Raw genomic sequence first — 56,784 nt, forward strand, 5'->3', positions numbered from 1 at the left:
GTAACCTATTTATCCCAAGCTTCCAGACCCATATGCTCTTTAACTTTTTCATTTAATTTTGCATAGTCTTTAAATAGTTTGGCAAATGGAGGCTCCTCTCCAGCGAAGTAACCTATTTGTGCAACATACACAGATTCATTGTCTTGTGTTACATACCTTGTCACCCATGCAGGGTGAGCGGGATGGTTTATTGTTGTGAAAGCGATATTTGCACGTTGAGCATCATCAGAAAAAACTACCAAGTTATGTTCTTCATAAACTCTTTTAGTTTCACCGAACTCTTTAGCTACCGAATCAAAATAACCCTGCCACTGCTCAACTGAAATTTTTGCGCGGGGAAAAGGCTTTATATCTGCGGCATTACCGCTCAATGAAACAAATAACAAAACTAGAAATAGACACTTATTCATCTGGTTACCTAACAGTTTATTACGTAGACGTCTCAGTAATATCCGTCTACCAACGTGCCTTTAAAGTAGCAGAAACTACTAATAAATCAATTTGTTAACCACTCCATCAACTAGCAATATCCCAGTGCTGGGATATTACTGAGAGTTCTTAGTAATATCCAATGCTAAAACACAGTTAATTTCACCTTTTCATTGGGTTAACATACTTCTTTAACTGGTTGAGGTGTATTACTAAGAAGTATCAGTAACACCATAGAAATAATACGTTAGAAATTATATTGCAAAAACTTAGGCCAATGTCGGGGGGATCAAAAGCCAATAAACCCAAATAGTGTATTGTCAGCTTTTGTAACTTTACTGACCTTATAGGCTCTTTATCGAGTGCCAAAAATAAATTGGGTGTCATTTAAATGCTAAACGTTGTCGCCGTTTAACGTATTTCTCATTATTTGTGTGGCTCTACACATTTGTTATTAATTCACGCAACTAAACGGCTAAATGTTTCAAATTAAGATGAAAATCATCTTAATTTCCACTTACTTATTCGATAAAGTTTATATTTTGTAACAATTTGCCGGTGATAAAACAGCCATCTTTTATTTCAAAATGTCTTTGATCACTTATAGTGTAGCTATAGAAAACCAACTAATGGATAAGTTATGGGCCAAGAAACACCAAAAGTACTCGTTGTTGATGACGATATGCGACTAAGAGCATTACTTGAACGATACCTTGTTGAGCAAGGATATGTTGTGAGAAGTGCAGCTAATGCTGAGCAAATGGATCGTTTACTAGAGCGTGAAAACTTTCACTTGTTGGTGCTTGATTTAATGTTGCCTGGTGAAGATGGTTTATCAATATGCCGTCGTTTACGCCAACAAAATAATGATATTCCAATTGTTATGCTAACGGCTAAAGGTGATGAAGTTGATCGCATTATTGGCCTAGAGCTTGGCGCCGACGATTACATGCCAAAACCATTCAACCCTCGTGAATTGCTAGCAAGAATAAAAGCAGTATTGCGCCGTCGAGTGCAAGAAGCGCCAGGTGCACCTTCTCTGGAAGAAAATGTCGTTGAATTTGGTGACTACCAGTTGAATCTTGCGACAAGAGAAATGCGTCAAGGTGAAGTCAATATGCCACTAACAAGCGGTGAATTTGCGGTGCTTAAAGCGTTGGTGCAGCACCCTAGAGAGCCGTTATCTCGCGACAAGCTAATGAATCTGGCACGTGGTCGTGATTACTCTGCGTTAGAACGAAGTATCGATGTACAAGTCTCGCGTTTACGTAGAATGTTAGAAGAAGATCCTGCTAAACCTCGTTATATTCAAACGGTTTGGGGGCTAGGCTACGTTTTTGTGCCTGATGGTCAAAAAGTCGCTTAACGTTACAATGTTAATTGCTGTATATAAATCGCTAAGGTGATGAAATGAAATTAATGCCTCGTAGTGCTTTCGGGCAAACAGTTTCGTTGATTGGTGTGTTACTGCTCGTCAATCAGATCGTCGCCTACGCGTCAATGGCGATTTATATTATTCAGCCAAGTTCTCATCAAATTAATCAGTTACTTGCCAAACAAATACGCGTTGTTTTTATTGATATTCAAGACGTTGTTATGAGCCCTAAAATGGCAAGAGCATTCCATAGAGAAACGGGTATTGGTGTTTACCGTGAACAAGAAGCGATGCAGCTTGGTTTAGAAAACGCCGATTACTACCCGTATCGCTCAATGGAAATGAGTAAGCTGCTCAATGGCCCCGCTGAAGTACGCATTTCAGAAGGTGAAGAGTACTTATTTTGGATTCGCCCACCGCAAGCGCCATCTTTGTGGGTTAAAATTCCGTTGTCAGGCCTTGAAGAAGCTAACTTACTGCCCCTCATTGTTGTTCTGATGGTCATTGGAGGCATGAGTGTTGTTGGTGGCTGGCTGTTTGTGCGGCAACTCAACAGGCCGCTTAGAGCATTGCAACGCGCAGCTAATCAAGTAGGGCGTGGTGAATTTCCTGAGCCCCTAGAGCCTCAAGGCACAAGTGAAGTGGTTGCGGTAACGCATGCTTTTAATCATATGTCTAAAGGGATTAAGCGACTTGAAGCCGACAGAAATTTATTGATGGCTGGTATTTCTCACGATCTACGAACACCCTTAACACGCATTCGATTAGCCAGTGAAATGATGTCTGATCAAGAATCATTTTTGAAAGAAGGTATCGAAAGTGACATTGATGATATGAATAATATTATTGATCAATTCATCGACTATATTCGACATGACACGTTAGATAAACGCGAACTAGCTAACATTAACGAGTTAGTAGACGAAGTTGTTCAAGCTGAACGTATTTCAGGGCGGGAGTTTGAAGTATCAATTGTCGATACCCCGCTTGTACCTATTAAATATATTGCCATTAAGCGAGCACTCGTTAACTTGGTACAAAATGCTTTGCGCTATACACAAGGCAAAATTATTATTTCTACAATGTTTGATAAAGAAGACAAGCTTGTCGCTATTTCGGTAGAAGATGAAGGCGAGGGTATGAGCCCTGAAGAAATGGAATTGCTATTTACGCCATTTACTCAAGGTGATAAGGCGCGTGGCACAGAGGGTTCAGGCTTAGGTCTAGCCATTATAAAAAGGATTGTTGATTCACACGGTGGCAAAATATCGTTATCAAATCGTGAGGCAGGCGGCTTAAAAGCAACCATAAAATTACCAATTAAATAAGGCTTTATAGCGCTTCATATTCCTTGGTAATAACGATGTTCTTGCCGTTTTGTTTGCCTAAATAAAGCGCTTCATCAGCGGTATTCATTAATTTAGTTAAGCCAGCCTCAGGTTTAGCTTGGGTCACGCCAAAGGTTAAAGAAATCTTAAATTCATGACCTTGGTAACTAAAGTGTTGAGCAGCTATTGTCGCTCTTACTTTATCCAACAAAAATTGCGCATTTTCCAAGTTAGTATTTGGCAGCATAAAAACAAATTCTTCACCGCCCCAGCGTGCAACAATATCTTGCTTACGAATTAATGAAATAAAAGTCTTAGCAATTTCTTTTAATACATAATCACCACAATCGTGACCATAGGTATCATTAAATTGCTTAAAATTGTCTATGTCGGTTATTGCAAAACAAAGCTCATGTTTCCCGCGCTCAATCACGTTCAATTGATACTCTGCCTTTTCAACAAACGCACGACGATTTCTTAGCTTTGTTAAATAATCAGTATTTGATGCTTGTTTCAGTTCTCGGTGGGTTAGTGCGTTATCAACAGCGATAGCAGTATAAGAAGCAATGGTTTGCATCATATTAAGTTGCAACTCATTAAAGCTACCTTCTTGCTCACGTTGCACAGTAATACAGCCAACAATGTTTTGTTCAATCATTAAAGGAATATAAACAATAGACTGCATCATGCCACCGGCAGCTGCCGTTTGTTCAGTGGTTACATACTTGCTGCTATCTGATATCTGGCTCAGAACGACTTCTTTTTGATTTTTAATACACCAAACGGCTAATCGTTCGTTGTCCGTCATGTGAATTTGATAGTCTTCTAGCGCTCTGCCTTTTTCTATCGTGAACGGGAAATCAATAAGGTTTTGGTTCTTGTTATAAATACCAATTGAAAACACATCAGCATTAAACAGCTCTTTAATATGGCTATATACATACTCAGCTACAGTATTTAGTTCTAGGCTTGAGGTGACTTCTTGTCCAATAGTACTAATCGTGGTGATATGTTCTTGTTGTGCTTCTGTTAATTTTTTTAGGTGAACTATTTGATATTTTCGCTGAAGAAATGCCCAATAAGCCAAAATAACTAAGGTAAAAAACAAGAGGGTAAAAAACTGCCAAATGGCAATGTTGTCGATTAAACGGCTCGCTGAATTTGTTTTTTTGTACGGTGATGAATTGATAATTTCATGTTGAACTTTATCTATTTGCTCGATTGCATCGTCAATCCACAAGTAGGGCTCAGAAACGCCTGTATATGCGCCAACAAGCTGATTCCAACGTTGGTGTGATAAAATAATTTGAAATGACGACAGGTAAGCAAGTAAGGCATCTTGCTCTTGCTCAAGCCCGCTATATGATCTGGCAATCGTGATATAGATGTTGGCCATCATTTTTTGGTCGTCAATGTCAGTAAAGTAAGGTAGCGCTTCGTTTAAATAGCGTAATGCCATTTGATAGTCATGCCTTTCAAACAGGTTATGGGCAATGAATACTTTAGCTAAAGCGAACTGTTTTGCTAATTGACCCTCTTTACTAAGTGCTAAGGCACGTTGAGCACTGCGCATCGAGTCTTGATGTCTACCTTGCTGAAAACTAATTTGAGATAAAAGTAAATAGACGTCGACCAACCCTGCAGGAGACAGGTCATCAGGTGTTGACAGGAGTTGCTTTAAATTGCTTTCAGTTTTTTGTGGAGTATTTTGTGCTTGAACAACCAGTGTGTCGTAATCAATTTCTTGTGTGCCTGCAAAACTAAGGCTAGAGAAGGCAATAATTAAGCAAAGAGTAATGTTTACAAGAGTTATCATAGTCGAGAAAGCTTGTTGTTTTTAAGTACTATAGCAGGATGAAAAGCTTATATCTAACAGTCTATTGGGCATAAAAAAAGCCGCATTAAGCGGCTTTCGATTCTAAACACTAAATTTACAGCTGAGGACCTGCTGCTACTAGCGACTGGCCGTGATCTGTATCGGTGAATTTCTCAAAGTTATTCACAAAACGACCAGCTAGGCCTTTCGCTTTTGACTCCCAATCAGCAGCATCTTGGTAGGTGTTACGTGGATCAAGAATGTTGCTATCACAGTCATGTAATGCCGTTGGTACTTGTAAGTTAAATAGTGGTAACTCAACCATTTCAGCATTCTCAATTGAGCCATCTAAAATTGCATCGATGATAGCGCGCGTATCTTTAATTGAGATACGTTTTCCTGTGCCATTCCAGCCAGTATTTACCAAGTAAGCTTCTGCACCTGCAGCATTCATGCGCTTAGTTAATACGTCTGAATATTGTGTTGGGTGTAAGCTTAAGAACGCCGCACCAAAACAACTTGAGAAAGTAGGCGTTGGCTCTGTGATACCACGTTCAGTACCAGCTAATTTAGCCGTAAAACCTGATAAGAAATAATATTCAGTTTGCTCTGGCGTTAATTTCGCAACCGGTGGTAGTACACCAAAAGCATCAGCCGTTAAAAAGATAACTTTTTTCGCGTGACCTGCACGAGAAACTGGCTTAACAATGTTATCAATATGGTGAATTGGGTAAGAAACACGCGTGTTTTCTGTTTTTGAGTTATCGTCAAAATCAATGTTACCTTCAGCGTCTACCGTTACATTTTCTAATAATGCGTCGCGACGAATCGCGTTGTAGATATCTGGTTCGTTTTCTTTTGATAAGTTAATGGTTTTCGCATAACAACCACCTTCAAAGTTAAATACGCCGTTGTCATCCCAACCGTGCTCATCATCACCAATTAATTCACGTTTTGGATCGGTAGATAACGTTGTTTTACCTGTGCCAGATAAACCGAAGAAGATTGCTGTATCACCATCTTTACCAACGTTAGCACTACAGTGCATTGACGCAATACCTTTTAATGGTAATAGGTAGTTCATCATTGAGAACATACCTTTTTTCATTTCACCGCCGTACCATGTACCGCCGATTAACTGCATTTTTTCTGTTAAGTTAAAGGCAACGAAGTTTTCAGAGTTTAAGCCTTGTTCTTGCCAGTTCGGGTTTGTTGTTTTGGCACCGTTCATTACGACGAAATCAGGTTCATAATTTTCTAATTCAGCGTCTGTTGGGCGAATGAACATATTCTTAACAAAGTGTGCTTGCCATGCTACTTCAGTGATAAAACGTACTTTTAAGCGTGTATCTTCGTTTGCACCACAAAACGTATCAACAACGAATAAACGCTTGCTTGATAATTGTGTAACCACCAAGTCTTTTAAGCTAGACCAATTTTCAGGGCTCATTGGCTTGTTATCATTTTTACCTTGATCTGCCCACCAAACAGTGTCACGCGTTGTATCGTCGCGAACAATGTATTTATCTTTTGGAGAACGGCCGGTAAAAATTCCTGTATCAACTGAAACTGCACCAAGTTCTGTTACATAACCTTTGTCATAACCTTCAAGGCCAGATTTAGTTTCTTCTTCAAACAGTAAATCGTAAGACGGATTGTAAACAACTTCAGATACGTTATTGATGCCGTATTGAGTTAAATCAATCGATTTTGCCGCAGTTGACATAGTTCATACTCTCCAATGGGTATAAATAAAAATTAAGGTTATGTTCAGATTGTCTCTGAGGCGCCAATTCTAGGGGATAATCTGCTAAAAAAAAAGCAATAATTTTTTGTGACTGAAAGTTTTCATCTTTTATTACAAGGTTTGCTTAATTTGCAGGTTTTTGTATGTAAAAAAACTACAATGCTATAATTTTGATAGTGAGTTTTGTTATCAGGTGGTAATCGGTAGATAAGGCTTTGACATAAAAAAAGGGCACAAAAAGTGCCCTTGAGATCATTTTTAATTAAAACTAATGCTTTTTATCAGAAAAGTACGCTGCAAAGTGCGTTTTGTCGAAACGATAAGTGGTTAAACAAAAGTCACAGCTTGTCGCTATTTCATTTTGCTCTTCAAGTATCTCTTTTATTTCTTCTTGACCCAGTTGGCTAATAGCAGTCATTACTTTTTCTTCAGAACATGAACAAAGAAAGTTCACTGCCTGAGGTTCAAAGATACGAACATCTTCTTGATGATATAAGCGATATAATAAATCTTGAGCGTCTAGGCTAAATAATTCTTGTGCTTTAATTGTGTTGGTTAATTGGCACAAGTGATTATAGTCAGCCAGTTGCTGCTCTTTATCTTCACTATCTGGCAACAATTGAACTAAGGCACCACCGGTGAGTGATTTTTCAAGATCTGTAAATAGCCAAACAGAAGTAGGGATTTGATCTGATGTTTCAAAATAGTTTGCCAAGCACGCTGCTAGAGTTGGCTTTTCTAACGCGACAATACCTTGATAAGGTTCGCCAGATTTAGGACGAATAGTGATCACCATCGTACCTTTACCGATTAATTGCTCAAGGCCAACTTCATCACTATGCTGCGCAAGTTTTGCAACACCACGCATATTTTGTTGATGATCACCATTAATCGCTAGATAACTAACAGGGCCATTGCCTTGCAATTGCACAGTGATTTCACCTTCAAACTTTAAAGTGGCGGTTAATAAGCAAGTTGCTGATAGCAATTCACCTAATAGTTGTTTCACGCCATCTGGGTAATTATGGTTAGCAATAATGTCTTGGTACGTTTTTTCTAATTGAACAAGCTCGCCACGTGCGTGCATATTGTCAAATAAATAACGATGCAATACGTCGTTTGTAGACATAAGCGTTATATCCTTTCTTTCAATTGTCGAATTTGTCGACGTTGTTTTTTGTCTGGTTTAGTATCAGTTGCAGGGCTGAATAAAATGCCTTGTTTACGAGCGAGTGCTGTATCTTCGCGCGTTTTCATACTTGAATCTGTTTCTTGGTATAAGGTTTGAGCAAATGTCGCATCGCGTCTCCTATCAGCTAAAGCGATGACAACGATCTCTTTTTCGTCGTAGCCTTGTCTTACCCTAATTTTGTCGCCAATAGCGACTGTTTTACCCGATTTTGTTCGTTGGCCATTATAAAACACTTTACCGCCATCGATCATCTGTTTGGCAATTGCACGTGTTTTAAAAAAGCGGGCAGCCCACAGCCATTTATCGAGGCGAGTTGCTGTGTTTTCAATGTCGGCTTCGGGATTTTTTTTAGCCATAAATAGTTATTCCAAAATCGATTAACATGATTGTCATCTTGCTTATTTATCATTGCCTCTTGGATAAAAATGTAGGAAAACACCTCTTGGTGCTTGTTGATATCATCAACCTACAGTAATATCGATGCGTTAAAAGACAATATATACCTAAACTATTATAAGAAATGTCACTCCAACAAACCATTAAACCTTTAGTATCTGCATTGGAAAAAATGCCACAAAAAACTATTGCTGCCGTCATCAGCGGCGTGTTGTTAGTATATATTGCCTATTTGTTTGCTCAGATGACTTGGCTAATGGTGCCAAATAATTCAGCGCCTAATCAATTGCAGGTATCTAAAACTGGGCAGCCAAGCCAAAACCGTGATCCTTCTATTAATGTTGAGGGTATTAAATCACTCAATCTATTCGGTGAATTTAATGCGCAACCTTCAGCCGTTAAAGAAACTGTTCAAGACGCGCCTCAAACACGTTTAAACCTTACCTTAACCGGTGTAGTCGCAAGTAATGATACGCAATTCTCGTCGGCAATTATTGAAAGTGGCGGTAATCAATATACTTATGGTATTGGTGATAAGATTGAAAAAACACGGGCAACACTTGAAAAGGTTTATAACGACCGAGTCTTAATAAAACAGTCTGGTACCTTAGAAACGTTAATGCTTGATGGTGTTAAATATAATAAGGCTTCAACGCAGAGTGTAAGAAATAATCGACCCAGTCAAAGATCTACTGCACGCACTAAACCGGTGATTGATCAACGAGATAACAAAAGTCTTGCTAAGCAGGCTACTGTTTTAAAACAAAACTTGACGAATAACCCGGCAAAAATTACCGATTATTTAAGAATTTCACCAATGCGCCAAGGTAACGAATTAATGGGGTATCGATTAGGCCCAGGTAAGAAACCTGAGTTTTTTAGAACCTCAGGTTTAAAGCAAGGTGATATTGCTATTCAAATGAATGGTCTAGATTTAACCTCGCCACAAGAAGCGAGTCAGGCTTTGAAAGTTTTACGAAGCGAAACAGAAATAACATTACTTGTTGACCGTGATGGCGAGTTAACAGAAATTTTATTTAGTATTAATTGATTTCATGAAAAGGATTAAATCCATGCGCAAAGCAAGTCGCGCAAGTTTGTTTACGACATTGGCATTTTCAGCAGTAACAGCGATCACCATTAGTGCATCAACGTTAAGCTTAGCTGTGCAAGCAGCAGAACCAACAACGTTTTCGCCAAACTTTAGAAATACAAAAATAACTGAGTTTATTAATACCGTCGGTAAAAATTTACAAAAGACCATGATTGTCGATCCTAATGTAAAAGGGACGGTTAATGTTCGCAGTTACGATTTACTTACCGAAGAACAATACTACCAGTTCTTCTTAAATGTGCTTGAAGTGCATGGAGCAACTGCCGTTCAAATGGATAACAATATTGTTAAAGTTATCCGTCAAAAAGATGCAAAAAGTTCAGCTATCCCTGTAGTTGATGCAGTTAATGCGGGTGTTGGTGATGAGATGATCACTCGTGTTGTTGAAGTGAAGAATGTAACTGTACGAGAACTCGTGCCGTTGTTACGTCAACTAAACGATCAAGCGAACGGCGGTAACGTTACTAACTATGACCCTGCGAACGTTATTATGATCACGGGTACTTCAGCTGTTGTTAATCGCTTAGTTCGCATTATTGAGAAAGTTGATAAAGCGGGTGACCAAGACGTTCATATTATTCGTTTAAAGCACGCATCTGCCGGCGATATGGTACGAATTATTGAGTCAATGAATAAAGTTACGTCAAGCAAAGCTGCCTCAACACCAACGTTTCTTATCCCTAAAATTGTTGCTGATGATCGTACCAATAGCGTCATTATTTCTGGTGAAGCAAAGGCCCGCGACCGCGTGGTTAAATTGGTTGAACGTTTAGATGCCGAATTAGAAACCAACGGTAATACCCGTGTGTATTACTTAAAGTACGCAAAAGCTGAAGACATTGTGCCGGTATTAAAGGGCGTTAGTGAGTCAATTGAAGCGGAAGAAAGCTCAAATAAATCAACAAAAGCGCGCTCGAGCAAAAAGCGTAATATCTCAATTGAAGCACATGATGACACCAACACCGTCGTTATTACTGCTCAACAAGACATGTTGCGTTCACTTGAAGCGGTTATTCGCCAATTAGATGTTCGTCGTGCACAGGTATTAGTTGAAGCAATTATTGTTGAGGTTTTCGAATCTGATGGCATTAACTTAGGCGTTCAATGGTATACAGAAGCTGGTGGTGGTACTCAGTTTACTAATGGACCAGTGCCAATCACGCAACTTGCTGCCGGTATTGAAGCAGCGCAATCAACGCCAGGTGAGCCAGGTTCTACTTTTACCGATGGTAACGGTAATGTTGTTGTTAATGAGCCAGGTAATGATATTGAAGGTGATTACAGCTTACTGGCACAAGCACTAGGGTCTGTGAGCGGTATGATGTTTGGTGTTATGAAAGACGATTGGGGTGCCATTATTCAAGCGGTAAGCGCAGATACCAACTCTAATATTCTAGCAACGCCGAGCATAACGACACTAGATAATGAAGAAGCCTACTTTATTGTTGGTCAAGAAATTCCAATTATTACGGGCTCTACAACGGGTAGTAATAATGACAACCCTTTCCAAACGGTAGACCGCCAAGAAGTGGGTATTAAATTAAAAGTTACGCCACAAGTAAACGAAGGCTCTGGCGTTCAATTAACGATTGAACAAGAAGTTTCATCGGTAAGTGGTGCAACGGGCGTTGATATCTCGATTAATAAACGTGAAATTAAGACCACTGTTATGGCAGATCATGGTGATACCGTTATCTTAGGTGGATTAATTGACGAAGATGTACAAGAAAGCCAACAGAAGGTACCACTTTTAGGTGACCTACCTATATTAGGCCATTTATTTAAATCAACCAGTACGTCGACAAGAAAACGTAACTTAATGGTCTTTTTACGTCCTACTATTATTCGTGATGGCACCATTATGAATGAAGTGACTAAAAACAAATATAACTACATGCGTGCGCAAGAAATTTTGCAACGTCAAAACGGCTTATCTTTAATGGATAACGAAAAGTTACCACTACTGCAAGAGTGGAATGAACAGTTAACTTTGCCGCCATCGTTTGATGAATATATGAAAGATAAAGCGCAGGAAAAAGCTGCTGACGATAATAACGAGTAGGTGTTGAAGAATGAGTGATACACCAGAGTCAGAGATAATAACCGACGTCGAATCTTTCGATACTGATATTATTGCCGAAGAAGAGCAGTACGTAGTGAAGTATCGATTACCCTTTGGCTTTGCTAAGCGCCATAGCGTGCTTGTGCAAGAGATCAATGATGGTTTTGAGGTGTTTTGTTTATCAACAACACCTCCGTCAGCGTTAAATGAAGTGCGTCGTGTCCTAAAGCAAGCATTCGAGATTCATTATCTTGATGAAAATGCATTTGAGTTGATGCTGACCCAAGTCTACCAACGTGACTCTTCAGAAGCTCAGCAAATGATGGAAGATATCGGTAATGAAGTTGACTTATATTCATTGGCCGATGAAGTTGGTGAGACACAAGATCTGCTTGAAAACGAAGACGATGCACCGATCATCAAAATGATCAATGCAATGCTGTCTGAAGCGATTAAAGAAAACGCCTCTGATATTCATATTGAAACGTTTGAAGCTAGCTTACAAATACGTTTTCGTGTCGACGGCGTATTACGAGAGGTACTAAAGCCTAACCGTAAACTTGCCTCATTGTTAGTATCACGTATCAAGGTTATGGCTAAACTCGACATTGCCGAAAAGCGTATTCCACAAGATGGTCGAATTTCACTGAAAATTGCTGGTCGAGCCGTTGATGTTCGTGTTTCTACCATGCCAACAGGTCATGGTGAACGTGTTGTGTTACGTTTATTAGATAAAAACGCTGCTCGTTTAGATTTACAAGACTTAGGTATGACTGATAACAATCGTGCCTTGTTCTCTGAACTCATTGATAAACCTCACGGTATTATTCTTGTTACCGGTCCTACCGGTTCTGGTAAGTCGACGACACTCTATGCTGGTCTTACTCAAATTGATGTCAATGAGCGCAACGTCTTAACAGTGGAAGACCCGATTGAATTTGCTATTGAAGGCATAGGGCAAACACAAGTTAACACGAAAGTTGATATGACCTTTGCTCGTGGTTTACGTGCTATTTTGCGTCAGGATCCTGATGTGGTAATGGTGGGTGAGATTCGAGATTTAGAAACCGCACAAATTGGCGTTCAAGCGAGTTTAACGGGTCACTTAGTACTTTCTACTTTGCATACCAATACTGCGGCAGGTGCAATTACCCGTATGGAAGATATGGGCGTAGAGCCATTCCTGCTGTCATCAAGCTTACTAGGCGTATTAGCACAGCGATTAGTGCGTACCTTATGTCCACATTGTCGTGAAAGCCATCAACCTGATGCCGAAGAGCGTAAAATACTTCAACTGGCCGACAGTGATCAACGTGTGGTTTATCGTGCCAAAGGCTGTAGCGAATGCAACTTTAAAGGCTTTAAAGGCCGTACCGGTATCCATGAATTGTTAGTCGTTGATGATAAAGCTCGCGAGATGATACATAACGGTAAAGGCGAGCAAGCAATTGAAAAATATATCCGTAAAACAACGCCAAGTATTCGACAAGATGGTTTTGACAAAGTGCTAGCAGGCATCACCACTATTGAAGAAGTATTACGTGTTACCAGAGAAGATTAACCCCTAGTTATGGCAGCATTTGATTACCAAGCGGTTGATAGTCGCGGACGAAATAAAAAAGGTGTTATCGAAGGCGATAGTGCCAAGCAGGTGCGTGGCTTGTTGCGAGAGCAAGGCCTTATTCCTATGGATGTTAGCCCGTGCTTAACGAAGAAAGAAGAAGATAATACTTCAGCACGCTTTAGCAGAGGCAAGATTTCAGCCTCAGAATTAGCCCTTATTACCCGTCAACTATCTACGTTAGTTGAATCAGGTTTACCTATTGAAGAATCGTTAGTCGCCGTTGCGCAACAGTGTGATAAAAATCGCATCAAAAGTATGATCATGGCGGTGCGAACAAAAGTGACTGAAGGTTATAGCCTTGCCGAGAGTATGGCTGAATACCCGCAAATATTTAATCGACTATTTCGAGCAATGGTGGCGGCTGGTGAAAAGTCAGGCCATTTAGATAAAGTGTTAAGTCGACTTGCTGATTATACTGAGCAACGCCAAGAAATGCGTTCAGCACTTGTTCAAGCGATGGTCTATCCCATCATTATGACCGTCATCGCTATTTCAGTTATTGTGATTTTATTGACTTACGTAGTGCCTGACATTGTTGGTCAATTTGATCATATGGGGCAAAATTTACCGGGTACAACGCAATTTTTAATCGCCGCTAGTGACTTCTTGAGAGATTACGGTTTAGCCATTATATTGCTGTTTATTCTCAGTGGTTTCACTTCTGGCCAATTAATGAAAAAACCGTCGATTCGCCTAAAGGTTCATGAAAAATTATTGAAACTTCCTTTTATCGGGCGAGTCGTAAAAGGTATCAATACCGCACGTTTTGCAAGAACGTTGAGTATTTTAACTGCTTCAGCAGTGCCATTGCTTGAAAGTATGCGAATAGCAGGTGAAGTATTAGATAATCTTTACATAAAACAAAAAATTAAAGAGGCTGGCGATAAAGTCCGTGAAGGTACAAGTTTACGCGTTTCTTTAGAGCAAACGAAATTATTTCCACCAATGATGTTACATATGATAGCAAGTGGTGAAAAAAGTGGTCAGTTAGAGCATATGCTTGGCCGTGCAGCAGATAACCAAGATCGTGACTTTAAGGCGCTAGTAAATATTTCTTTAAAAGCGTTTGAACCAGCACTCATGGTAAGTATGGCGGCTATTGTGTTATTTATCGTTTTAGCGATACTACAACCCATATTACAGCTAAACACTATGATAGGTGGTTAGTAGGTCAAGTAAGCTTATTTAGCTAACAATTTTAATGTTTGATAAAAAATCCCTTGTTATGAAAATAACAAAGCCGGATGAAGGAAGTCATATGAAAATGAAAAACTCTCCAAAAAAAGTACAAGGTTTTACCTTATTAGAAGTGATGGTTGTTATCGTCATTTTAGGTATTTTGGCTAGCCTTGTTGTACCAAATTTAATGGGTAGCCAAGATCGCGCAAATATTCAAAAAGCTGTTTCTGATATTACTGCATTAGAAACTTCACTAAGTATGTACAAAATGGATAACTATAATTATCCAACGACAGACCAAGGCCTAGACGCGTTAATTGAGCAAACCGATATTGATCCAGTGCCACGTCGTTTCCCTGAAGGCGGTTACGTTAAACGTTTACCAAAGGATCCGTGGGGTAATGACTACCAACTATTGAATCCAGGTGAGCAAGGTAAAATGGATGTGTTTTCAGTTGGTCCGGACGGTGAAGCGGGTACTGAAGATGATATTGGTAATTGGAACTTAGGCGACTATCAGTAATGATGTTTGGGCAGTCACAGGTGAAAAATAAGGGTTTTACCCTCATTGAAGTCATGCTTGTGATTGTCTTGATTGGTATCTTTGTTACAACCGTACAATTTAATTTTTATTCGAATAAACCTGAAAGGCAGATAGAGCAACAAGCCGAACGCTTTTATGGTTTGTTCACCCTAGCGGCTGAGTATGGCTTGCTCAATAACGTTCAATTAGGCATTGTCTTTACGAAAAAAAGTTATCAGTTTGTCGGTTTTGATGGCACTGATTGGGTTGAGTTGCCTGAGCAAGATAAACTAACGCTGATAGAGCTCCCCGAAGAATTAATGATTGATCTTGCGTTGGATGATTTGCCACTTGATGATGGTCCTTTGTTGTTTGACCCCAAGGCGATGATGCCAGAAGATGATAATTTCAGAGAGCCTGACAGACCAGCAATTCCTCAAGTGTTTATTCTGTCCGGCGGTGATATAAGCCCATTTCAAGTAACCTTTGCCTTTGATCCTGATGCAGAGATCGATTTAGATATCACTTATCAAGTGACAGGGCTTTATAGCCTAACTTTACAAATTGAAGGGCCTTTAACTGATGTTCGCTAGGCAGGGGGGCTTTACGCTAATTGAAGTCTTATTAGCGATGGCATTGTTTGCTATTGCTGGCGTTGCTTTGCTAGGCACCGCTGCAAACAGTGGCGGTAATTTACAATACCTTGAACAAAAATCTTACGCGAGCTGGGTAGCCTCTAACCAACTTACCGAAGCGGTACTAAGCGACAGATGGCCGCCACAAAATAATAAAAAGGGTAAAGTAGAACTTGCTGAGCGAGAATGGTTTTGGCAGCAAAAAGTTTTGAAAACAACTGATAATAATTTGCGGGCAATCATCATTGAAGTTCGTATCAATGAAAAAGATGAATTGCCTAGCGCAAGTTTTATGACATACGTAGCTAATCCGTCACAATGAAAAACGTTCTGTCTCATCATATTCGTGCTCAAGCTGGCTTTACTTTAGTAGAGTTATTACTTGCCGTGGCAATTTTTGCACTGGTTAGTTTAGCGGGCTTTTCAGTTTTTGATACGGTACGTAAGTCTGATGAACTGAGTCAACGAAAGTTAAACCAACTTAATCAACTACAAACATTGTTTTTGATTATGGAGCGTGACTTTACCCAAATAGCCCGTCGTCACGTGCGCCTCGATGGTGATAAATCGAGTGAAAATTTTATTCATACTGATGCACTTAGCTTCACTAGCCAAAGTGGTGCTATTGCCTTTGTTAGGCATGGTTGGACAAACCCTAATTTAGTGATTGCACGCAGTGCTTTGCAGTCGGTGGCTTACCGTATTGAAGATGACCAGCTTCAACGATTGCACTTTATTCATGTAGATGCTGTGCCCGGCGAAGAGCCAAAAATGCGGGTCTTGCTTGATGACGTTACTGATTTGTCGTTCAAGTATTATTATCTTAAAAAATGGAATGACACCCCACCTAAGAATAATCAATTACCGCAAGCGATTTCTGTGGAAATCGCGACAGAAGCATTAGGTGAAATAACGCGAAAGTTTTTGGTTGCTGGTGATGATGTAAATGGCTCTAAGCAGGGAGATGATGACTAATGAAAGTTGTTAGCCATCAACGTCAACAAGGCGTAGTACTTATCTCTGTTTTACTTATAGTTGCATTAGCCACTATCGTAGCGACACAAATGAGTACTCGTATTATGGGGCAGCTCCAACGTGCATCAAATTTAGAGATGAACCAGCAAGCCTATTGGTATGCTATGGGAGCTGAGGCGCTGGCTAAACGTGTGTTGCTTACGGTAATCGATCAAGATCCTGATTTTATTAACTTGAGCCAGATATGGGCACAAGGAGAGACCGCATACCCAGTTGATAACGGCGAGATTGTTGGTGAAATTTCCGATTTACAAGCCTGCTTTAACCTTAATGCATTACGCGAAGAACAGAGCGAAGAAGCGAACAGTAAAAAGTCTATACAACGTATAGGCTTTGAAAGGTTGTTGGTTAATTTAGATATTGAAAACGTCGATGATTTCACGGCTGAATATATGACGGATGCACTGATAGATTGGTTAGATGAAAATACCAGTATTGTTAGCGCGGGCGGTGCGGAAGACAACGATTATGCAGGCCAAGAATTTGCCCATTTAGCCGCTAACCATTATTTAGCTGACCTTTCAGAACTGCGCGTCATTGAACACTTTACGATGGACGCTATCAATGTTTTAAAAGATTATGTCTGTGTCTTGCCAAACAACAACCTACATCAACTAAACATCAATACCCTCTCGGAAGATAATGTGGTGTTGTTGCAGTCTTTTTTAGATATCTCGCGCGATGATGCACAGGAAATCATCAGTGAACGTGGTACTGATGGTTTTGAAAATACAGATGATGTTTTTGCCTTAAAGGTATTAACAGACGCTAAGTTAACAACAGAGCAAAAAGCTCAAATAGGCGTGGATAGTGATTATTTTCAATTATCTGCTCGTGCCAGTTTCAATAATAGCTACTTTACGTTAGTGTCTACGTTTAAAGTCGACAATAATAAACGGGTAGATGTGCTTAGAAGAAGCATAGGGATAAATTAATGGTAGAAACCTTATATATTCGATTAGGTAGCCAAGATTATGACCCAATATCTTGGTTAATTTACTCTGCCCGAGAGCAAGAAATTATTGCCAGTGGCACATTGCCAAATACGCAAGCGTTAACCGAACTCACAACGAAAGCTTCTGATCGCAAAGTTATCGTATTTGTAAACGCTTCTGATGTTAGTTTGCACGCGTTAAATGTGCCAGCCAAGTCACAACGTATGATGCGCCAGGCTGCGCCTTACATGATTGAAGAAGAGCTTGCACAAGAAGTTGAAGATATGTTCTTCGCCTATGGCGAGGTTACTGATGACAGTGAAAATAATTGCTATTTAGCCGGTGTTGAACGCGCACAAATGCTTAATTGGCAAACTTGGTTACGTGACGCCAACATCCATACTGATACCATCATCCCTGACGCACTTGCTTTACCAAGTAACGATAATCAGTGGAGTATGCTAAGTCTTGATAATCAAGTCATGATTCGTCAAAACGTTTGGCAAGCAATGACTTTAGATCAAGGGCTGGTTGAACATGTGCTGGCTGCTTGTCTTCAAGACGAGAATGCCACCTTAGCAACTTATTCACCTTTTGATTTCACTGATCAGGAAACGGTTTGTAGTGTTGAACCACAACTTGAAGAGCTTCCTTTAGCGTTACTCGCTAAGCATTACCACGAAGCACCTGTTAATTTATTGCAGGGTGAATTTCAGGTTAAGCTAACCAAATCAAATCATAAACAACACTGGGTAATTGCAGCGAGCATTGCTGGATTTGCACTTGTTACTCATATAGTGATGACAGCGGTGAGTCTGTATCAAGTTAACCAAGAACAAGCCGCGACAGAACAAGCGATAATTGCAACCTATAAGCAAGCGTTTCCAGATGCAAGACGCGTAAGTGCGAGTAATGTGCGATCGCAAATGAATCGAAAGCTTGATGAATTAGGAGCAGGCAGCCAAGATGCAAGCTTTTTAGCCTTGTTAGACAAAGTTCAGCCTGCTTTTGCTTCGGTGCCACAACTTAAACCTGAATCGGTAAAATATGATGGTAAGCGTAATGAGCTGCGATTGACCGCAGTCGCTCAAAATTACCAAGCCTTTGATCAATTTAAGGCGGCTTTAGAAAAGCTAAAATTAGAAGTAAGTATCGGCTCTCAAAATAACCAAGGTGAGCAAGTTGTTGGTTCTATGAGTATTAAGGGATAATGATGAAAGCAAAATGGCAAGCGCTACAGCCAAGAGAACAACAACTCGTTGCTGTCATGGCTATATTTATCGCAATTTTCTTGTTTGTAACCGTGATTTGGCAGCCTTTGCATAATAGCCTTGAAGCAAGCCAGAAAAAATTAACACGACAACAAGAGTTGTTGGTGTGGTTAAAAGATAAGACAAATTTATACCAACAAGCCAAAGGTGGTACTACTAATCGTCCTAGTGCCGGTAGCCTATCGAGCATCACTAATCGCAGTGCCGGTCGTCAGCAAATTTCAATTACTCGGATTCAACCACAAGGCGAAGATTTGCAAGTGTGGATTGACGAAGTGAGCTTTGACAAACTCGTTGATTGGCTAGCAACGTTATCGGCACAAGAAGGTATTCGGGTTAAAGGTATCGATCTTACCGATACTGAGCAAAGCGGTGTGGTTAGAGTGCGTCGTCTGCAGTTAGGAAAGAGTTAGTCAACATGAAAAAGTGGTTAGGGTTTAGTGCTTTATTTATTGTTAGTTATTTGATCTTCTTATTTGCTACAGCGCCGGCGAGCTTGATCTTAAATCAAGTAAAGTTACCTAAAGATGTTGTTATTCAGGGTGTTAGTGGTTCAGTTTGGCATATGAAAGCACAGAAGGTATATGCTGAAGCCGTTACCGTTGAAAAAGTCAGTGCCAAACTAAACTTACTGTCGTTACTGAGTTTCAACCCCGTGGTTGATGTGACGTTTGGTGATGCCTTAATACCGGGTCCTGAAGGTTCGTTATCGTTGAGTATGCAAGCGGGAAATGCACAGGTAGAGAACGCCAGTATTTTTCTACCTGCCAATATGGTTGCACAGCAATTACCCTTACCTATACCGATGACTGCTCACGGTATTGTTGAAATGGATGTGCCTTTTTATGCGCAAGGAAAACCTCTTTGTCAGGCATTAGAAGGTCAAATCCATTGGCGACGTGCAAAAGTGAACGCTTTTGATGAGAGCATCACCTTAGGTCGCTTAAGTGGTAATGTAGGCTGTGATAACGGCTCTATCGCGTTAACGATTGAGCCAGATAATCAACTGGGGTTGACCTATAACGCATTTATCGGCGCTAACGGTCAAGTATCTGGCAATGGTTATTTAACACCGGGTGAAAACTTCCCAGAAAAACTTAAAAGCGTGCTACCGTTTATTGGCACGCCAGATAACCAAGGCAGATATCGTTTGCGTTTATAGTGAAACAGGGTTGGCGTTAATCTCAGCCAATAACGAAGAAAAATCAGTAATAGCCGGAAATTGTGTAATTGTCCGGCTATTTTTTTGGCTATCAGGGTTTGCTACAGCTAATAGATGCTTTATACCGTAGGTTTGTGCTGACGTTAAAATATCTAGATTGTCATCAACAAATAAGGTTTTGTTGTTTTTGAAAGGTTGCTTGTCTTGCAAACGTTGCCACAAGGTTTGCGATTCTTTAGTCGCGCCAAATTCGTGTGTTGAGTAGAGTTTGTCAAAGTAACGATCAAGCGCCGTACGTTCAATTTTCAAAGATAAACTGTCAGGGTGCGCGTTAGTTACTAAGATCACTTCCCTGCCTGTATTGCGCAATGCTGTAAGAAAGTCATGGGCGTCATCTCGCAATGCTATTAGATGTTGTACTTCACGTTTTAAGTCGTTGATCGGCAATTGTGTTTGCTCGGCCCAGTAATCAAGGCAATACCAAGCGATAGTGCCTGATACTTTTTCATAATGTGAGGTTAAATCTTCACGAGCTTGTTCGATTGAAATTTGTTGCTGTTGAGCATATCGCAAAGGCAAATGTTCTAACCAAAAGTGATTGTCAAAATGCAAATCAAGTATGGTTCCGTCCATATCAAGTAAAACAGTTTCAATTTCTGACCAATCAAGCATAGATTTATTCCTTAAAAACAATTTATGATAGACATTATATCGAACCTCTTACTTGAGTGTTGAATATTCTTAAGTGAGACTATTTGCAGGCCGCTATGACAAAAACTAAAACACTACCTGAAATTACCCAAGCGCAAGAGATAAGCGAAAGTAGATTTTTTGCGATTGAAGAGCTTGCTTTGACCTTTTCGAACGGTGAGAAGCGCTTATACGAGCGTATGAAAGGTGGTGGCCGTGGCGCAGTGATGGTAGTACCTTTTAAAGATCAAGACACGCTCTTGTTGGTTAGGGAATACTGTGCTGGTACACATAGTTATGAACTTGGCTTCCCTAAAGGACTTATTGATCCCGGAGAAGTTGCCGAACAGTCTGCAAATCGAGAATTAAAAGAAGAAATTGGGTTTGGCGCTCGTCATCTTGAGCACTTACATCAAGTGATGCTTGCACCGGCCTTTTTCAACGCAAAAATGGAAATTTTTATTGCACAAGATCTGTACCCCGAATCATTGGAAGGCGACGAGCCAGAGCCACTTGAATTAGTTGAATGGCCTGTTAAAGATTATGCTCGTTTATTAGCGCAACCTGATTTTAATGAGGCGAGAAGTATAGCAGCATTGATGCTAGTAATAGATCGGTTAAGGGGGGCATATGAGTAATGACAGTTATTTAAAAATCGCTTTAGAAACGGCAAAAAAAGCGGGTAACGAAATTTTAGGTTATTACAAAAATGGCGATTTTACTGCTGAAATGAAAGCAGATGAGAGCCCTGTAACAAGTGCCGATATCGCAGCGAATAACACGATAATTGATTGCCTAAAAACACTTACGCCAGATATTCCAATTATTTCTGAAGAAACTTCTGCCGCTGAACTTGCACAGAGAAAGAATTGGTCAAAGTATTGGTTGCTAGATCCAATCGATGGCACAGGTGAGTTTATTCTGGGCAGCGGTGATTTTGCAGTGAATATTGCATTGGTTGAAAATCATTGGCCAACAATCGGTGTCATTCATGCGCCTGATCACAAGCTCACCTATTTTGCTCAGCGTGGAAGCGGTGCATTTAAAGAAAATACGCATAGTGCCAAGCAAATTCAGGTAAACCCATTTCAAGCCAGTAAACCCGTTAAGGTAGCGATCAGCCGTCGCCAAGAGCTAGGTTTGATGGGGCAATACCTTAAAGACAGCTATCAATATGAATATGTTGCTTTAGGTAGCTGCTCATTGAAAAACTGTTTGATTGCCGAAGGTGGTGCAGATTGCTATTTGCGCATAGGCCCTACGGGTGAGTGGGATACTGGCGCCAGCCAATGTATTTTGGAAGAAGCCGGTGGCAGGATATTAAGTAGTAACTTTGAAGCGCTTAGCTATAATCAACGAGATAGTTTAATGAATCCTGATTTTGTTAGCTTAGGGGACCAAGCATTTCCATGGCGAGACATTATTATCCCCCATGTAGCAACCCGAAAAATATAAGGAAATAGTATGCGCTTTTTACTCTTGGTGTTATCTCTTTGCTTGTCTACCAGTGCAATCGCGAACTGGCAAGTAGACAATGATAAATCTACGTTAAATTTTACATCGGTGAAAAAAAATAGCATTGGCGAAATTCACTCATTTAAGCAAGTATCAGGCATGGTAAGCAAAGCAGGCGCAGTAAAGTTTGCCATTGATTTAACGAGTGTGGTAACTGGCATTGACATTCGAGATCAACGCATGAAAAGTTTTCTGTTTGAAACAGATAAATTTGCAACGGCTACATTTGCCGGTCAAGTTGATGGGAAAGTGTTAAATACCTTAGCTGTAGGTCAGGAAAAGACATTAACATTACAAGGTGAAATATCGCTTCACGGCCAAACTCAGCAAATAAGTATACCCGTTAAGGTTGCAAAACTAACTGGTGGAGACTTGTCGGTACACAACATTAAACCTTTGGTTATTCAAGCAAAGCAATATGCATTAACAAAAGGTTTAATGAAATTGCAAGAGCTGGCAAGTCTTCCTAGCATTAGCCCTGTCGTACCGGTTCACTTTAGCCTTCATTTAACCAAAAGCTAGCATTCTGATTCGTTATCCTGCTGGCTGGCAAACTGGTCAGCAGGCAATATATTCACTGTTTCATGAAGCTGAGAATAAACAAGTACCGCTGTTTTACTTTTAAGTTGGTGTTTTACCGCAGCAACCTTCTCTTCTAAACTCACGTCATACTCACCGTAATCGGTACCTTCTTTTAAGACATGTGCTTCGACAATATTATTGAGAAGTTCTTCAGAAAGTTCGTCTAAAGGGATAATCATAAGTGCTCCGATAAAAATGCGGGGATACGCTGCTCTAGCCAAAATATTGGTCTAAAGGGGTTGTTGCCCGCAATAAAACCAACATGACCACCTTTAGGGCTTACTTCAAACTTGATATGCGCTGGCAGGTTAGCAGGTAGGTCAATGATATCCTGGTGGCTTAGAAACGGGTCATCTTGTGCATGAATAATTAAGCAAGGTTGATTTACGTGCGATAAAAACTGTTTGCCGCTAGATTGCTGGTAGTAATCTTGCGCGTCTTCAAAGCCGTTAATTGGCCCAGTGACGTAATCATCAAACTGCCATATTGAAGAGAGAGTGGTGATTTTTTTTTCACACAGCTGAGGTAATTTTTTCGCGTTTATTTTTTCAATTGTGCTGTTTTTCAGCATGTTGAGGAGATAGTTCTCGTAGACCTTAGAAAAACCTTGGCTAATTCGCAAGCTACAACTGGCTAAATCAAGCGGTGCACAAATCACACTAGCGACTTTAAAAGGTGATTGTTCTACTTCACCGAGATATTTAATGGTGACATTGCCACCTAAAGAAAAACCAACCAGTGCCTTAGGATGGTTAGGGTATTGTTTGGCAAGCCATTGGCTAAAATGATGAATGTCTTGGGTATCGCCACTATGGTATGACGCGCCAAATCGATTTTGTAACTCGCCACAGCCTCGAAAGTGCATTAGCACGCCGCACCAACCTTGTGCCTTAATTGCTTGTAGCATGCCTTTAGCGTAATGACTATCTTTTGAACCTTCTAAACCGTGAAGTAAAACAACAATTGGTTTGATGTCATGTTCGTTTGGTTTTTCAGTCCAAGCTAGCTCAACAAAGTCGCCATCGCAGGTTGAAAACTTTTCAGTAATCAAAGAGACATGTTGCTTACGTTTTAAATATTTTGCCAACATGGTTTGGCTATGAGCATTTGATAGCCACCAAGCTGGCTTAAATTGACTAACTGAAATCACAAATGTTATCTAATAAAACAATTTTTACTATTATCCATTGATGTGCAAAACAGAACAACTTTAAAATTTAGACGAGTTGATTAATGAAAAGCCCTTTGCGCTCTTCTTCCTCTTTTTTAGTTGCTATTGTAGCTTGCAATAAAATATCTAACGTTGCTTGTTCACTACTCGTTTGGGCAAAGTCAGTATCTTCGATACGTGAACGGGATGCAGATAGGTTAACGTTAGCTGCTTCATAGGTGGAAATTTGACTACCTAACGCATTACTCGCCGCGCCATTTTCACTCGCGGAGGTTGCTATGGTTGATATTGCTGATTCGATTGCCGCTTGGCTTGCTGCAGGATCTGAGGCATCTAAGCCAGTTAAAAAATCATCTTGACCAAGAGCCTCGCTGGCAATGGCATTAATTTCTTCTGTGATTTGAGTATATTCATCTTGGATTACACTTTGATCAGCCAATGGGTTTCCTGACTGAACAGCTAAAACATTTGCCCGTTGCAGGCTATCGGTAATCGATGAAAATTGAGCGCTTTGAATGTTATTAAGATTTATTTGATCTTGTACGTTTACGCTTGCCTGATTTGCACCATTAATTTGGCTAGTTAAACGGTTAGCTATTTGTAAGCCCGCAGGGTCGTCTGCCGCATCGTTGATGCGTTTGCCTGAAGCGAGTTGCTCTTGTTTTTCATCTTTTTCTTCGTTTAAGCGATAAAGGTTATTCGCGGTTGACGAAGTATTGATTGATAGCGGCATCATGATCTCCAACGACAGTGATTTACTAAATTATAGCAAATATCACTGCCTTTAGAGGTGACGTTTAATCGATAACCTTAGTGCCGGCGTAATCTATTGATTTACTTATTTTCTTCAATATTTTTTATAAAGAAATATACGTAATAAGCACAAATAAGCAATACGATAGCTAAACCGCCGAAAGAGAATAGTACAACGGGATCATTGATAAGCATTTGAAAAAAGTTCATGAGAGACTCCTTATTTACGTTACAAAGCTATTGTAAATAAGGAGCGTTATCGAGATCCTGATACAGATCAATGATACGTTAATATGTTGCTAAATTTGCTTGTTGTGCTTTGACTTGTTGCTGTTGTTTAAATTGGCGGCGTTTACGATCAACATCAGCACGGACACGTTTAATTTGTATTTCATTTAATTGGCGCTGGTCCATCTCTGCACTTGTTACTGCGTCTTTATAACCACTATATGCAGCCATAAGGTTCCAAAAATATGATTTTTCTATATCTCGGTTGACGCCTTTACCTTCGTAGTACATTAATGCCAAATTAAATTGGGCAAGCACATAATTTTGGTTCGCTGCTTGTTCATACCAAAATACCGCTTTCTTTTCATTCTTATGAATGCCTTCACCGTTTGCGTACATCACACCTAAATTAAATTGTGCCGTGAGTAAATCTTTATTGGCGGCGCGTTCCATTAATTTAAATGCGGTAGTTAAATCCTTTTTCGTCATCTTGCCTTCAGAATACATTAGCGATAACTGAAAAAGTGCTTCTGGATAATTCTGATCTGCTGCAAGCGTAAATAACTCAAACGCTTTGCTGGCGTCTTTACTAACGCCCCAACCATTAAGATACACTTCGCCCATTTGATATTGGGCAGGCGCAAAACCTTCTTCAACTAAAGGTTCAAATTCAGCGATCGCTTGATGAAATTCACCTTTATTGAGTTTAGAGACGCCAGCTTCAAAATCGGCGGCATGAACAGATGTAGCTAAAACGCTAAGCAATAGTATTGATTTAATAAGTTTTTTCATCATAAGCCTCTACAGCCATTTATTTATTATTAGTTTAGCAAGTGTTTTACATTAACACCGAATTTGTTTGTAAGTGACTATGTAACTAGCCGCCACCTGACATGATTTCTTCTATTTGTTCAGCAAGCTCAAACCATTCCATTTCACTGGTTTCAATATCTCCCTTTAATTGTGCTTGTTGTTTGAGTAGATCATTTAATTTACTTTTATTCTCGGCACTATAAATTTCAGTGTCACCTAGTTGTGCTTCAATACTTGATAATTGGGCTTGCCAGGTTTGGGTTTGCTTTTCTAATTTGTCTGCTTGCTTCTTAAGTGGCGCTGCCTTTTGGCGCAGTTGTGCTTGCGCTTGGCGTTGTGCTTTTCTATCTGCTCCACCGGTAGACTCTTTCTTTGTCGCTTGTAATGATTCTTTCTTGTCATCGTTTAGCCATTGCTGATAGTCGTCAATATCCCCTGCAAAGGGTTGGGTTTCGCCATTAGCAACAATGTAAAATTCATCGACACAAGATTCTAGTAAATAGCGGTCATGAGCAATTAAAATGATCGCACCACTAAACTCTTGTAAGGCTAATACTAGGGCTTGTCGCATCTCAAGATCTAAATGGTTGGTTGGTTCATCAAGTAGCAATAATTGCGGTTTTTCTAGCACGATGAGAGCCAAAACAAGTCGAGCTTTTTCGCCACCAGACATCGTTGCAACGTCACTTAACGCTTGCTCACCCTGAAAACCAAAACTCCCCAAATGGGAACGTGCTTCTAGGTCCGTCATTGATTTATGGGCACGTAAAATATGCTCAACGCCATTAGAACCATGGTGAAGCTGTTCTAATTGGTGTTGAGAAAAATAACCAATTTTGAGTTCTTGCGCTTGATGCCTTAGCCCTGACACTAACTCGATGTCGCCAGCCAATGACTTAATTAGCGTTGATTTACCGGCTCCATTTCGGCCTAGTAAACCAATTCTACTGCCAGGTACTAACGTTATCTTTGCTTGTTTTATAATGATGGCATCTTGACCATAGCCACAGTCAGCTTCATCTATTGACAGCAGAGGGTAAGGCATATGTTCAGGCTGTTTGAAGCTAAAAGTAAACTGGCTATCGACATGGGCAGGTGCCAAATCAGGTAATTTCTGTAAGCGCTTTAAGCGGCTTTGTGCTTGTTTTGCTTTACTTGCTTTAGCTCTAAATCGATCGACAAACGCTGTTAAATGGGCAACTTCTTTTTGCTGCTTTTGGTATTGTGCGTCTTGCTGAGCAAGCTGTTCAGCACGTTGACGTTCGAAACTGGTGTAGTTGCCGGTGTACAGCTTTGCTTTTTGTTGTTCAAAATGCAGTATTTGGCCAATCACGTCATCTAAGAAATCACGATCATGAGAAATGAGCACCAAGGTGCCTTCATAGCGCTTCAACCAACGTTGTAACCAGATAACCGCATCTAAATCTAAATGGTTAGTTGGCTCATCCAATAGCAATAAATCAGCACGAGAAATAAGTGCTTGCGCTAAGTTTAAACGCATGCGCCAACCACCAGAAAACTCTTTAACAGGCAGTGAGAGTTGCTGTTGTTGAAAACCTAAACCGTGTAATAGTTCGCCTGCACGAGCGGGTAGACTATAACCATTAATGGTATCTATCTGGTTGATGATAATAGCTTCTTGATTGCCATCATCATTTTGCCGCGCAATGTCGAGCTCTGCTTCAAGCTGGCGAAATTCAACATCGCCATCAATCACGTATTCTAACGCAGATTGAGATAATGCGGGTGTTTCTTGTTTTACCGTCGCAATTTTCCATTGGCTTGGCAGTGTGAGATCGCCGGCCTCAGGTTGTAATTGCCCTAAAAGTGCAGCGAAGAAAGAAGATTTACCACATCCGTTAGCGCCGACTAAGCCTACTTTGTGTTTTGGGTGTATAGTAAAAGTAGCATCGATAATAAGGTGTTTGGTTCCTCTATCTAGGCTAAGTTGGCTTGCATTAATCAAAAGATATCCTCAAATAGCAGCGCTTATTTGTTAATTGTCTATATTGTCGCTTTTACCGATAGGGTTATTCAAGGTAAAATCACGCAATTGACCAAATATTCTTGGTCTATCACTATCTGTTTGTTGTGATAGTTAAACTAAAATGAGAGTAATGTGAAAAAGCGATTTATTGCGGGGGCAATATGCCCTAAGTGCAAAGCGATGGATACCATGGCTTTGACAAAAGAAAACAACTTAGAAAAAGTCACATGTGTTAGTTGTGGTGAACAAATGGTGCAACCAGAATCCCATGTTGAAAAAGCGACACGGGACAATGAGCAAATGATTGGTATTTTTACGCCAGAGTAAAGCTAACGATCAATTAGTAGTGCGGCGGTGGTGGCTCATCTTCTGGGCGACCTATCTGACTGCTATTTGCGCCTGATTTGATACGTTGTGCGATGAGTAAAGTGTGCTCTTTCAATTCAGCAATTTGTTGCTGATGAATAGCGATTTCTTGATTAAGTTGATCGATAACGTCTTCTTGAAAAGCATTGCGTGCTTCTAATGCGTCAACGCGCGTTTCAAGCTGATTAATTATCTTCGTGATTTCATTCATGGTGTTACTTGATAGTTAGTCTTCAAACAACCAGCGTTCAGCATAGCCAGAAGAGCTTTCGGTGATAATGGTGTTATTATCGCTAAAAGCGGCTGCATGCACAACAGCGCCTGCAGGGCGAATATCTTGTCGAGGTGTAACACGCCACGAGGTTAACCGCTCACCACTGGCTATGTCCCAGACACTTACCTTACGTGAAGGTGCTCCTGTTAGTAATTGCTTACCATCTTTAGAGAAGCTTACCGTGCTGAATACTTCTTGGCGATTTGTGTATTTTAACGAGCTAACTTTCTTGCCTGTTTTTAAATCCCAAATATGTGCTTCTTTTTTACTATCTGCACTAAATGCATATTTACCTGTTGGATCTAACGCAACTTTTGTCACACGAGAAGGGTGATTAAATCGATAAATTACCTGACCAGAAAGCGTATCCCAAACATATGCGACGAAATCATTTGAGCCAGACATCGCAATACGACCATTGGGCAGCATGTCGATAGAATTAATTTTTTCTTGATGTCCTAAAAACTCTAAACGGCGGCCTGTCGCTAAGGTGATATGAACGACTTTAGCATTTGATTGACCGACTAGCATGTAATTTCCATCATTGGCAACGGCGATATCACGGATAGTTGATTCACTGATTTGCCAAAAGCCTTCTGATTGCCCCGATTCAATATTCCACAAGGAAAAGTTTTCTCGACTTGCTGTGACTGCATGCGAGTTATTGCCAGAAATATCAAGTGCTAGCACTAAGTTATCGCTGCTGTTTTGCTGTTGTGACCAAGTGTACTTGAGCGCGTTTTTTCTCAGATCCCAAACACTGATGCCATGATGAATCGATGACACCACTGAAATCGAAGCATCATTTGAAATATCGGCAGCATAAGCTCCTTCGGCGGCATGTTGCCATTGCACGAGCGGCTGCTTGTTGACGTCTTGGCAGGCGAATAGAAGTGATGAAATAATCATCACTTTTAAAGTTCTGAAACATTTATTGCTAAAACACAACATATTAATACTTTTTTATCCTTTTATTTATCGTTAGTATAAGGTGTTTTTCACTATATATATCAAGATATTTATCGTCATGCTTGAGGAATTTCTTCAAGAAAGCGGTTTAAACGGAGAAATCAATGAAATTTTTAAAACCTACCCTAGTTGCGGTAGCGCTTCTTTCAGTTTTGGGCTGTCAACAAGAAGTTAAAGAAGAAAAGCCAGCTAAAGCGGTATTAGAAACTGAAATTCAAAAGCAAGCATATGGTTTAGGTGCATCAATTGGTATGTACATGGAGCGTAACTTAGAAGAGCACCAACGTTTAGGTTTAGCGCTTGATAAGCAACTAATTATCGATGGTTTTATTGAAAGCATTAATGGTAATTCTCAAATTGCTAAAGAAGACATTCAAGGTCTTCTAATGTCATTAGATCAAGAGATGAAAGCAAAACAAACTGAAATGGCACAAGTAGAAGCAGATAAAAGCTTAGCTGAAGGTCAAGCCTACTTAGATGAAAATGCTAAGCGTGAAGGTGTTTCAGTAACTGATTCAGGTATTCAGTACGAAGTACTTGTGGCAGCCGAAGGCGACAAGCCAGCAGCAACTGATACCGTCGTTGTTCACTATAAAGGGACTTTCTTAAATGGCGAAACATTTGATAGTTCTTATGATCGTGGTCAGCCTGCTGTGTTCCCACTTAACCGTGTAATTGCTGGTTGGACAGAAGGTGTTCAACTTATGTCAGTAGGTTCTAAGTACAAATTTACCATCCCTTCTGATTTAGCGTACGGTCCAAATGGTAATCCACCTCGCATTCCAGGTAACTCAGTATTAGCGTTTGAAATTGAATTGTTAGAAATTCAAGCCCAAGAAGCGCCAGCTGAAGTCGGTTCAGAAAAGTAAGCGACGTAAATACTGACATTAAAAAAGCCAGTCATTGACTGGCTTTTTTATTTTTAAAAGATAAATCTCTTTAAAGCGTTTGAGACAATATGGTTGCTAATCGTTGTGCTGCTAAAATTACTTGGTGTTCTACAATCGGTAAATATTGATTTTGATAGGCTTGCGTAATCACGACGCTATTGTTGTGCGGTAGGCACTTTTCAGCTTTGTGCTGACAATAACCAAAGGATGCTTGCTGCAATAATTGATAGCTTTCGTCTGCCCATTCCCATACATCACTAGGCTGCCATTGCTCTTTAGTTTGCTCTGGCATGTTATTCATTAGCATTTTTGTGTATTGTGCCACAGTAAGCTTTTTCGACATGATTAAACACTCATCCCAATACCAATGTAAGTTTTTACAACGGGCTTTAGGTATTGATTTATCGTAGGTTACTTTTGTTCTATTGCCACCATAGTCACTGGCATAGCTAACATGTAGGGGTTGATGTAAATCTGCTACCCAATGACTTAAAAAAAGTAACGCTTGTGTTTGGTTACGACCTCCTTCAGCAAGCTTCTTTTGATGGTAAATTACGCCCTTGGCGACACATGAACCTTGGCAGTCACTGGAGGTTATTGCGTGATCATCTCTCGTGGTATTGAGGTAATGCCAAGGTTTATATTTGTCATATTTAGCCATTTTTTTGATTTTATCAGGCCAATTACAAGCTTTAGCAAAGGTTAACTGTTTATGACCCTTAACCAATAGTTGTTTTTCATGGTGTGGCAGCTGCCTAACGAGTACATCGATTTTATGCTGTTGTTCTTGATTGAGCAATTGGTCGGCCATCTGACAAATGAGCTCATGACCATATCCACCAAAAGCGAATGACTTCGTGCTCGTTAATAATATAAAAGCGATAATGATTATCTTCATACTTTACTCTTATGGGCAAGGGTATGTGCATTTTGTTCCCATTGCTGACCATCGAACTTTACAATGTTAATTTGTGATGGTTTGGTATCTAAACACCTAACATTGACGTCTACACCGTCTGGGTTGGATCGTGGAATATAGAAAGGCTTAATACCACAATGTTTACAGAATGAGTGTTTCGCAACACCCGTATTAAATGTGTAGGTTGTTAGCGCACTTTTACCTGATAACAATGTGAAGTCTTTTTTAGGGACAATTAAATGAAGAAAGCCTGCTTTACTGCATATAGAGCAGTTGCAGTCTTCAACCTCTACTTGCTCAGGTGCCACTACCTCAAAGGTAACAGCACGGCAGTGACAACTTCCTTGGTATTTCATTTTGATAACATTAAATTTATGAATTTATATGATTATTTGAAACTTAATGAGAAATTGCAATTTTAAGCAGGAAATAAAAAGGCCTTACCAAGGTAAGGCCTGAAATGCTCGCTGTGTGGTCTAGTTAATATCTAGCTTCTTTTATGTTGTTCTTTACTAGCGCAGATATTTTATAACAAAGCATTTTCATCATATCAACAAGTTTATTAGAGCATTTATACCACGACTTTTTTCGTACAAAAGACTTATTTAATGCAGGCTATACACTGCTTGCTGGTTTGTTGAATATAATTTCATTGAAAATCTGTCCTGTTGAATTAAAGTCTTTTTTTTTCAATTCCTTAGGTTTATTTCGAGGTCAACCAGATGATGTTGAAGTAGTGGCTAAGTTGAGTGTTATATAACCAAAAGCAAATTTTTATTATGCTTTTATATTATAATTGTTTAGTTCAAAAAATATACAGCGCAACTATTTTGAATTGTACTGTTCGTGTCGATAGATATAACCGACTAGATCGAAAAAGCTATTTTTAGAAAGTTTATTCAAGTAAGTAGTCTAACTTATTGCCACATTAACTCTGGCGATGAATGACGATCCACATGTTGATCCTCCTATATAAAGAGAAACGCGGCAAACGTTGAGAAAATTAACATTAAGGTTGCTCCTGACTTTATTTTTGTAACTAACCATTGATCCGATAAGGTCAGCTAGGACCCAAAAGTAGCCGGCAAAAAGAGCGTCATCCTTAATAAAACATGCCGTTGCCTCCCAGAATTCTTTGACTGCAAGATATCAGAGTAAACACAAGACTATTTACTCGATCTTTTACACAAGTTAAAAGATAAACAATCCAACGAGATATAAATGGTAGGTTATGCAAATGGGAACAACAGCGTAAATCAGCGCACAAAACACACAAAGTTTTTCTATATATCGACTAAACTTAACTTGGTTCGCTCACTTACAACTTTATCTGAGCAACTTCGTTAACCATGAACAAGACAAAAAGGTAGCTGAGTAATCATAAACATGATTGAAATTTGAAAGTTCCTTTGCCAGGAGGCGATATGGAATTTGGAACAATTGTAGAACTTAAAGCTGATGTAACACAAGGCGAGACAACTTTTCCTAAGGGTATGTTACTAGCTGTAGCGCATTACGTAAAAGACTACAAATTACAACTCAACACATTCGGCAGTGAGAAACCTATTTCTCACTTACTCGAGATAGACCCTTGCAGAACTAAAAACATATTGCGCATCGTTGGAAAGTGCGCACCTAAAATCAAACCTGTAGCGAGAAACAAAGTCAACATACACCTTCGACAGAAAAGTCGAATAACAAAACAAAAAGAGCTAAGCACCGCTTATTGCCCAAATACAGCATTTGAGATTCAGGAGTACCTCAAAAGTAAACAATAAGAAGTTCGAGCCCGACAGTGCACCGGGCACTACTAGCGCTAATTAGTGCGTTTTCGTCACTACACTCGTTCGACTATAGTCAACAAAAACATGCCCAATGTTGAAGGCTCAGGCACATCGACCACGTTATCTCACACTAATGCATAGAACGATTAGCTTGACGTCGATCTTGCTCTCACTCGAAGAAGACGTCGATTCGACGAAAATCTCCTGTCCGCTCTAGAGCCTGCATTCCTTAGTCTATATACTTTTATTTTCAATCGAACTTTACAGGTTAACCAGGTACTTTTTTTGAAAATAAATTCAATTAATTAAACGGCTTTTGACCTGTCTCATAGCACTATCTTTTTGACAGTGATAGAATGCGCCCAGAAAAAATTGGAGAGCTTAATGACTGAATTAAAGAACGATACGTATTTACGCGCTTTATTGCGTCAACCTGTTGATTACACGCCTGTATGGATGATGCGTCAAGCAGGTCGTTATTTACCTGAGTATAAAGAAACTCGTGCTCAAGCCGGCGATTTCATGTCGCTTTGTCGCAACACAGAGTTGGCGACTGAAGTGACTATTCAGCCATTAAGACGTTTCGATTTAGACGCTGCGATTTTATTTAGTGATATTTTAACCATTCCAGATGCGATGGGATTAGGACTTTACTTTGAAACAGGTGAAGGCCCTAAGTTTGAACGTCCAATTACTTGTAAAGCAGACGTTGAAAAAATTGGTTTACCTGATCCTGAAGGTGAATTGAAATATGTTATGGACGCAGTGCGTTCAATTCGCAAAGAATTAAACGGTAAAGTGCCATTAATTGGTTTCTCAGGAAGCCCTTGGACACTAGCTACCTATATGATTGAAGGTGGTAGTTCAAAAGCCTTTACCAAAATTAAGAAAATGATGTTCGCTGAGCCGCAAACATTACACTTATTATTGGATAAATTAGCTGACTCAGTCATTGAATACTTAAATGCGCAAATTGCTGCAGGTGCGCAATCTGTCATGGTATTTGATACGTGGGGTGGCGTATTATCACCGCGTGACTATAAAGACTTCTCATTGCAATACATGGCAAAAATTGTAGACGGTTTAACGCGTGAGAATGAGGGACGTAAAGTACCGGTAACCTTATTCACTAAAAATGGTGGTATGTGGCTAGAATCAATTGCGGCAACAGGTTGTGACGGCGTTGGTTTAGATTGGACTATCGATATTGAAAATGCGGCAGCACGTGTAGGCGATAAAGTTGCGTTACAAGGTAATATGGATCCATCCATGTTATATGCTCCTAAAGAGCGTATTGAACAAGAGGTTGCAAAAATCTTATCGGGTTACGGTGATAAAGGCACGGGTCATGTTTTCAACCTAGGGCACGGTATTCACCCTGATGTGAACCCTGAACATGCAGGTCATTTTATTGAAGCAGTCCACCGTTTAAGCAAGCCGTATCATAAGTAAATAGCTATATGGCTGACAGAAAGACAAAAAAGGCAACGTAAAATACGTTGCCTTTTTTATTACTTATCGCTTGGTTGAAATAGTAGCTAGCGGTGAGGCTAGCTACTAACACTGTTAGCTAAGCGACGTTTGATTCCATTGTCATCAATGAAGCATTACCACCAGCGGCTGTTGTATCAATGGTCACTGTTTTTTCAGTTACTAGACGATGAACGAGTCCTTCGTAGGTGTACGCAGTTATTAATGGCAAGATTGCGCCTGAACGTGATGCAATGGCTTCACCGGCAAAAGGTTTAAGCTGTGAGCCATTATCAACAATTGCACCAGCTAATTCTGGCGCCGTTAATACATTTGCCACCTGGTTTAATTCAACCATATTAAATGCACCTTGAATAAGGCCAATTTGTTTAAGTAGCTTAGCAATTGCTTGTGTTTCTTTGGTAAATAACGGATCGACAATCGCAACTACACAGTTACCTGTGGCTAATGCGCTCACTAATGATGTTAACCAAAAGGCAAATGGTGTCTCTTTGCATCGTAAGCAAGCTAAGGTACCGCGAGCTTCAAGGTGTAAGGTATTTGACTCACCTGTAGGCCCTGGCAATTGTGTCGGTTTAGCTAAGGTCTTTTCAACAAAAGCAAGTTGCTGATGACAGGCGTTAAGTGCTGCTTCTATGTCTTGCTCTTGCGCTAAAATTACTTTATTTGACGCAAGTTGAGCTAATAGTTGACGCAATATTGACGTACGATTATTTAATGAACTAAATTGCCAAGCCAGCTCGGCATGCTTGGCTTGATTAACCATTGCCCAAGTTTTACCTGCACTGGTTTGGTCAACATGGAAAAGTTCACGCAGCTGGGCTGTGTCTTCATCGCTAATATTCACGTCAATCGATGGTAAGTTATCTTTTACTAGGCGAGTTAAATACATCGGACCACCGGCTTTAGGACCTGTGCCAGATAAACCTCGACCACCAAATGGTTGAACACCTACCACAGCGCCAATCATATTGCGATTAACATAAACGTTCCCTGCACGAGAACGAGCGGCTAAGTATTGGCTTTTACCTTCAATACGCGTATGAATACCCATAGTTAAACCAAAGCCTGTACCATTGATTTGGTCAATGACGCTCTCAAGCTCGTTTGCTTTGTAACGAATCACATGAACACATGGGCCAAAGACTTCTTTTTCTAATACCGATAAATTATCGATTTCGTATAAACGCGGCACAAAGAAATTATGATCAATATCGTCATCGAGCTTTGGACCTTCACAGGCATAATGTAACGTGCCGCGAGATTTTAGGTACTCAACGTGCTCGTTAAGTGCCCCTAACGCTTTCTTATCAATGACAGGGCCAACATCAGTAGAGAAGTATGCAGGATCACCTACTGTTAACTCAGCCATTGCACCTTTAATCATTTCGATGATTTTATCGGCAACGTCATCTTGTAAGAATAAAACGCGAAGTGCTGAACAACGTTGACCTGCACTTTGGAAGCCAGATGCTACAACGTCATCGACAACTTGTTCAGGTAATGCCGTTGAGTCAACAACCATACAGTTTTGACCACCTGTTTCAGCAATTAGTGGTACTGGGTCGCCATGACGCTCAGCAAGTTTACGAGAAATCCATGAACCTGTTTCCGTTGAACCGGTAAACATAACCGCTTGAATACGCTCATCAGGAACAATGTTTTCACCAACCACACGTCCGCGTGCAATGACTGGCTCAACAACACCTTCTGGTAAACCAATCTGTTTCATGAGTTCGATGGTACGCAGGGCAACTAAGCTTGTTTGTTCAGCCGGTTTCGCAACAACGGTATTACCAACAACGATGGCTGCGGCTACTTGACCTAAGAAGATTGCTAATGGGAAGTTCCATGGGCTAATACACAATACAACACCGCGAGATGTGAATTTATCTTCTATCAGTAATTCTTGTGCTTTCGCTGCGTAGTAACGACAAAAATCAACCGCTTCGCGCACTTCAGCAACACCATCAACCGGTGTTTTACCTGCTTCTTTGGTACATAGTGCGATGAGTTCATCCATATGTTCTTCAAGAATATCAGCTGTTTTTCTCAATAGTTCGGCGCGTTGTTCAACAGACGTTTGAGACCAGTTGGCAAAGGCAGTATGAGCACGCTCAACAATGGCTTTCATTTCTACTTCACCGGCATGTTGAATGTAACCAATAACTTCACCGTTATTTGCTGGATTTGTTACTGGCTCTGCACCATCAACGATTGGCGTCGCTATTAATGCAGCTGCCGTGACTTGCATGTTGTCACGCATTTTTGTCACAGCATCAATATCCGTTAAATCGATACCTTTTGAATTGTTGCGCTCAGCACCATAAAGCTCGATAGCTTGAGGGATTTGTGGGTTGTATTTGTTCTGCCAGCCTTTAACGGTATCTACAGGATCTACGAGTAACGACTCTACCGGTATTGTTTCATCAACGATATTGTTTACGAAAGAGCTGTTAGCACCATTTTCTAATAAACGACGGACTAAGTAAGCTAAAAGATCTGAGTGCTCACCGACAGGCGCGTATACTCGACAAGGTACATTTTTACCAGTAACCACTTGATCAAATAATGATTCACCCATGCCATGTAAACGTTGGAATTCGAAACCTGATAAATCACCAGCCATTTCTATAATCGTAGCCACGGTATAAGCATTGTGAGTCGCAAATTGCGGATAAATGGTATCGCGGTAGTTCAGCAGCTTTTTCGCACAAGCTTGGTATGATACGTCGGTAGATGGCTTACGAGAAAACACAGGGAAATCGTTGTAACCTTCTACTTGGCTGTCTTTGATCTCGCTATCCCAGTATGCACCTTTCACAAGGCGAACCATCATTTGACGTCCAGCTTTTTGAGTGAGTTCACGGACCCACTCAATCACATATAAGCCACGTTTTTGGTAAGCTTGCACAGCAATACCAAAACCATCCCAACCATCTAGATCAGTATCTGTAAATACCGCTTCAATAATATCTAACGAGATGTCTAAGCGGTTTGCTTCTTCAGCATCAACCGTAAAGCCAATATCATAAGCTTTAGCTGCTAATGCTAATTGTTTTAGGCGAGGAATTAATTCGCTAATCACACGTTCACGATGTGAAAATTCATATTTAGGGTGAATCGCTGAAAGCTTAATTGAAATGCCTGGACTTTTTTGCGGGCCTTTTCTATTGGCAGCTCGACCAATTGCGTCAATCGCTGTCATGTAGCTTTCAAAGTAGCGATCGGCATCTTTCATCGTGCGAGCGCCTTCACCTAACATGTCGTAAGAGTAGGTGTAACCTTTAGCTTCTGTTTCTTGAGCTCTATCTATAGCGCCATCAATTGTGTGGCCCATGACAAATTGCGTACCCATGATTTTCATGGCATAGCGAACAGCTTGTCGAATGACCGGTTCACCTAAGCGACCAACGGTACGTTTAAGGAGGTTAAACTGTTCTTTCTTTTTATCATCAGAATAGTTTACAAGCTTACCGGTAAATAATAAGCCCCAAGAAGATGCATTGACGAATAATGAGTCACTATTACCAATGTGTGAGCTCCAGTCGCCATTGGCTAGTTTATCGCGAATTAAACTGTCAGCGGTTGATTTATCAGGTACACGTAATAAGGCTTCTGCTAAGCACATTAATACGACACCTTCTTCAGTTGATAGTGAAAACTCGTTAAGCAGTGCATCAACACCACCTTTACCCACTTGGTCAAGGCGGATGTTTTCTACTAAGATACGAGCGAAATCCCAAGCTCTTGATTTTGCATCAACTGATATTTCAGCGATGGGTAATAAATTAGCAAGTACTTTATTTTCGTCAGCGCGATAGTGATCACGAATAGTTTGACGAATTGGGCTTGTCGCCGTTAATGAACCTTCAAATAACATATGCTTACCTGTAGATTAGTGCAATAAAGCGTAAAAAATAATTACCGAATTTTAATCAATTAGCCTCAGAATGTGCTGGTTAAATTCGGCGTTATCCAGTATTTTATATCTTCTTTACCTATTAATTCAGCATAAAATACTGAGATGAACGATGGATAAACAACGCACCCTTGATCGTATTGATCTAACTATTTTAGACACTTTGCAAAAAGATGGCCGAATTTCTAATGTAGATTTGGCAAAAAAAGTGAATTTAAGTGCTAGCCCCTGCCTAGATAGAGTGAAGCGTTTAGAGCAAGAAGGCTATATTGAGCGCTATGGTGCTTTTTTAACGGCGGCGAAACTACACTATGGCATGTCGGCATTCATTCAAATTACGCTAGAGCGCACGACCAGTGATGTTTTTAGTACCTTTCGTGATGAACTCGTCAAAATAAAAGAAGTAGCAGAGTGTCATATGGTAGCAGGTGGCTTTGATTATTTAGTTAAATTACGCTTTAAAGATATGGCGGGATATCGAGACATTTTAGGGGGTATTGTTGACTTACCTGGTGTATCTCAAACTCATACCTATATAGTGATGGAACAAATTAAGAAAGATCAGGGCATCCCTCTTATTGAATAACGAGTAAAACTTAAGCTTATCGACGGTTCAATTGTGCATAAAACTGGCGTTTTTAAACACACAAAGATATAGTGCTCATGATTACATAAGGATTGATTATAAGATGTACAAAACAACAATGTTTGCTGTAGGCCTTACAGCAATTTTCGCTTTAACCGCTTGCACAGAAAAATTAACTCAGACAAAGCAAGTTGAAGTTAATCAAGAAAATATCAAAGCACATATTGAATTTTTAGCTGACGATACTCTTCAAGGACGAAATACCGGAAGTGAAGGTTATCAAATTGCCGCTAATTATGTGAAATCTCACTTTAAACAAATGGGTTTAAAGCCACGCGGTGAATATGACGGGTTTGAACAACAAGTTACGTTCCGCAAAGCATTCTTAGAAGCTGATTCAGCTAAAATGATCGTTGAAAACAGTGGTCAACAAACTGAAATTACTATGCCTGAACAGTTTTTCACCTCAGGTTCTGCACTGCATAATGATTCAAGCGTAACCGCTGAAACAGTGTTTGTCGGTTATGGTGTTGTTTCTGAAGAATTTGGCTATAACGACTACGACGGTTTAGATGTTGAAGGCAAAATCGTTGTTGCATTAACAGGTCGTCCAGCTGATTTACCTTCTGAAGAAGGTGCGCATATCGGCTCTGGAGGCGAAAAAGTCCGTCATGCAGCAAGTCGTGGTGCTGTTGGTTATATTACATTGCATACGCCTAAACGTGACAAGGTTCGTCCTTTCTCGGTATCAGCAAAATATGCAAATGGTCCACGTTATAGCTGGTTAGATAATAACGGTAAACCATATGGTAAATATGAAAAAATCAAAGGTGGTGGATATTTACACTTTGATCATGCCAGTGCGTTATTTGAAGGTGCTCCATTAACAGCTGAGCAAGTATTTGATGCTGATTCAAATGATGAAAAAATTGCGGGCTTCCCATTAAATGGCACTGTCACCTTGGCAGCGAAAAGTCGCCACGAAGAAATTACCAGCCCTAACATTATTGCGGTATTAGAAGGCAGTGACCCAGTTTTAAAAGATGAATTTGTTGTTTTTAGTGCCCATTTAGATCATATCGGTGTGTCGACCCATGGTGACCATGAAGACAAAATTAACAATGGTGCATTAGATAATGCTTCTGGAGTAAGTATCTTATTAGAAACTGCACGTATGTTGTCTTTACAAGAAGAGCAACCTAAGCGTTCTGTACTTTTTGTTGTGGTTACGGGTGAAGAAAAAGGTCTATTAGGCTCAAGCTATTTTGCACAAAACCCTACGGTTCCAGTCATGAAAATGGTGGCGAACGTGAATTTAGATATGCCACTTATTTTATATCCGTTTGCCGACGTGATTGCTTTTGGTTCAACGCATTCTACGTTGGGCCCAATCGTTGAGCGTGCAGCAGCAAAAATTGATATTAGTTTGAGTGAAGACCCGATGCCAGAGCAGGCGTTATTCACACGCAGTGATCATTATAGCTTTGTAAAAGCGGGCATTCCGTCAGTATTTTTAATGACAGGTTTCAAGTCTAAAGATGAAAATGTTGATGGTGGCGCGGTATTTAAAGACTTCTTGAAGAATCACTACCACCAGCATAGCGACCAAACAGATTTACCCATTCGTTATGACGTAGCGGCAGAGTTTGCAAAGGTAAACATGATGATTGGTTTAGAAATAGCTAACCAAGCAGAAAAACCAAAATGGAACGATGGTGACTTTTTTGGTAAAACTTTCGCACAGTAGTTTTATCTATTGTGAGTAACAAGCGTTTAGTGAAAGCTAAGCGCTTTTTTATCACTAAATTATCATTAAATGACCTTTGAATCATAAAGTTATCAAGATACACTGAAACAAAGTATGCCAGAGAATATAATAATGAATGCGCAACAGTATGCCGAACAAGCTAATGGATCATTTGCCTTACCAGATGCTTGTTTTAAAGTGAAAGCCCTTATGGAAGATGAAACGTCGGTGATAGAAGATTTCGCTAATGTGATTAGTGTTGATCCGTCAATGACATCACGTCTATTAAAAATAGCCAACAGCGCTATTTATAGCTTTAGCGGTGAAATCAGTACCATATCAAGAGCTATCACGATTATTGGTACACAGGCGATCTATAACATGATGTTAGTTGATGTCGCTGCAAGTGCATTTAAACATTTTGAAAATCAGGTCATCGATTTAAAACGATTTTGGCGAAGCTCTGTTTATTGTGCCTTGGTATCCAAAAATCTTGCTGTGAAAGCAGGCATTAGAGATATAGAGCGTTTGTTCGTTGCCGGTTTGTTGCAAAACTTTGGTGAGTTAATTGTTGCTAAAGAAACGCCTGACATCGCTAAACAATGTGAACAGTATACGGCTGAACAATTACCGTGGTCGATTCAACAACAAGCCTTGGGGTTTACTTATACAGATATCACGGCTGAGTTGTTGTCTATGTGGCAAATTCCAGAGAAAATTATCTTACCGGTTAGGCATTTTAACCAAGCTCAAGACATTCAAATTAATAAAGACGTAAAGGTGCTTTATTTAGCGTCGAGACTTGCCTTAGTTGATAGCCATCCAGAGTTGTACCCATATGACGATACGGTTGATGAAAAAATGTGTCAGGCATTAGGTGTTACTAACGACGATCTTAACCAAGCTGCAGAGTATGCCGCGAATGAAGCGCAAGAAATTTTGAACATAATGAATGCTAAGTTCTTCTAATTGATGGCTTTTTAGCCAGTTGAAGTGGTAGCAAGTAAAATTGTTACCACTTTTTTATGACAATAATATTTCCTTAAGAAATAAAAAACGCTTTAATTTCAATAAGCTTCGTAAGCGTATTGTTTCAATTGCACCGAATTCTATACAGTTTGCCTACAAACTATACAGCTCGGGGGCAGACACAACATTAAATCCTTGCTAGCATCATTGACCACAAAAAATAATAATCAAAATATTCTAATAATTCTTACAACGAAGGAAATCTATGAGCGCAAACAGAGAACATTTTAGCTCGCGCATTGGCTTTATTTTAGCTGCCGCGGGTTCTGCTGTAGGTATTGGTAATCTGGTTGGCTTTCCCGTCAATGCAGCCAAAAATGGTGGTGGTGCATTTCTACTTATCTATGCAATTTTCGTCTTTTTAATTTGTTTACCTGTCATGATGGCCGAAATGGCTATGGGGCGTAAGTCACAAAAAGAACCTGTTGGCGCATTTAAATCATTAGGTGGTGAAGGTGGCTTATGGACCTTTGCTGGCCTATTAGGCGTTATTACACCGTTTATGATTGGTGTGTTCTATATGGTAATCACCGTTTGGCTATTTGGTTACTTGGTGATGCTCATTGGCGGCAACCTTGATTACTTAGCTGACCCAGCTTCATTTGGTGCCTTTATTAATAGTGGTTGGGTTTTTGGCGCATTAGCGGTTGTTGCAACTATTGTTAATTTTATCCTATTAGCGGGCGTAAAAGACGGTATTGAAAAGGCAGCGAAAGTCTTAATGCCATCGTTATTCATTATGCTTGTTGCCTTAGTGGTTTTTGTTTTATTCCAAGATAATGCAATGGCAGGCGTTGAGTTCTTTATTATTCCTGAGTTCGACAAGATTACCCCTACTGTTGTCAACGGGGCATTGTCTCAGGCATTCTTCTCACTATCGTTAGGTATGGGTATTTTAATTACCTATGGCTCGTATATTGATAAGCGCACAGATATTGTTGGTTCAGCAAAGTTAGTTGCAATCACTGATACCGCCGTTGCATTTACGGCAGGTTTGATGATTTTACCGGCTGTTTTCTCATTTAACCCAGAGGTAAACCCTGCCGAGTTAAGTGACAGTTCTGTCTCTTTAATTTTTACTTTTTTACCTAAAATATTCTTAGCATTACAGGTGTCAATTGGTTATGCGGGCGCAAGTATTGTTGCTGGGATCTTCTTCTTGTTGGTATTTTTCGCGGCGATCACCTCATTGGTATCGATTATCGAAGTGCCGGTATCCTATTTAGTAACAGAGAAGCGCTATTCACGTAAGAAGTCGTTAAAAGTATTGCTTGCGACTGCTGGTGTATTAACGTTATTTGCAACCGTATCTTTTGGTATGGTGGCTTTCTTCACTGAGTTTACCAATTATGCGAATGGTCCTAAGTCATTCTTTGACGTGATTTATGATATTTTCTACGACACAATTTTACCGCTAAACGGTTTGTTGGTGTGTTTATTCGTAAGCTACCGTTGGAAGAAAAATAAGTTGAGTGAAGAGCTTGCCCAAGGCAGTGAAAACTACATTGGCTCATTAAGTGAAAAGTATATAAACTTCGCACTAAGTACGTTTATTCCCGTTATTTTATTGGGTATTTTCCTAAATACCGTAGCGACAAAATTTTTCGGCACAAGCTTATTTGGCTTCTAAACCCGGATAAAACTGTTTTCAAAGCCGTGCAATTGATATGATTGCGCGGCTTTTTTATTGGGGTAATTTTAATGATTGAATTTATTCAATGGCATGATTTAAGCCAAACACAGCGTCTTTTTCATGGCCGAGGGCATGCCTACACAGGTTTTGAACATATAAGTGTTGATTGGTTTTCTCCTGTCGTACTCATTACCTTATATAAAGAAGTTGATAACCAATGGCTTGCTGAATTAGCTCAGTGGTTGAATGAAAATATTGATGGTTGTCAGTCGGTTCAAGTGCAATATCGATGTCGTTCAATGGCACCCCAAGAAATACTGATTGGTGAAGATATACAGCAAACGGTGGTAGAGGAGCAGGGCAGAAAGTATCACATTCGTTTTGGTCGCTCGCAAAACCATGGTCTTTTTCTTGATATGTTAAATGGTCGTAATTGGCTGCAAGCAAATGCTGAAAATAAAAAAGTCCTTAATTTATTTTCCTATACCTGTGCGTTTTCTGTTGCCGCACTCGCTGGTGGCGCTAGTGAAGTAGTCAATGTTGATTTAAGTAAAGCGTCGCTATCGGTGGGCAGAGAGAACCATAAATTAAATCAACAAGACCTTTCTAAAGTAAAGTTTCAAGGCATTGATATATTTAAATCATTTGGTCGATTGAAGAAGCTAGGGCCTTTTGATGTGCTAGTTTGCGATCCGCCTTCCTTCCAAAAAGGTAGCGTTAATATTCAGCGAGACTATGGCAAAATTTTACGCCGTTTACCTGATTTTATGGCAAGTGGTTCAGAATTATTACTGTGTTTAAACTCACCAGATCTCGATGAAAATTTCTTGAAGCAACAAGTAGAAGAATATTGTCCTCGTTGCCAGTTTAAAGAACAACTCTCAAACCCTGAAGTTTTTAAAGAAGTACATCAGGGTAAAGGTTTGAAGGTGCTTCGCTACCAGTTTATTTAGTGCCAAAACAGCTGTTATTGCAAAACAACGCGCGTTGCTAAGCTTATCAGGACAACCCCCGTCACCTTATCGACAATATGGCTATTGTTTCTTAGTTTTTCGATAATGTTGCCGCGAGTTAATGCAAAGGTCACTAAGCAGTACCATATGCCATCGATCAGGCCTACGGTCGACACCATAATCATTTTCTGTTCTATGCTCGCGCTTGCATCAATGAACTGACTAAATAATGCAATGAAGAAGATGGCCAGTTTCGGGTTTAAAAAAGCGATTAGGAAACCATCGCGCCAACCATTAACGTTAATCTCGACAGCTTGGTTATCATCATTAGTTGAAGGCTTTTTAGCTAACAGTGCTTTAACACCTAAATAGACTAAAAACGCCGCACCACCATATTGTAAAAATTGAAATAACACAGGTGAGTTAACAATCAAAACCCCTAAACCAGCAATACAGGCACCTGCATAGATCGCTACGCCTAGTCCGTGACTGATCGCGGTAGCGTAACCTTGTTTAGCACCACCATGAATGGTGTTTTTTATTACCAAGGCGAGGCTAGGTCCTGGTGACAACGCACCCAAAACACAGATCAGTACGAGGGATAACCACAAATGAAATTCCATTAGTTTCCTTGATTGATTTCTTTAATAAAGCTGGCAAATCTTGGCACACCTTTAGCCGTTTTGCCAAGGTATTTATATTCAATTTTGCTGCCGACAACAGGTGGATTTCGACGTTGCTCGTCTGTAAAGCCAGTACCTATTTTAAAGCGAATACCAGTCTTTGTTTCAACGGTAAGTGATCCTAGCATGCCTGTATACTTTCCTTTGCCTTCAACATGATCTACAACAGTTGCGGTATCGAAATAGCTTGGTTTTAATTTGAGTAAATGATTGACCCGTTTAGCTTGATAAAGCGCGTCTTGGTGATGAAGCATTAAGCCTTCACCTTGTTGAGCGATAACTTGGTCAAGAAGATGATTTAATTGGGTAATATTGAGAAGTTTTAGTTGCTGTACACATTGTATTGTTGTTTGACGAAGCGTTTGGCAAAGGGAGTTCATGACGACAACGCGCTCGTGAAAAGGGCCTTGGTGTTTGGGTAAATCAAAAATATGGAAGTTAATAGATTGCCAACATGCTTGGGCTTTATTACGACGAACACAGCCACTAATGTGATCGAAGTGGTTTCGCTTACTCCATAACTCACCATCGAGGGCCGTGTTTGGCCAATTTTTCGTAAAGCTTTCAGGCACGTTGATGATGTTACCTTGCCGAGTGTATAGGTGCAGACCATCCCAATACCCTCGAACGCCATCGAGTTTTTCACTGATGTAGTATTGATTGATGTCGATGTGTTGATCGGTTAATGCTTTACCGTGTTGCAGTGGCATCGTGTTTGACTGAGCCCTACTAGCAGCAAAAATGACAAACGCAAATAGTAGCCAATAAGAAATACTTTTCGTCTTCATTTGAACAATCCCTGTTCTTAAACTAAAAACTAAGTATAGACATAAACATCATAAATGATTGATTGTAATTTCAAGGATGAAATCATGACAACATTACCTATTAAGTTCCTTTTGGTAAGTGTATTTCTTGCATTATTTACTTCGAATTCGCAGGCAGCGCCAGATTGCTCTGCAGAGAAAAAATCACATCAAAGCATTCAGAATAAACTGCGCAAAGGTGGTAAGCCCTCAGCTATGAGCAGATTACAAGAGCGGGAGCGAAAAGCATGGCTAGCTTGGTGGCAATGTCAAAAGGGTAAGACCAAGAAAAAAGCTAAAAACAAGGCAAAAAAGACGCAAAGGTTGTCGGGTAAAACTCAAGCGCAGATGAATCAAAATCAACGCAAAAAAATCAATGCTAAGTCACCAACTTATGCTGAGAATAAACCACTGGTTATCAAAGGGGCTTTTTCTGGTGCGAAGCAACAAGCGTGGTTAAATGCTTATGATAAGCCGAAAAAATGTATTCGGCCTAAAGTCATGAGTGTTTTTGCATACTGTGTTGAGCATGCTAAAAAAGCGCAAGAGATTTTTGACCAACAATATAATCAAAAACACTAAATTTCGGTGTCAAAACATACCTTTATTTGAACGGTTATTCTTAATGTTATGATAATAATGGTTATTTTTGTTGGTGTGGCAATTGCTTCTTATAGTTAAATTGAACAACAGACAGTAACAATATGAAGGATAAAACCAGAAAGTTAGTCATTTCGTTAGTTGGTGGCTTTTTAACTATCATCGGCACGCTTTTTATTTTGGTACCGGGGCCGGCGTTTTTGTTTTTGCCATTAGGGTTGGCGGTACTTAGCTTAGAATATCCATTAGCTAAAAAGTGGTTACGAAAAACTCAACGAATGATGCGTGTTTCAGCTGAAAAACTTGATCGCCTCATTTATCGTCTAAGAAAGCGCTCATAAAAAAAGCAGACAAATATGTCTGCTTTTTCTTTTATTGTTGCAATGCTTACTGTTGGTAATTACGTTTAATTTCTTTGTAGTCATCCACAATTGATTGCATGGTGTCGTTACAATATGGACGTAGGCCACTTAACATCATGTACTTTTTGCCATGCCCAATGACCTTACCATTACTGGTTAAATCAAAAGCTAAACAAGCTGAACCGCGCTTTCCATCGATAGTTAACGTATTTTGATCCGTAACAAGCTCAATATTATCCCCTTCGAAGCTATCAAGTTCTAGCGTCATACGCTCATACATCACCATCGGTCTTGTCGGATTGATCATCACCTGATGCTCAGACATAAGCTGTACTAAAATATGAGGGAATGTATGACCTGAAAACTCGACGTAAGCTTTGGTTAATTGATCAATAAAGTCATCGTTAGTTGTTCTTTCTCCACTAACCGCAACGTTTAAATATTCTTTTTCTTTATCATCGGTTACACAAGCTTTGTTTTCTATGTGAATAGGGAAGTTTAAAGGGATGTTATCAGTGACCATGCCACTAAACGTGAATTCCATTTTTTGGTACAACCCAGCTTTCGCTAGTGTAATAGCAAACAGTAAATCACCCGGTACACAAAACCTTTTTGCATCGACATTGTGAATCGGGTTGAAGTCATCAGCGATTTGCTTAGCAAAGCTACTTGCTTGCTCTCTTGAAAAAATAACTTGGTTATTATCTTGCGTATAAAACGAGGTAATCAACATTGAACTCTATAAAACTGCTTAATCTGGCGGCGATTTTAGCAGTAATAATGTTGAACACGAAAGGAAAACACAGCCGACCAGTTTTTAGCCATCTAACACTATTGAGATTGAACAAGCAGTTCCTTAGCTTTTTTGCTGAGGTGCTTAATTTGATATTCGCGTTTTGCCGCTGACGATTTATCTAGGCATTGCTCGCTGTAAACTAGCGTTACAGGACGTCTAGTACGAGTATACTTTGCCCCTTTTTTATTATCATTGTTATGCTCGGCAACCCGGCGTTTTAAATCAGTGGTAATGCCGCCATAAAGGGAGTTATCTGCGCAACGAACAAAATATACATACCAAGAATTCATCAAAATTTTCACTTTAATTATTGCTTTACAACCGCTTATTATGATCGCGAGGCTAGCTTAACCTTATAATTTTGCTTAAAATAGCACACAAATAACATTCTACGAAGTGTCCGTTATGATAGGTCCTGGTCCTATTTCAAAAATGAAATCATCACACGATGAACAAGGTAATGTCAGTTATCAGTTACCAATAGGTGATGAATTGCTGTCATTAAATGAGGTTATTGGCAAAGAGCTCAAGCTAACTTTTCATAATAAAATCACCTGTAAGCATTGTGATAAAAAGATACGTAAGAGCTATTCTCAAGGCTATTGTTTTCCTTGTATGCAGAAACTAGCGCAATGCGACATGTGTATTATGAAGCCTGAAACGTGCCATTATGATCAAGGTACCTGTCGTGAGCCAGAGTGGGGTGAGCAACACTGTATGATCAAGCACTATGTGTATTTGTCTAATACTTCAGGCGTTAAAGTAGGAATTACAAGGCATACACAAATTCCAACTCGTTGGGTCGATCAAGGGGCGACACAAGCATTACCACTATTTGCTGTGAGTACACGTTTACAATCAGGTTTGGTCGAAATTGAATTAGCAAAACATATTGCTGACAAAACCAATTGGCGAGCCATGTTAAAAGGCCAGGGCGATGCAGTTGATCTCAAAGATAAAGCACAAGAATTATTGCCTTTAATTGCTGATACCGTTGCCAAATTAAAAGAACGTTTTGGTGACGATGCCATTGAAATTCTAGATGAAGAGGTTGTTAACTTAGCGTTTCCTGTGACAGAGTACCTAACAAAGATTAGCTCATTTAATTTTGACAAAACACCTGAAGTGTCTGGTGTTTTAAAAGGCATTAAAGGTCAATATTTGATTTTTGAAACTGGCGTTATCAACATGCGTAAATTTAGTTCTTATCACGTAAGTGCAGAAGTCAATTGAAGACTGATTGATAATAGCTATACTTAATTTGTCGATGAATTTTCTCAATATTTTTTCATCATCGGTTTATAATGAAAGACATTAACTTTTAGGGGTATGTTTAATGGATGCAAAGGCATATGCGGAGCAGGCTAGTGAAATCTTTGTATTGTCGGATTCGTTCATCAGAATTAAAGATCTGATTGATGATGAAACATCAACGATTGACGACATTGCAGATGTTATTATACTCGACCCTGCTTTGTCGGCCACTGTATTGAAGCTTGCTAACAGTTCATTTTTCAATTACCCCGGAAAAATAGACACCATATCGAAAGCGGTTTTAGTACTAGGTATTACTGAAGTTTATAATTTGGTTATCGCTCACTTCACTGCAAAAGCATTTGAATCAATTGATGCTGATGCTGAGTACCTGACTCAATTTTGGGAAAAGAGCGTTGATTGCGCACTGATTATCAAACAACTCGCTTTACAGTTAAATGTTCCACGTGGTGAACGACTGTTTATTTTAGGTCTTCTTCATAACCTCGGTGAGCTTGTCGTAAAACAACTGTCGCCAGAAAAAATAGCTGACATATATGAAGGTTTAGAAATCTATCCGTGGTTGCGCGAGCAAGAGACATTAGGTTTTACGTTTGGCGAATGTACCTCTCATCTTCTTCAATGTTGGCAATTACCGATTAGTATAGTCGAGCCGATTAAGAAGCAGGATGAGCTTTCAGACAATTACACGATTAATGATGTCAACTTACTTTATCTTGCTAAACGGATGATGGCTAAAAACACCTATTTTCCAAAACTGTTGTACCAAGAGATTGTTAGCGAAGAGCTCTATGAAGCGATGGGGCTCGATAAACAAGCCTTTGATGATGCTTTGAAAGTGTGTGATCTAGAACGTTTTGATGTACTAGCCATTTTAAATCCGGGCGCAGCGATGATTTATTAATCGTATATTGATTTTAAGAAAGACAGCAGAAGCTGTCTTTTTTTGTGCCTAAAGTTTGTGCAAAGCATTTTATTTAGTGCACCAATATTGTGCGTTTTATTCGGGTGGTGAAAGTGTTTCTGTGTTAAGTTGTTGTATTTATTTGTCTTTTATACTTGGCACAAGCTTTGTAACAAGTTATTAAAAAACACTTGTAGGGAAAATAATATGAAACTTGTCAGTGCGATCATAAAGCCTTTTAAGCTTGATGATGTAAGAGAAGCCATTTCAGAGATTGGCGTCGAAGGTTTAACGGTTAGCGAAGTTAAAGGTTTCGGCCGTCAAAAAGGTCATACCGAACTATATCGTGGTGCGGAATACCAAGTAGACTTTTTACCAAAAGTTAAATTGGAAGTTGCCGTAAATAGCGATGTGGCAGAGCGTCTAGTAGAAGCAATTAGCAAAGCAGCTTATACAGGCAAAATTGGTGACGGTAAAATTTTCGTTTACGACCTTCAACAAGCAGTACGTATTCGCACCGGCGAATTAGATACTCAAGCTATATAATAATAGGGGATAATAATGGAAGAGTTAGCAACAGTATCGACGACGGTTACCGAACTTCGTTTCGCCCTAGATACTTTTTACTTTTTAATTTCTGGTGCATTAGTTATGTGGATGGCAGCAGGTTTTGCCATGTTAGAAGCGGGTTTAGTTCGCTCTAAAAATACAACAGAAATCTTAACTAAAAATATTTGTTTATATTCAATTGCGTGTGTGATGTTCTTACTTGTTGGCTACAACATCATGTATGTCGACAATGCTGAAGGCGGCATTATTCCTAGCTTAGGTGCGCTAATTGGCACACAAGCTGCAGATGCTGACCACTCACTTGAGTCAGACTTCTTTTTCCAAGTTGTTTTCGTTGCAACAGCAATGTCAATCGTATCGGGTGCGGTTGCTGAGCGTATGAAACTTTGGGCTTTCTTAATCTTCACAGTGGTATTAACTGGTTTTATCTACCCAATGGAAGGTTACTGGACATGGGGCGGCGGTTTCTTATCAGCAGCAGGCTTCAGCGACTTCGCAGGTTCAGGTATCGTTCACATGGCAGGCGCTGCAGCAGCATTAGCAGGTGTATTATTACTAGGTGCTCGTAAAGGTAAATACGGCGAGAACGGTCAAATATTCCCAATTCCTGGTTCAAACATGCCTTTAGCAACATTAGGTACATTCATTTTATGGATGGGTTGGTTTGGTTTTAACGGTGGTTCTCAGTTAATGCTTTCTGACGTTGAAAACGCAACGGCTGTTGGTCAAATTTTCTTAAACACAAACGCAGCAGCAGCAGCTGGTGCAGTAGCTGCATTATTACTAAACAAGGCTGTTTGGGGTAAAGCTGACTTAACGATGATTTTAAATGGTGCATTAGCTGGTTTAGTAGCAATTACTGCTGACCCACTTTCACCTTCACCGTTATTTGCTTCATTAATTGGTGCGCTAGCGGGTGTATTAGTAGTGTTCTCAATCGTTGGTTTTGACAAAGTTAAGATTGATGATCCAGTAGGTGCTATCTCTGTTCACGGTGTTGTGGGTTTCTTCGGTGTAATGATCGTACCATTCAACAACGCAGATGCTAGCTTCGGCAGCCAGTTATACGGTGCATTGGTTATCTTCGGTTGGGTATTTGTAGCAAGCTTGGTAGTTTGGGCAATCTTGAAGAAAACAATGGGTATTCGTGTTAGCGATGAAGACGAGTACAACGGTGTTGATAAGTCTGATTGTGGTATTGAAGCTTACCCAGAGTTTGTTTCAGTAAACAGTTAATCAACTCATTAACCTATTAAAAAAAAGCGACTTCGGTCGCTTTTTTTGTATTAAGTCAATGTTAAGTTACGTAAGCTAAATTAGTTGTGAAACAAATAGTGTTCACATTTTAAATATGTGTAAAATAACAAGTAACTCACTTTCTCTATACAGGTTCAACTTATGGCAAGAGAACAATTTGGTGTTTGCTCAGAACCCAGTTTGCATGGCTACTATTTACTTTTTAACGTCGTTGATGATGACAATAGTTATTTAAGACAGGCGCTAAGTCGTATGCCGGAGCTCTTTGATAACTATGCAGATCGATTTTCTGAATCTAATTTAACCGGTGTTATTGCTATTGGTTCAAATTATTGGGATGAGCTATCACCTGATGCCAGGCCAAACCAATTGAAACCTTTTCCTACGATGAATAATGATGATCGTATAGCGCCGTCTACAAGTTTTGATTTATACATTGAAATCCGAAGTGATCGCGCTGACGTTAACCATATTGTGAGTTCTAAGGTCTGTGAATTATTGGGCTCAAGTGTTGAGCTAATAGAGCAAGTACGTGGCTTTAGATTCCTTGATGGCAGAGATTTAACGGGCTTTGTCGATGGAACAGAGAATCCACAAGGCTATCATCGCCGTGAAGTTGCCTTGGTAACAGATGAACAAGATAAAGACTTTTCAGGTGGCAGTTATCTACATATACAACGTTATCGTCACAATATGAAATTATGGCAAACCATCGAACAAAAAGAACAAGAAGATGTGTTTGGCCGCACTAAAATGGATAATGTCGAACATACCGATGAAGAGATTCATCCTTGTGCTCATATTAAGCGCGTCAATTTAAAAGATGACGACGGTAAAAGCATGGAAATATTGCGACAAAGCATGCCGTATGGTGATATGAAGGTCCAAGGGTTATTTTTCGTTTCATACTGTAATACGAGTTCACATTTTGAAAAGATGCTCGAGAAAATGATTCATAGTGATGGAGAAGGGCACTTTGATCATATGTTGAAATATACGCAAGCAGAAACAGGTTGTGCTTTCTTTGCTCCTAGCCTTAACTTTCTAAAGTCTTTAGCTTAAATCGCATAGAACAAGCAAATTAATGAATACATCAAATTAACGTTGGCGACGCTAGATATAGAATCGCCAACGCTGGTTTGCACTATCTTAAGAAAGGTTTTTCGAAAAAAGCTCTTCTAGCTTCTTAATCGTGTCGTTGATTTCGCTGACATCTGTTGGCGCAATGAAAATTGTATCGTCGCCGGCAATCGTGCCTAATACACCATCACTCTTACTTAAACTATCTAATAATCGAGCTATTAACTGCGCAGCGCCTGGGCTGGTGCGAATAATGATCATAACGTTGTTATGCTCAATATCTAGAACAAGCTGCTTTAACGGGCTTTTTGCCGTTGGAACACCAAGCTCCGCAGGTAAACAGTACACCATTTCTTGACGAGCATTGCGCGTTCTTACTGCGCCAAATTTGCTTAGCATACGTGACACTTTAGATTGGCTGATATTATCAAAACCTTGCGCTTTGAGTGCATCAACAATGTCACTTTGCGAGCCGAACTGCTCTTGTTTCAATAAATCTTTAAATGCTTGTACAAGCGCTTCTTGTTTTTGTTGAACTGTCATGGTTTTCTTATTCTATATTGAGGTAGGTTATACCAAAGTCTTATGGGGTATTTAGCCATAATCAGCTATCTTTTACCAGTAAAAGCCATTCGAAAGCATCGTTCCTAGTATTCGGTTGACTATAAAAGTCTGTTGGTAAGTCAACAAAGCACTTTTATAGGGCCGATATTGATTGTTTTTTCGTGATTTATGCTATATCTTTTGTGCACGAAAATTTTAAGTAAATACTCAAATTTTGGAGAGTCCCAATGAAAGTAGCTGTTTTAGGCGCAGCTGGCGGTATCGGCCAAGCGTTATCTTTACTTCTTAAAACTCAATTACCTGCTGGTTCTGAGTTAGCTTTATATGACGTTGCACCGGTTGTACCTGGTGTTGCTGTAGATTTAAGCCACATCCCGACAGCGGTTGACGTTAAAGGTTATGGTGCAGATGATTTAGCGCCAGCGTTATCAGGTGCTGACATTGTAATCATTCCAGCTGGTATGCCTCGTAAGCCAGGTATGGATCGTGCAGACTTATTCAATGTTAATGCTGGTATTATTAAAACACTCGCTGAAGGTATTGTTGCTAACTGTCCAAAAGCATTAGTAGGTGTTATCACAAACCCAGTAAACGGCACTGTGCCAATTGTTGCTGAAGTGTTTAAGAAAGCAGGTACTTACGAAGCTAACCGCGTATTTGGTGTAACGACACTTGACGTGATTCGTAGTGAAGCGTTTATTGCTGAATTAAAAGGCGTAAATGTTGCTGATGTGAAAGTGCCAGTAATTGGTGGTCACTCAGGTACAACTATTTTACCACTTCTTTCTCAAGTTGAAGGCGTAACGTTTAGCGAAGAAGAAGTTGCTTCATTAACACCTCGTATTCAAAACGCAGGTACTGAAGTTGTTAATGCTAAAGCGGGCGGTGGTTCTGCTACATTATCAATGGGTGCTGCTGCAGCACGTTTCACGATGTCTCTTATCAAAGGCTTACAAGGTGAAGACGTTGTTGATTATGCATACGTAGCCGTTGAAAATGGTGATGCTGAATACTTCGCTCACCCAGTACGTTTAGGTGCAAATGGCGTTGAAGAAATTTTATCTTACGGTGAGTTAAGTGCTTTTGAACAAAAAGCTAAAGAAGATATGCTTGCTACATTAAACAAAGACATTCAAGAAGGTGTTGATTTTATCAACGGCTAATCGATGTTTTTGAGAAAAAAGCCGCTTTAAGCGGCTTTTTTTATGTCTGATAAATCATATTAGCAAATGATATTTTAATAAGTAGGGGGAGTTATTGTCGCGATAAGATGTTTACGGTGAATTCGCAAGTTTCTTACTCAACCATTGAAGGGCGTCTTCTTTGGTAGAAAAGTTTTCGACTGTTTGCTGATTAATTGAAGGCGAGTGTGCCGTTACTATACTTGTTGTTACTCGGCTTTTTACGACAAAGGCTTTGGCCACTAGCGGTTTATCGTTTAACCACTGATTATAAGCTTCTAATACTTTAAAGGCTTCTGGAGTTGCACCTTCCATTAAAAGGTTATCAACGAGAATGGCAAATGGTTGGCTCCCTAACTGGTCGACTCTATCTTTAAAACCATTGGTATAGTCATAAGCGCCTTCTTCGTTAAAAGAGCCTATGGCTTTAGCAATAATAATATTATCTTCAACGGTGAATAATACTTCACCATGTTGCTCACCAAGCATTACTACTCACCTGTTAAGTTACTGCGTATTTCAATTTATTTTCTGTTATTTGATGAGTCTACGTGATTTTTTCACTTTAGACAAAGTGTAAATATATTGTTAATATTGGTTTTTTTGTTAACTGCTTTTATTAAGGGACTAAAATGGCTAAAACACTTAATGTTATCCTATTTCTGATGATTGTTTTATTAGGCTATAGCAATTATCAACAGGGCAATAAAATTGCTGAGCTTTATATCAAAAATGCGCAGCTAGCAAACCAAATAAACTCAAACCAAGAAGCGCAAGCCAATTCAATCGACGCTGATATAGAGCAACCGCAAGTAGTCGCTAAATCAATAAAAAATGATTCACTAGCAGCAGCTCTTCACAAAGAAACACAACACAGTGAAACAGTTTCAGATAGTAAAGTGCAAGCCAATTCTCCATTAAAAGCGCTGCAATCACCTGAAATGCAAGAGATGATGCAGTCTGATTTTATGAAGCAACAATTGAAATATCAGATGAAAAATCGACTCCCACCGTTATACGAAGCATTGTTTGATGAGTTGCAACTAGACGATGCGCAGCGAGAGACGTTGATGAGTTTGATTATTGATGAACAGATTGTCCAAACCCAATACGCAATGGAATATACGTATCAGTCGTCTGAAGAAAAGCAAGATTTCGAACCATACCAAGAAAGTGAAGACTATCAAAAATCACTCGAAGTCTTGATTGGCCCAAGTGGTGTTGAAAGTTACAAGGCATACGAAAAATCACTACCGTTGCGCCAAGAGTTAATTATGTTTAATGCGCATACGTCTCCTGATTTAGTCTTATCAAGCGAACAAATGAACTCAATGATTGACTCTGTAACGCAGATTCAAGAACCAGATGACATAAGAGACAGTATGGATATGATGTCACTTGTTCAAGAAGGTAAGTTAGACGAAGTACGTGATCGGTTAATGGAAAAGCAACAAAAGACACTGGAGCAGTCGGCCAATATATTAACTGAGCAACAGCAAGCAAGTTATCAAACTTACTTAAATCAGCAAATGCAAATGCAAATTGCAGGGTTAAAGATGATGGCAAATATGTAGCTAATCATCACTGGCTATTATGCGCCAATACTAAAGAAAAAGGCCAGCATTAATGCTGGCCTTTGTAATACAAGTTTATAAGAGCGCTAGGCTGAACGATTCGCTGCTATATGAGCTAATGCAATAAGCGCTGTTTTATGCTCTGAGTCTGGCAATACATGCAACGCTTGAATTGCTTTGTCGGCTTCTTTTTCAGCTTGTTGCTGGGTATAACGCAGTGAGCCTGTTGCTTCCATGGCGGCCATTATTTCATCTAAATGGTCCATGCCTGTGCAATTCTCGATGGCGTCAGCGATCAGTTGACGCTGATGCTCATTACCATTTACCATCGCATAAAGTAACGGTAGTGTCGGTTTACCCTCTGCTAAGTCATCACCAACATTTTTACCCATTTCTTTTGCGTCAGCGGTGTAATCCATAATATCATCAACTAATTGAAATGCCGTACCTAGGTGTTTACCATAGTCAGCCATCGCAGTTTCTATCGTTTCATCTTGGTTTGATACAACTGCCGCTAAACGAGTCGCTGCTTCGAACAGCTTTGCCGTTTTGCAATAAATCACTTCCATGTAACTTTCTTCGGTTGTACTTGGGTCATTGCAGTTCATTAATTGCAGTACTTCACCTTCTGCAACAATATTGGTAGCGTCAGAAAGGATCTTCATGATCTTCATATTATTTAAACCGACCATCATTTGAAATGAACGGGTATATAGGAAGTCACCGACAAGTACGCTAGCACTATTGCCAAATAAGGCGTTTGCCGTTTCTCGACCTCGACGCATCATAGATTCGTCAACAACGTCATCATGCAATAATGTAGCCGTATGAATGAACTCAATGATCGCGGCGATCGAAATATGATCCTTTCCTTGATAATTGAGTGCACGAGTCGCCAAAACTGATAACATAGGGCGCATTCGCTTGCCACCAGAATTGACAATATAGATACCAAGCTGATTAATTAACGCGACGTCAGATTGAACTTGTTGGTAAATGAGATCATT

Annotated in this window: 60 protein-coding genes (1 of these 60 only partly in view); 35 read left to right on the plus strand and 25 right to left on the minus strand. The window is 39.9% G+C overall.

All coding sequences use genetic code 11. From position 1 onward, the window contains the following. Window positions 1-5 precede the first annotated feature (5 nt). Window positions 6-410: a hypothetical protein gene (locus QQK02_RS11375; RefSeq protein ID WP_284208155.1), complete on the minus strand. Its 405-nt coding sequence runs from the start codon at window positions 408-410 to the stop codon at window positions 6-8. Window positions 411-1,069: 659 nt separating this feature from the next. Between QQK02_RS11375 and ompR the strand changes: the two genes are divergently transcribed. Both ompR and envZ read left to right on the plus strand, forming a co-directional pair. Continuing rightward, window positions 1,070-1,795 carry an osmolarity response regulator transcription factor OmpR gene (gene ompR, locus QQK02_RS11380; protein WP_284208156.1) on the plus strand — a complete coding sequence of 242 codons (726 nt, stop codon included), beginning with the start codon at window positions 1,070-1,072 and terminating at the stop codon, window positions 1,793-1,795. A gap of 44 nt (window positions 1,796-1,839) precedes the next feature. Then, window positions 1,840-3,132, plus strand: a complete 1,293-nt coding sequence (gene envZ, locus QQK02_RS11385; RefSeq protein ID WP_284208157.1) for a two-component system sensor histidine kinase EnvZ — start codon at window positions 1,840-1,842, stop codon at window positions 3,130-3,132. A 4-nt stretch (window positions 3,133-3,136) separates the two neighbouring features. On the opposite strand, the gene QQK02_RS11390 is transcribed toward envZ, so the two are convergent. From QQK02_RS11390 to QQK02_RS11405, 4 genes are all read right to left on the minus strand, one after another. After that, a complete protein-coding gene (locus QQK02_RS11390; protein WP_284208158.1) occupies window positions 3,137-4,948 on the minus strand; it encodes a sensor domain-containing diguanylate cyclase in 1,812 nt (603 codons plus the stop codon). 115 nt (window positions 4,949-5,063) lie between these two features. Continuing rightward, window positions 5,064-6,674, minus strand: a complete 1,611-nt coding sequence (pckA, locus tag QQK02_RS11395; RefSeq protein WP_284208159.1) for a phosphoenolpyruvate carboxykinase (ATP) — start codon at window positions 6,672-6,674, stop codon at window positions 5,064-5,066. A gap of 289 nt (window positions 6,675-6,963) precedes the next feature. Then, window positions 6,964-7,824: an Hsp33 family molecular chaperone HslO gene (hslO, locus tag QQK02_RS11400; protein WP_284208160.1), complete on the minus strand. Its 861-nt coding sequence runs from the start codon at window positions 7,822-7,824 to the stop codon at window positions 6,964-6,966. Between the two features lie 5 nt (window positions 7,825-7,829). Beyond that, entirely contained in the window at window positions 7,830-8,243 is a 414-nt protein-coding gene (locus tag QQK02_RS11405; protein ID WP_284208161.1) for an RNA-binding S4 domain-containing protein, read from the minus strand. Between the two features lie 164 nt (window positions 8,244-8,407). Between QQK02_RS11405 and gspC the strand changes: the two genes are divergently transcribed. The 12 genes from gspC (at window position 8,408) to QQK02_RS11465 (ending at window position 19,823) form a co-directional block, all read left to right on the plus strand. Then, complete coding sequence (gene gspC / locus QQK02_RS11410; protein ID WP_284208162.1) at window positions 8,408-9,334, plus strand: type II secretion system protein GspC; 927 nt, start codon at window positions 8,408-8,410, stop codon at window positions 9,332-9,334. A gap of 22 nt (window positions 9,335-9,356) precedes the next feature. Beyond that, entirely contained in the window at window positions 9,357-11,459 is a 2,103-nt protein-coding gene (gene gspD / locus QQK02_RS11415) for a type II secretion system secretin GspD (RefSeq protein WP_284208163.1), read from the plus strand. Window positions 11,460-11,469: 10 nt separating this feature from the next. Further along, window positions 11,470-13,020, plus strand: coding sequence for a type II secretion system ATPase GspE (gene gspE / locus QQK02_RS11420; RefSeq protein WP_284208165.1), 1,551 nt, complete (start codon window positions 11,470-11,472; stop codon window positions 13,018-13,020). 9 nt (window positions 13,021-13,029) lie between these two features. Further along, a complete protein-coding gene (gene gspF, locus QQK02_RS11425) occupies window positions 13,030-14,250 on the plus strand; it encodes a type II secretion system inner membrane protein GspF (protein WP_284208166.1) in 1,221 nt (406 codons plus the stop codon). 97 nt (window positions 14,251-14,347) lie between these two features. After that, on the plus strand, window positions 14,348-14,785 hold the full coding sequence (gene gspG / locus QQK02_RS11430; RefSeq protein ID WP_407705041.1) for a type II secretion system major pseudopilin GspG: 438 nt from the start codon (window positions 14,348-14,350) through the stop codon (window positions 14,783-14,785). A 20-nt stretch (window positions 14,786-14,805) separates the two neighbouring features. Beyond that, window positions 14,806-15,378 (plus strand): type II secretion system minor pseudopilin GspH, encoded by a 573-nt coding sequence (gspH, locus tag QQK02_RS11435; protein WP_284208168.1) that lies wholly within the window; start codon window positions 14,806-14,808, stop codon window positions 15,376-15,378. Then, entirely contained in the window at window positions 15,368-15,742 is a 375-nt protein-coding gene (gspI, locus tag QQK02_RS11440; protein WP_284208169.1) for a type II secretion system minor pseudopilin GspI, read from the plus strand. Before gspH ends, gspI begins: the two co-directional genes overlap by 11 nt. Then, on the plus strand, window positions 15,739-16,395 hold the full coding sequence (gene gspJ / locus QQK02_RS11445) for a type II secretion system minor pseudopilin GspJ (protein ID WP_284208171.1): 657 nt from the start codon (window positions 15,739-15,741) through the stop codon (window positions 16,393-16,395). The genes gspI and gspJ overlap by 4 nt, the downstream gene beginning before the upstream one ends. Beyond that, window positions 16,395-17,390 carry a type II secretion system minor pseudopilin GspK gene (gene gspK / locus QQK02_RS11450; RefSeq protein WP_284208173.1) on the plus strand — a complete coding sequence of 332 codons (996 nt, stop codon included), beginning with the start codon at window positions 16,395-16,397 and terminating at the stop codon, window positions 17,388-17,390. Before gspJ ends, gspK begins: the two co-directional genes overlap by 1 nt. Beyond that, window positions 17,390-18,601, plus strand: a complete 1,212-nt coding sequence (gspL, locus tag QQK02_RS11455) for a type II secretion system protein GspL (protein WP_284208174.1) — start codon at window positions 17,390-17,392, stop codon at window positions 18,599-18,601. Before gspK ends, gspL begins: the two co-directional genes overlap by 1 nt. Then, entirely contained in the window at window positions 18,601-19,074 is a 474-nt protein-coding gene (locus QQK02_RS11460; RefSeq protein ID WP_284208175.1) for a type II secretion system protein M, read from the plus strand. The genes gspL and QQK02_RS11460 overlap by 1 nt, the downstream gene beginning before the upstream one ends. A gap of 5 nt (window positions 19,075-19,079) precedes the next feature. Beyond that, entirely contained in the window at window positions 19,080-19,823 is a 744-nt protein-coding gene (locus tag QQK02_RS11465; RefSeq protein ID WP_284208176.1) for a type II secretion system protein N, read from the plus strand. On the opposite strand, the gene yrfG is transcribed toward QQK02_RS11465, so the two are convergent. Continuing rightward, entirely contained in the window at window positions 19,818-20,495 is a 678-nt protein-coding gene (gene yrfG / locus QQK02_RS11470; RefSeq protein WP_284208177.1) for a GMP/IMP nucleotidase, read from the minus strand. The genes QQK02_RS11465 and yrfG overlap by 6 nt on opposite strands. A gap of 95 nt (window positions 20,496-20,590) precedes the next feature. Here yrfG and nudE point away from each other — a divergent pair, with 95 nt between their 5' ends. The 3 genes from nudE to QQK02_RS11485 are packed head-to-tail and all read left to right on the plus strand — an operon-like array spanning window position 20,591 to window position 22,550. Then, entirely contained in the window at window positions 20,591-21,151 is a 561-nt protein-coding gene (nudE, locus tag QQK02_RS11475; protein WP_284208178.1) for an ADP compounds hydrolase NudE, read from the plus strand. Continuing rightward, entirely contained in the window at window positions 21,144-21,968 is an 825-nt protein-coding gene (gene cysQ, locus QQK02_RS11480; RefSeq protein WP_284208179.1) for a 3'(2'),5'-bisphosphate nucleotidase CysQ, read from the plus strand. The genes nudE and cysQ overlap by 8 nt, the downstream gene beginning before the upstream one ends. A 9-nt stretch (window positions 21,969-21,977) precedes the next feature. Beyond that, window positions 21,978-22,550, plus strand: coding sequence for a YceI family protein (locus tag QQK02_RS11485; RefSeq protein ID WP_284208180.1), 573 nt, complete (start codon window positions 21,978-21,980; stop codon window positions 22,548-22,550). Here the strand turns inward: QQK02_RS11485 and QQK02_RS11490 are convergent. From QQK02_RS11490 to QQK02_RS11515, 6 genes are all read right to left on the minus strand, one after another. Further along, on the minus strand, window positions 22,547-22,789 hold the full coding sequence (locus tag QQK02_RS11490) for a YheU family protein (RefSeq protein WP_284208181.1): 243 nt from the start codon (window positions 22,787-22,789) through the stop codon (window positions 22,547-22,549). The genes QQK02_RS11485 and QQK02_RS11490 overlap by 4 nt on opposite strands. Continuing rightward, complete coding sequence (locus tag QQK02_RS11495; protein WP_284208182.1) at window positions 22,786-23,760, minus strand: hydrolase; 975 nt, start codon at window positions 23,758-23,760, stop codon at window positions 22,786-22,788. The genes QQK02_RS11490 and QQK02_RS11495 overlap by 4 nt, the downstream gene beginning before the upstream one ends. 67 nt (window positions 23,761-23,827) lie before the next feature. Further along, window positions 23,828-24,517 carry a flagellin gene (locus QQK02_RS11500; RefSeq protein ID WP_284208183.1) on the minus strand — a complete coding sequence of 230 codons (690 nt, stop codon included), beginning with the start codon at window positions 24,515-24,517 and terminating at the stop codon, window positions 23,828-23,830. Between the two features lie 98 nt (window positions 24,518-24,615). Then, window positions 24,616-24,744, minus strand: a complete 129-nt coding sequence (locus tag QQK02_RS11505; RefSeq protein WP_284208184.1) for a hypothetical protein — start codon at window positions 24,742-24,744, stop codon at window positions 24,616-24,618. A 78-nt stretch (window positions 24,745-24,822) separates the two neighbouring features. Beyond that, window positions 24,823-25,557, minus strand: coding sequence for a tetratricopeptide repeat protein (locus QQK02_RS11510; RefSeq protein WP_284208185.1), 735 nt, complete (start codon window positions 25,555-25,557; stop codon window positions 24,823-24,825). 82 nt (window positions 25,558-25,639) lie between these two features. Beyond that, window positions 25,640-27,541, minus strand: coding sequence for an ATP-binding cassette domain-containing protein (locus QQK02_RS11515; RefSeq protein ID WP_284208186.1), 1,902 nt, complete (start codon window positions 27,539-27,541; stop codon window positions 25,640-25,642). 153 nt (window positions 27,542-27,694) lie between these two features. On the opposite strand from QQK02_RS11515, the gene QQK02_RS11520 reads away from it, so the two are divergent. Beyond that, window positions 27,695-27,889 carry a YheV family putative zinc ribbon protein gene (locus QQK02_RS11520; RefSeq protein ID WP_284208187.1) on the plus strand — a complete coding sequence of 65 codons (195 nt, stop codon included), beginning with the start codon at window positions 27,695-27,697 and terminating at the stop codon, window positions 27,887-27,889. A gap of 13 nt (window positions 27,890-27,902) precedes the next feature. Here the strand turns inward: QQK02_RS11520 and QQK02_RS11525 are convergent, their stop codons facing one another. Together QQK02_RS11525 and QQK02_RS11530 are read right to left on the minus strand one after the other, a co-directional pair. Beyond that, the gene (locus QQK02_RS11525) at window positions 27,903-28,139 is read right to left on the minus strand and encodes a SlyX family protein (RefSeq protein WP_284208188.1); all 237 of its coding nucleotides are present in this window, start codon (window positions 28,137-28,139) and stop codon (window positions 27,903-27,905) included. A 15-nt stretch (window positions 28,140-28,154) separates the two neighbouring features. After that, window positions 28,155-29,111 carry a WD40 repeat domain-containing protein gene (locus QQK02_RS11530; RefSeq protein ID WP_284208189.1) on the minus strand — a complete coding sequence of 319 codons (957 nt, stop codon included), beginning with the start codon at window positions 29,109-29,111 and terminating at the stop codon, window positions 28,155-28,157. A 164-nt stretch (window positions 29,112-29,275) separates the two neighbouring features. Here QQK02_RS11530 and QQK02_RS11535 point away from each other — a divergent pair, with 164 nt between their 5' ends. Then, window positions 29,276-30,040 carry an FKBP-type peptidyl-prolyl cis-trans isomerase gene (locus QQK02_RS11535; protein ID WP_284208190.1) on the plus strand — a complete coding sequence of 255 codons (765 nt, stop codon included), beginning with the start codon at window positions 29,276-29,278 and terminating at the stop codon, window positions 30,038-30,040. A gap of 70 nt (window positions 30,041-30,110) precedes the next feature. Here QQK02_RS11535 and QQK02_RS11540 read toward each other — a convergent pair whose 3' ends face one another. Together QQK02_RS11540 and QQK02_RS11545 are read right to left on the minus strand one after the other, a co-directional pair. Then, complete coding sequence (locus tag QQK02_RS11540; RefSeq protein ID WP_284208191.1) at window positions 30,111-30,959, minus strand: S1/P1 nuclease; 849 nt, start codon at window positions 30,957-30,959, stop codon at window positions 30,111-30,113. Continuing rightward, entirely contained in the window at window positions 30,956-31,336 is a 381-nt protein-coding gene (locus tag QQK02_RS11545) for a GFA family protein (RefSeq protein ID WP_284208192.1), read from the minus strand. Before QQK02_RS11545 ends, QQK02_RS11540 begins: the two co-directional genes overlap by 4 nt. A 1,068-nt stretch (window positions 31,337-32,404) precedes the next feature. Between QQK02_RS11545 and QQK02_RS11550 the strand changes: the two genes are divergently transcribed. Continuing rightward, window positions 32,405-32,758 carry a P-loop NTPase family protein gene (locus tag QQK02_RS11550; protein ID WP_284208193.1) on the plus strand — a complete coding sequence of 118 codons (354 nt, stop codon included), beginning with the start codon at window positions 32,405-32,407 and terminating at the stop codon, window positions 32,756-32,758. A 59-nt stretch (window positions 32,759-32,817) separates the two neighbouring features. Here QQK02_RS11550 and QQK02_RS16430 read toward each other — a convergent pair whose 3' ends face one another. Next, window positions 32,818-32,883: a PEP-CTERM sorting domain-containing protein gene (locus QQK02_RS16430; protein WP_407705042.1), complete on the minus strand. Its 66-nt coding sequence runs from the start codon at window positions 32,881-32,883 to the stop codon at window positions 32,818-32,820. Between the two features lie 265 nt (window positions 32,884-33,148). On the opposite strand from QQK02_RS16430, the gene hemE reads away from it, so the two are divergent. Continuing rightward, the gene (gene hemE, locus QQK02_RS11555) at window positions 33,149-34,216 is read left to right on the plus strand and encodes a uroporphyrinogen decarboxylase (RefSeq protein WP_284208194.1); all 1,068 of its coding nucleotides are present in this window, start codon (window positions 33,149-33,151) and stop codon (window positions 34,214-34,216) included. A gap of 118 nt (window positions 34,217-34,334) precedes the next feature. On the opposite strand, the gene putA is transcribed toward hemE, so the two are convergent. Next, the gene (putA, locus tag QQK02_RS11560) at window positions 34,335-38,138 is read right to left on the minus strand and encodes a bifunctional proline dehydrogenase/L-glutamate gamma-semialdehyde dehydrogenase PutA (RefSeq protein ID WP_284208195.1); all 3,804 of its coding nucleotides are present in this window, start codon (window positions 38,136-38,138) and stop codon (window positions 34,335-34,337) included. Window positions 38,139-38,289: 151 nt separating this feature from the next. On the opposite strand from putA, the gene QQK02_RS11565 reads away from it, so the two are divergent. From QQK02_RS11565 to QQK02_RS11585, 5 genes are all read left to right on the plus strand, one after another. Next, entirely contained in the window at window positions 38,290-38,763 is a 474-nt protein-coding gene (locus QQK02_RS11565; RefSeq protein WP_284208196.1) for a winged helix-turn-helix transcriptional regulator, read from the plus strand. Between the two features lie 103 nt (window positions 38,764-38,866). Next, window positions 38,867-40,510 (plus strand): M28 family metallopeptidase, encoded by a 1,644-nt coding sequence (locus tag QQK02_RS11570; RefSeq protein ID WP_284208197.1) that lies wholly within the window; start codon window positions 38,867-38,869, stop codon window positions 40,508-40,510. Window positions 40,511-40,642: 132 nt separating this feature from the next. Beyond that, the gene (locus tag QQK02_RS11575) at window positions 40,643-41,479 is read left to right on the plus strand and encodes an HDOD domain-containing protein (protein ID WP_284208198.1); all 837 of its coding nucleotides are present in this window, start codon (window positions 40,643-40,645) and stop codon (window positions 41,477-41,479) included. 265 nt (window positions 41,480-41,744) lie between these two features. Beyond that, entirely contained in the window at window positions 41,745-43,169 is a 1,425-nt protein-coding gene (locus QQK02_RS11580; protein WP_284208199.1) for a sodium-dependent transporter, read from the plus strand. Between the two features lie 71 nt (window positions 43,170-43,240). Next, a complete protein-coding gene (locus tag QQK02_RS11585) occupies window positions 43,241-44,125 on the plus strand; it encodes a class I SAM-dependent methyltransferase (RefSeq protein ID WP_284208200.1) in 885 nt (294 codons plus the stop codon). A 14-nt stretch (window positions 44,126-44,139) separates the two neighbouring features. Here QQK02_RS11585 and QQK02_RS11590 read toward each other — a convergent pair whose 3' ends face one another. Next, window positions 44,140-44,748 carry a LysE family translocator gene (locus QQK02_RS11590; protein ID WP_284208201.1) on the minus strand — a complete coding sequence of 203 codons (609 nt, stop codon included), beginning with the start codon at window positions 44,746-44,748 and terminating at the stop codon, window positions 44,140-44,142. Beyond that, window positions 44,748-45,596, minus strand: coding sequence for a DNA ligase (locus QQK02_RS11595; RefSeq protein ID WP_284208202.1), 849 nt, complete (start codon window positions 45,594-45,596; stop codon window positions 44,748-44,750). The genes QQK02_RS11590 and QQK02_RS11595 overlap by 1 nt, the downstream gene beginning before the upstream one ends. An 84-nt stretch (window positions 45,597-45,680) precedes the next feature. Here QQK02_RS11595 and QQK02_RS11600 point away from each other — a divergent pair, with 84 nt between their 5' ends. Both QQK02_RS11600 and QQK02_RS11605 read left to right on the plus strand, forming a co-directional pair. Further along, entirely contained in the window at window positions 45,681-46,196 is a 516-nt protein-coding gene (locus tag QQK02_RS11600) for a hypothetical protein (RefSeq protein ID WP_284208203.1), read from the plus strand. A gap of 122 nt (window positions 46,197-46,318) precedes the next feature. Beyond that, on the plus strand, window positions 46,319-46,555 hold the full coding sequence (locus QQK02_RS11605; protein WP_284208204.1) for a PGPGW domain-containing protein: 237 nt from the start codon (window positions 46,319-46,321) through the stop codon (window positions 46,553-46,555). A 46-nt stretch (window positions 46,556-46,601) separates the two neighbouring features. On the opposite strand, the gene QQK02_RS11610 is transcribed toward QQK02_RS11605, so the two are convergent. Together QQK02_RS11610 and QQK02_RS11615 are read right to left on the minus strand one after the other, a co-directional pair. Further along, complete coding sequence (locus tag QQK02_RS11610; protein WP_284208205.1) at window positions 46,602-47,309, minus strand: DUF3581 family protein; 708 nt, start codon at window positions 47,307-47,309, stop codon at window positions 46,602-46,604. 98 nt (window positions 47,310-47,407) lie between these two features. Continuing rightward, window positions 47,408-47,662, minus strand: a complete 255-nt coding sequence (locus QQK02_RS11615; RefSeq protein ID WP_284208207.1) for a GIY-YIG nuclease family protein — start codon at window positions 47,660-47,662, stop codon at window positions 47,408-47,410. 115 nt (window positions 47,663-47,777) lie between these two features. Here QQK02_RS11615 and QQK02_RS11620 point away from each other — a divergent pair, with 115 nt between their 5' ends. The 5 genes from QQK02_RS11620 (at window position 47,778) to QQK02_RS11640 (ending at window position 52,440) form a co-directional block, all read left to right on the plus strand. Then, entirely contained in the window at window positions 47,778-48,605 is an 828-nt protein-coding gene (locus QQK02_RS11620) for a DUF2797 domain-containing protein (protein ID WP_284208209.1), read from the plus strand. Window positions 48,606-48,708: 103 nt separating this feature from the next. Then, on the plus strand, window positions 48,709-49,551 hold the full coding sequence (locus tag QQK02_RS11625) for an HDOD domain-containing protein (RefSeq protein ID WP_284208210.1): 843 nt from the start codon (window positions 48,709-48,711) through the stop codon (window positions 49,549-49,551). Window positions 49,552-49,758: 207 nt separating this feature from the next. After that, window positions 49,759-50,097, plus strand: coding sequence for a P-II family nitrogen regulator (gene glnK / locus QQK02_RS11630; protein WP_284208211.1), 339 nt, complete (start codon window positions 49,759-49,761; stop codon window positions 50,095-50,097). Between the two features lie 15 nt (window positions 50,098-50,112). Then, window positions 50,113-51,357 (plus strand): ammonium transporter, encoded by a 1,245-nt coding sequence (locus tag QQK02_RS11635; protein ID WP_284208212.1) that lies wholly within the window; start codon window positions 50,113-50,115, stop codon window positions 51,355-51,357. Window positions 51,358-51,519: 162 nt separating this feature from the next. Beyond that, entirely contained in the window at window positions 51,520-52,440 is a 921-nt protein-coding gene (locus QQK02_RS11640; protein ID WP_284208213.1) for a Dyp-type peroxidase, read from the plus strand. An 87-nt stretch (window positions 52,441-52,527) separates the two neighbouring features. Here the strand turns inward: QQK02_RS11640 and argR are convergent, their stop codons facing one another. Beyond that, on the minus strand, window positions 52,528-53,001 hold the full coding sequence (argR, locus tag QQK02_RS11645; protein WP_284208214.1) for a transcriptional regulator ArgR: 474 nt from the start codon (window positions 52,999-53,001) through the stop codon (window positions 52,528-52,530). 248 nt (window positions 53,002-53,249) lie between these two features. Between argR and mdh the strand changes: the two genes are divergently transcribed. Beyond that, complete coding sequence (gene mdh / locus QQK02_RS11650; protein WP_284208215.1) at window positions 53,250-54,185, plus strand: malate dehydrogenase; 936 nt, start codon at window positions 53,250-53,252, stop codon at window positions 54,183-54,185. 111 nt (window positions 54,186-54,296) lie between these two features. On the opposite strand, the gene QQK02_RS11655 is transcribed toward mdh, so the two are convergent. Continuing rightward, window positions 54,297-54,692 (minus strand): hypothetical protein, encoded by a 396-nt coding sequence (locus QQK02_RS11655; protein ID WP_284208216.1) that lies wholly within the window; start codon window positions 54,690-54,692, stop codon window positions 54,297-54,299. A 143-nt stretch (window positions 54,693-54,835) separates the two neighbouring features. Here QQK02_RS11655 and QQK02_RS11660 point away from each other — a divergent pair, with 143 nt between their 5' ends. Next, window positions 54,836-55,777: a hypothetical protein gene (locus QQK02_RS11660; RefSeq protein ID WP_284208217.1), complete on the plus strand. Its 942-nt coding sequence runs from the start codon at window positions 54,836-54,838 to the stop codon at window positions 55,775-55,777. 86 nt (window positions 55,778-55,863) lie between these two features. Here the strand turns inward: QQK02_RS11660 and ispB are convergent, their stop codons facing one another. Next, window positions 55,864-56,784, minus strand: the 3' portion of a protein-coding gene (gene ispB / locus QQK02_RS11665; protein WP_284208218.1) for an octaprenyl diphosphate synthase. Its footprint extends 51 nt past the window's final position; the window shows 921 of its 972 coding nt (coding positions 52-972); its start codon lies beyond the right edge, outside the window; its stop codon occupies window positions 55,864-55,866.

This window comes from Thalassotalea eurytherma, from assembly GCF_030161415.1.
GTDB lineage: Bacteria > Pseudomonadota > Gammaproteobacteria > Enterobacterales > Alteromonadaceae > Thalassotalea_G > Thalassotalea_G eurytherma.

What these genes read in the sequence shown, in the direction of transcription:
- putA (WP_284208195.1), bottom strand. Translation starts at nt 38,138, where the DNA reads ATGTTATTTGAAGGTTCATTAACGGCGACAAGCCCAATTCGTCAAACT.
- hslO (WP_284208160.1), bottom strand. Translation starts at nt 7,824, where the DNA reads ATGTCTACAAACGACGTATTGCATCGTTATTTATTTGACAATATGCAC.
- QQK02_RS11600 (WP_284208203.1), top strand. Translation starts at nt 45,681, where the DNA reads ATGACAACATTACCTATTAAGTTCCTTTTGGTAAGTGTATTTCTTGCA.
- QQK02_RS11530 (WP_284208189.1), bottom strand. Translation starts at nt 29,111, where the DNA reads ATGATTATTTCATCACTTCTATTCGCCTGCCAAGACGTCAACAAGCAG.
- argR (WP_284208214.1), bottom strand. Translation starts at nt 53,001, where the DNA reads ATGACAGTTCAACAAAAACAAGAAGCGCTTGTACAAGCATTTAAAGAT.
- QQK02_RS11540 (WP_284208191.1), bottom strand. Translation starts at nt 30,959, where the DNA reads ATGAAGATAATCATTATCGCTTTTATATTATTAACGAGCACGAAGTCA.
- QQK02_RS11625 (WP_284208210.1), top strand. Translation starts at nt 48,709, where the DNA reads ATGGATGCAAAGGCATATGCGGAGCAGGCTAGTGAAATCTTTGTATTG.
- QQK02_RS11595 (WP_284208202.1), bottom strand. Translation starts at nt 45,596, where the DNA reads ATGAAGACGAAAAGTATTTCTTATTGGCTACTATTTGCGTTTGTCATT.
- yrfG (WP_284208177.1), bottom strand. Translation starts at nt 20,495, where the DNA reads ATGCTTGATTGGTCAGAAATTGAAACTGTTTTACTTGATATGGACGGA.
- cysQ (WP_284208179.1), top strand. Translation starts at nt 21,144, where the DNA reads ATGAGTAATGACAGTTATTTAAAAATCGCTTTAGAAACGGCAAAAAAA.
- QQK02_RS11545 (WP_284208192.1), bottom strand. Translation starts at nt 31,336, where the DNA reads ATGAAATACCAAGGAAGTTGTCACTGCCGTGCTGTTACCTTTGAGGTA.
- gspJ (WP_284208171.1), top strand. Translation starts at nt 15,739, where the DNA reads ATGAAAAACGTTCTGTCTCATCATATTCGTGCTCAAGCTGGCTTTACT.
- QQK02_RS11535 (WP_284208190.1), top strand. Translation starts at nt 29,276, where the DNA reads ATGAAATTTTTAAAACCTACCCTAGTTGCGGTAGCGCTTCTTTCAGTT.
- QQK02_RS11640 (WP_284208213.1), top strand. Translation starts at nt 51,520, where the DNA reads ATGGCAAGAGAACAATTTGGTGTTTGCTCAGAACCCAGTTTGCATGGC.
- QQK02_RS11485 (WP_284208180.1), top strand. Translation starts at nt 21,978, where the DNA reads ATGCGCTTTTTACTCTTGGTGTTATCTCTTTGCTTGTCTACCAGTGCA.
- QQK02_RS11660 (WP_284208217.1), top strand. Translation starts at nt 54,836, where the DNA reads ATGGCTAAAACACTTAATGTTATCCTATTTCTGATGATTGTTTTATTA.
- QQK02_RS11500 (WP_284208183.1), bottom strand. Translation starts at nt 24,517, where the DNA reads ATGATGCCGCTATCAATCAATACTTCGTCAACCGCGAATAACCTTTAT.
- gspG (WP_407705041.1), top strand. Translation starts at nt 14,348, where the DNA reads ATGAAAAACTCTCCAAAAAAAGTACAAGGTTTTACCTTATTAGAAGTG.
- gspI (WP_284208169.1), top strand. Translation starts at nt 15,368, where the DNA reads ATGTTCGCTAGGCAGGGGGGCTTTACGCTAATTGAAGTCTTATTAGCG.
- gspC (WP_284208162.1), top strand. Translation starts at nt 8,408, where the DNA reads ATGTCACTCCAACAAACCATTAAACCTTTAGTATCTGCATTGGAAAAA.
- gspL (WP_284208174.1), top strand. Translation starts at nt 17,390, where the DNA reads ATGGTAGAAACCTTATATATTCGATTAGGTAGCCAAGATTATGACCCA.
- QQK02_RS11575 (WP_284208198.1), top strand. Translation starts at nt 40,643, where the DNA reads ATGAATGCGCAACAGTATGCCGAACAAGCTAATGGATCATTTGCCTTA.
- QQK02_RS11610 (WP_284208205.1), bottom strand. Translation starts at nt 47,309, where the DNA reads ATGTTGATTACCTCGTTTTATACGCAAGATAATAACCAAGTTATTTTT.
- QQK02_RS11405 (WP_284208161.1), bottom strand. Translation starts at nt 8,243, where the DNA reads ATGGCTAAAAAAAATCCCGAAGCCGACATTGAAAACACAGCAACTCGC.
- gspE (WP_284208165.1), top strand. Translation starts at nt 11,470, where the DNA reads ATGAGTGATACACCAGAGTCAGAGATAATAACCGACGTCGAATCTTTC.
- envZ (WP_284208157.1), top strand. Translation starts at nt 1,840, where the DNA reads ATGAAATTAATGCCTCGTAGTGCTTTCGGGCAAACAGTTTCGTTGATT.
- glnK (WP_284208211.1), top strand. Translation starts at nt 49,759, where the DNA reads ATGAAACTTGTCAGTGCGATCATAAAGCCTTTTAAGCTTGATGATGTA.
- QQK02_RS11615 (WP_284208207.1), bottom strand. Translation starts at nt 47,662, where the DNA reads ATGAATTCTTGGTATGTATATTTTGTTCGTTGCGCAGATAACTCCCTT.
- pckA (WP_284208159.1), bottom strand. Translation starts at nt 6,674, where the DNA reads ATGTCAACTGCGGCAAAATCGATTGATTTAACTCAATACGGCATCAAT.
- QQK02_RS11550 (WP_284208193.1), top strand. Translation starts at nt 32,405, where the DNA reads ATGGAATTTGGAACAATTGTAGAACTTAAAGCTGATGTAACACAAGGC.
- mdh (WP_284208215.1), top strand. Translation starts at nt 53,250, where the DNA reads ATGAAAGTAGCTGTTTTAGGCGCAGCTGGCGGTATCGGCCAAGCGTTA.
- QQK02_RS11375 (WP_284208155.1), bottom strand. Translation starts at nt 410, where the DNA reads ATGAATAAGTGTCTATTTCTAGTTTTGTTATTTGTTTCATTGAGCGGT.
- QQK02_RS11460 (WP_284208175.1), top strand. Translation starts at nt 18,601, where the DNA reads ATGATGAAAGCAAAATGGCAAGCGCTACAGCCAAGAGAACAACAACTC.
- gspK (WP_284208173.1), top strand. Translation starts at nt 16,395, where the DNA reads ATGAAAGTTGTTAGCCATCAACGTCAACAAGGCGTAGTACTTATCTCT.
- QQK02_RS11510 (WP_284208185.1), bottom strand. Translation starts at nt 25,557, where the DNA reads ATGATGAAAAAACTTATTAAATCAATACTATTGCTTAGCGTTTTAGCT.
- QQK02_RS11585 (WP_284208200.1), top strand. Translation starts at nt 43,241, where the DNA reads ATGATTGAATTTATTCAATGGCATGATTTAAGCCAAACACAGCGTCTT.
- QQK02_RS11655 (WP_284208216.1), bottom strand. Translation starts at nt 54,692, where the DNA reads ATGCTTGGTGAGCAACATGGTGAAGTATTATTCACCGTTGAAGATAAT.
- QQK02_RS11465 (WP_284208176.1), top strand. Translation starts at nt 19,080, where the DNA reads ATGAAAAAGTGGTTAGGGTTTAGTGCTTTATTTATTGTTAGTTATTTG.
- QQK02_RS11590 (WP_284208201.1), bottom strand. Translation starts at nt 44,748, where the DNA reads ATGGAATTTCATTTGTGGTTATCCCTCGTACTGATCTGTGTTTTGGGT.
- QQK02_RS11525 (WP_284208188.1), bottom strand. Translation starts at nt 28,139, where the DNA reads ATGAATGAAATCACGAAGATAATTAATCAGCTTGAAACGCGCGTTGAC.
- QQK02_RS11490 (WP_284208181.1), bottom strand. Translation starts at nt 22,789, where the DNA reads ATGATTATCCCTTTAGACGAACTTTCTGAAGAACTTCTCAATAATATT.
- nudE (WP_284208178.1), top strand. Translation starts at nt 20,591, where the DNA reads ATGACAAAAACTAAAACACTACCTGAAATTACCCAAGCGCAAGAGATA.
- QQK02_RS11635 (WP_284208212.1), top strand. Translation starts at nt 50,113, where the DNA reads ATGGAAGAGTTAGCAACAGTATCGACGACGGTTACCGAACTTCGTTTC.
- QQK02_RS11570 (WP_284208197.1), top strand. Translation starts at nt 38,867, where the DNA reads ATGTACAAAACAACAATGTTTGCTGTAGGCCTTACAGCAATTTTCGCT.
- gspF (WP_284208166.1), top strand. Translation starts at nt 13,030, where the DNA reads ATGGCAGCATTTGATTACCAAGCGGTTGATAGTCGCGGACGAAATAAA.
- hemE (WP_284208194.1), top strand. Translation starts at nt 33,149, where the DNA reads ATGACTGAATTAAAGAACGATACGTATTTACGCGCTTTATTGCGTCAA.
- ompR (WP_284208156.1), top strand. Translation starts at nt 1,070, where the DNA reads ATGGGCCAAGAAACACCAAAAGTACTCGTTGTTGATGACGATATGCGA.
- QQK02_RS11580 (WP_284208199.1), top strand. Translation starts at nt 41,745, where the DNA reads ATGAGCGCAAACAGAGAACATTTTAGCTCGCGCATTGGCTTTATTTTA.
- QQK02_RS11620 (WP_284208209.1), top strand. Translation starts at nt 47,778, where the DNA reads ATGATAGGTCCTGGTCCTATTTCAAAAATGAAATCATCACACGATGAA.
- QQK02_RS11605 (WP_284208204.1), top strand. Translation starts at nt 46,319, where the DNA reads ATGAAGGATAAAACCAGAAAGTTAGTCATTTCGTTAGTTGGTGGCTTT.
- QQK02_RS11565 (WP_284208196.1), top strand. Translation starts at nt 38,290, where the DNA reads ATGGATAAACAACGCACCCTTGATCGTATTGATCTAACTATTTTAGAC.
- QQK02_RS11390 (WP_284208158.1), bottom strand. Translation starts at nt 4,948, where the DNA reads ATGATAACTCTTGTAAACATTACTCTTTGCTTAATTATTGCCTTCTCT.
- gspD (WP_284208163.1), top strand. Translation starts at nt 9,357, where the DNA reads ATGCGCAAAGCAAGTCGCGCAAGTTTGTTTACGACATTGGCATTTTCA.
- QQK02_RS11505 (WP_284208184.1), bottom strand. Translation starts at nt 24,744, where the DNA reads ATGAACTTTTTTCAAATGCTTATCAATGATCCCGTTGTACTATTCTCT.